The following is a 54172-nucleotide window of genomic DNA, read 5'->3' as shown; positions in this document are numbered from 1 at the left end:
GGTTGAAAGCACCGGTCTTGAAAACCGGCATACGTTAATAGCGTATCTAGGGTTCAAATCCCTATCTCTCCGCCACTATTAAGAAGCCTTGCTAGAAATAGCGAGGCTTTTTTCATTTCCGTACATCTTTATTACTCTATCTGTGCTTGCCAAAAATCAATTCCATATGCGATCTACTTTTCGACAAAGTAATATTGGTATCGGTATTGGTTGTGACATTTTGATTTTTGCTAAGAAGTGCAGTTGCTTCTAAAGCTGTTCATCCTCATCACTGCATGCTGTCCCGATAAGGTTGTTGGAGATGCTTTGTTAAGGTGTTGAACCATCTATTGTCTTATCGTTCTCTTAAAGCACTACCATTGCTTCTCTAGCCCCTTTTACCGGATAGACCGAACAAATAAGCATACTCAAATAGCCACTGTTTCACTGATGTATCTTTTTGTTTTACTCAGTCTAGCGACGCGTGTGCTCTATTGCCTAAATCTAGCTACGTCTTAAAACCATACATCAACAGGCTAAAGTTACGTATTCCTGCATCTTTTAAAATTGTTTTGGATTCTGCTGGAATGACAGGATCAGAGTAGTCAAAAGAGAAGAGGAAAGTGAAACGATAGTGAGTTGCTAGGAAGTTGAGAACTACTTGGGAGCCAATGAATTGGATAAACATATTGATGACTAAGGACTGAAGGGTTAATAGCAGGCAATAAAAAAGCCGACAGGTAAGCTGTCGGCTTGGTTAGGTCATCTTAAGTTAGTCATTCTGTACGAGCGTGAGAGCTTTACGAGAGACTTCGTGAGCAGCTTTGGTTAGATTTTGCTTCTCTAGTGTGTCTGCTAGGAATGCATAGTCAGAGACGTCAGAGCGAAGCTTTAAGGCGATCTCAAAGTGATCCTGGGCTTCTTGCCACCTCTCTTGACGGAAATAGAAGTGCGCTAATGCGCTATGGGCAGCGGCGTTATCCGGTTCTTTCTTCACTACTCCCTCTAAGAAGACCACGACAGGGTGGGTATCTGGCAGGTTTAGATCTGGCAGAAGTTGATAAAGCTCTGGGGCAGGTTGTTTTTTTAATGCTTCTTTTAGCACGGTAAAGGCTTCTGCATCAGCTTTTCGTGTGATGAGTTCTCGAGCAAAACAGGCAACGAGGTTTGTGTCTTGTTTCACTTTACGTGAGAGACTATTCCAATGGGAGATTAGCCCTTCGCTACCTTGTTGTTGCGCTACTTCATGGAGTAAGCCGCACTGCGCCTTTTGAATCAGCTCTGCATGTTCTTCTTCCGTGATGAGTTTTGCTTTGGTTAGTTGTGGCAAGAGGTCAATAAGAGGTTGCCACAACTTTAGCTGCATGTACGTTGTTTTCAGCAAGTTCAATACAATAGAGTTACTCGCATACTGACTTTTTAACGATTGCAAGGTATCGAAAGCGGACTCGAACTCGTTGTCGCGGATAAATTGTTTCGCTCGAGTCAGTTCTACTGCGAGATGGGCGTTCTCTTGTTGGCTCGCTAGCTCTAGATAGTGATCTCGTTTTGCTTTATCACCTTGGCCTTGTGCGGCTTCAGACGCAACCAAGTAGCAAAGCAGCGGCATATCGTGATGATTTGCCCAGCGAGTTACTTTCTTCTCAGCACCTTTCCAGTCACCTTCTAGAAGTTTAATAATGCCTTCATTGGTGTATCGGCGGGAATGGCGCATTTTGCGAACACTGAAGTAGTTCCATGTTGTAGAACTAGCATAAACTAACTTCTTAATCAGGTACTCAAGCAGAAAAAGACCTGCGAGTGCAGCGATAACGAAAACCACTAATGTCGTTACGCTCATCTCGATCGTTTTCTCGGCAATGGAGATGAGTACATAGCCTTGCTGACCAGAAAACTGGGTGCCAACAAATAGTCCTGCGCCTAGTACAACAAATAGGAAAATAAGACGAAACATTACTTATCCTCCATGCCTGTCATCGTTGTGACTTCACGACGTAGGCGTTCACGGATGACATCTGATAGTTGAGACTGACTTTGCAGTTTTGTTGGGTATTCCACTTGAATATTTTGCTGACTTAGCAGGTTAACCGTTTTGTTGAACTCTTTAACGGAATTATCGTCTTGGTTGAAGAAAGCTAATGCCCATTTGTCGGCTGTTTTTAGAGATGTGGTGTAAATTTCACCTTGTTCTTGGTACACCGCTTTTATTGCCGTTTCCAATTTGGCTTTGATGTTTTCTTTCAGGTAAAAGTGTTGCTCAGGAGAAAGCAGTGGAATGACGTTACCATCGCGCGTGCGGAAGGTAATGAAGTTTTCTGAAAAGTCCTTCAAAGAGGTCATTAAGTTATCTTGCCAGTTTGCGATATCTTCAGACACTTCAGTGTTTTCTACGGCTTCAGCTTCAGGTAGCAGTGCATTGGCGAGAGGGAGCTTGTCTACTTGCTGTTGCAGGGCAGTTAAGCGTAGTACCAATCCATCACGGTCAATTAGCGGGATAGTGCGAAGTTTGGTGATATCGTTTGCCATTGCTTTACGTAGTTTGACGAGACTAGGGTCATTCAGCGCTGCAATGCGTTGGTCTGCACTTTCCATCAGTTGAGTCGCGCTTTCTACATCGTGCTCTAAGAACAATTTACGGCCGGCTAATTTGACGAGGTAATCGGCTTCCGCCAATAGCCAGTCGTTTGGTCGACGACCTTTCACATCGGCAACGGCGAGCTGTAAGCTTTCAATGCTCTTCTGTTGCTGTCCAAGTACCACTTCCGCTTTGTGTGTCACGGTTGTTGCTTTCTCGATGGTTTCTTCTTGTACCCGGCTGAGCTCTTGCTTCATGGAAGCTTGAGTGCTTTCTAGCTGACTTTTTAGTTGGGCGATCTGCGCTTGGTAATCGGCTTGCTGTTGATGCAGCTTGTACGCGAGGCCACCGCCAAAAATAATCGATAAGATGATAGCGACCGTGCCTAGTTTGACACCGCGTTTACCTTGTTTTTCTTCAAACTCGACTTTGGTTGGCTCTGCTGTTTTTGGGGGCTCGGCCGCTTGTGGTTGCTCTTTTTTAAGGTCCGCATCCTGCTGCGATGTGGTTTTTTCGACTAGCGGTGTCGATGAGGTTTCTTCGGAAAGGTTTTTATCGTTATTTTTTTGGTCGTTATTTTTACTTGTCATGCCTATATCCTGTGTAGCTAGGGCTGGAGAGCCGCCAGTAATTCTTGGTTGGATGCGCTTCCCGTGCATCTCACGCGAGTGAACCCCCTTTGAATTGCGATGTCAGCGATACGCTGACTGGGGATATACAACTCTTGTTGATTAAGCCAAGTCAATTGCTCCGACGTCAATTGGCTGCACAAATAATCCAGTTGTTCACCACTGGTGACAATAATCTGGTTAATTTGTAGGTTTTTCCATAGTGAGATACAGCTTACTGGATCGAATGGGATGAATTCTCTCTTGTAAGTCTCACTATAGTGAACTTTTGCGCCACGCCTCACCAATGCATCTTTGATCAGCTCTCTTCCGCCGTTACCACGAAGGATAAGAACTTGTTGTTGTGCCACATTGTTGAGCTCTGGCAGTCGCAATAAGTGTTCACTATCACTGACTTGGGGATAGTGTACTTTCTGTTGGGTACATTTGCTTAAATAGTGTGCTGTTTTTTGACCAACGGCAAGGTAAATAGCTTGTTTCGGCCATGACATCCCGTTGCTGGCTAAGATTTGCTGTGCACATTGCACTGCATGTCGACTAACAGCGATAACAATTTGAGCTTGATGTAGATGTTTAGAGAGGTGCGTGTCCGTGAGATCGGCGACAATGTCGATCAGAGGATGGTGATATGCGGAAATGCCGTGCCTTTCGAGCAGAGAGCAAAGCGCGTTGCCTTGCTCTCCCGGCCGAGTGACCAACACTGCCATGGTTATTCGTGATCTGCGTACAGCTTAGTTAGGATTTCACGAGCGCCGTTATCTAGCAGCTCATTGGCTAGCTGCACTCCTAATGCTTCGCCGTCTTTACGATGGCCACGAATTTCACCACGCACAATTTCGCTGCCATCTGGTTCGCCAACTAATGCGCGTAGCCAAATGTTGTCGCCGTCTAGCAGGGCATAGCTGCCGATAGGTACCTGACAGCCGCCTTCTAGCGTAAGGTTCATTGCGCGCTCACACAAAACGCGGTCTACGGTGTCTTGGTGGTTAAGTGGCTCAAGCAGCTTAAGCAGTCTTTCATCGTCAAGGCGGCACTCAATACCGACAGCACCTTGCCCTACCGCTGGTAGTGATTGCTCTGGTTCGATAAAGCTACGAATGCGCTCTTCAAGCATCAATCGTTTGAGGCCAGCCGCAGCAAGAATGATTGCATCATACTCACCCGCATCTAACTTACCAAGGCGAGTGCCCACATTACCGCGAAGCTCTTTGATGATGATGTCCGGACGATATTCTTTCAGTTGGCATTGACGGCGCAAACTGCAAGTACCAACCACGGCACCTTGAGGGAGCTCATCAATGTGGCTATAGGTATTAGAGACGAAGGCATCACGAGGATCTTCACGCTCACAAATGGTCACGAGGCCAAGGCCTTCTGGGAAATCGACGGGTACGTCTTTCATTGAGTGAACGGCGAGGTCTGCACGTCCTTCTAGCATCGCGATTTCAAGCTCTTTTACGAACAAGCCTTTGCCGCCAACTTTTGCTAGTGGTGTATCTAAAATCACGTCACCTTTGGTCACCATGGTTACTAACTCGACTTCCAAGCCAGGGTGAGCGGCTTGAAGGGCGTCTTTAACAAAGTAAGCTTGCCATAAAGCAAGAGGGCTTTTTCGAGTTGCAATGCGAATCGGTGTGGATTGTGTCATGATCTTCTCAATGCTGTTTGGATTTGGGTTTATCCTACCATTCTCATCAAGAAATGCTTACTGTTAGTTCGTTATCTCTGAAGGCTATGAATGGAATTACATGACGTTATGAAAATAGTGTGACTGGATTCTCAATTAGACTAAGGACTATTATTAGTAATAGGTAATAAGAGCGAAACTACCGCGCGATTAATTTTGTGACTAAAGTATGGTTTTGTATCCAGAGTGATACGCGGGCGTGAAGCTTTACCCGCACCAATAAAAGTGTTAAATTGATCACGTTTTTAAGCCATTTTGGTTTAAAACGTCAGCAGATTTTCGTGATTGTTCAACCAAGGAATTCCCCTTGCAGGCTTACACCCAAAAAATCATCCAGCGACTAGATAATTTGAATCAGCAGCGAGTTGATCGCGCGCTGGCGCTTATGGATTCGCAAAGCCAGCAAGTCTTCCATTTGATTCCTGCCTTGTTGAATTACAACCATCCTGTAATTCCTGGCTATTATGATGCCGATGTCCCTTTTGGTGTGCATGGGCTTGAACTAAATAGCATTCAGCAACAATTCATAGATGATATTCAACTTGCCATTGGTCAGCCGCTCAAGACGGTAGAAAAGCCCGCTATATTGGGTTTGTACACCATGGGCAGTACCTCCTCGATTGGTCAAAGTACTTCCAGTGATTTGGATATTTGGGTGTGTATCTCACCAGAGATGGATTGTGACGAACGCGAGTTATTGACCAATAAATGCCTACTCATCACGGATTGGGCACAAAGCAAAGGCGTGGAAGCGAACTTTTTCTTAATGGATAAAGAGCGCTTTAGAAGCAATCATTCTGAGGAGATGACAGGTGATAACTGTGGTTCATCTCAGCACTTACTTTTGCTAGATGAATTCTATCGTAGTGCGGTGCGTATTGCCGGACAGCGTTTGTTATGGCAAATCGTGCCGCCAGAAATGGAAGAGTGTTACGACGAGTACGTTTCTCAACTGTGCAGTGATGGTTACATCGACTGTAGTGAATGGATCGACTTTGGTAAATTGAACTGCATTCCTGCTGAAGAATACTTCGGCTCGAACTTGTGGCAGTTATACAAAAGCATCGACTCTCCCTACAAATCGGTATTAAAAGCCATCTTGCTAGAAGCTTACTCGTGGGAATACCCGCATACTCAATTGTTAAGTATCGACACTAAGCGTCGTTTCTTTGCCCATGAGCCTGACCTCTATGGCATGGATGCGTACTACTTAATGTTGGAAAAAGTAACCCGTTACCTAGAGCGAATTCAAGACGATACACGTTTGGATTTGGTGCGTCGCTGTTTCTATCTCAAAACCCATGAAAAACTATCTCGTGAGCCGAATATTGGCTCAGTAGCTTGGCGTCGTGAAGCACTGAGCGATATGATTGCAAAATGGAATTGGGATGCCAGTGTCGTTGCAGAGCTCGATGACCGCCGTAATTGGAAGGTTGAACAAGTAAAGGTGGTACATCATGCATTGCTGGATGCGTTGATGCAAAGCTACCGTAACTTGATTCAATTTGCGCGTCGTAACGACATCACTTCTGCTATCAGTCCGCAAGACATCAGTATTTTGGCCCGTAAACTCTACGCGGCTTTTGAAGTATTGCCGGGCAAAGTAACGTTACTAAACCCACAGATTTCACCTGATCTGCACGAGCCTGACTTGAGCTTTATCGAAGTGAAAAAAGGGGGGGTAAACAAGTCTGGTTGGTACCTCTATAAACAACCGCTTATTGCGCACCGCATTTTGGGGCAACCATATCTAGAGCATCATGAATACTTGAGTAAGTTGGTTGCTTGGGCATTCTTCAATGGCTTGATCACTGAATCGACTCGTTTACATGCCGTGGTACGTGAAGCGCAGCTAGATATTGATAAGTTTTACCAAATGGTGAGTGACTTACGAAATACTTTTGCGTTGCGTAAGCGTCGTCCATCTATGCAGGCGCTAGCGAGTCCTTGTGAAATAAGCCAGCTTGCGATGTTCATCAACTTCGAAAATGATCCGACGTCTGAACTTTCTGGTCGTTCGTTGAAAGTGGATGTTAAGAACACCGATATTTTTAGCTTTGGTCCAGAACATAAAAATTTAGTCGGCAGTGTTGACCTTGTTTACCGTAACTCTTGGCATGAAGTGCGTACGCTGCATTTCAAAGGGGAAACGGCGATGCTGGATGCACTGAAAACCATTTTGGGCAAAATGCACCAAGATGCGTTGCCACCAGAATCAGTGGATGTGTTCTGCTATGCGAAGAACATGCGTGGTGTGATGCGTAATATGGTTTACCAGCTTTTAGCTGAATGTATCGACTTACGCTTGAAACCAGTAGAGCAAGAGAAACGCCGCCGCTTTAAAGCGATGCGTCTTGGTAACCAGACTTATGGGTTGTTCTTTGAACGTCGTGGTGTGTCGGTGCAGAAGCTAGAAAATTCCATCGATTTCTACCGCAGCATTTCTACTAACAAACTCAAAGGCTCGCCGCTGTTAATGCTCGATCGTGAGCAAGAATATCAAATGCCGGAGGCGGTGGATGGGTTTGCCAGTGAAGGTCTGGTGCAGTTCTTCTTTGAAGATAACGAAGATGGCTTCAATATTTATGTTTTGGATGAGTCAAATCAAGTGGAAGTGTATCACCAATTTAGTGGCTCCAAAGATGAAATGATTTCGTCTGTAAACAGCTTCTACACGTCGGTAAAAGACGATAGTCGCGTCGCGTCGAAGTTTATTAACTTTAACCTGCCTCAGTACTATCAAATTATTCACCCTGAAGAGGGGAATGCGTATATCATTCCTTACCGTAATGACGGTTGTTCACCGAGTCGCCCGACCAAAACTGTGAACGCGTAATTAAACCCGTATCAATAAACAAAAAGAGCACTTCGGTGCTCTTTTTGTTTTGGTGACGATTGACCAGAATTATGCCCAATCAATGGCTTCGCCTGCGTGCTTTTCACACTCTTTCTTCACCATTTCAAATAGCTCCATACCCGTTTTTGAGCAGGTCCATTTACCTTCAATAAGCTTGAAGTGGAAACCACCAGATTTGGACGCTAGCCAGATCTCATGCATCGGCTCTTGGCGATTAATGATGATTTGGCTGCGGTCTTCAAATTCCAATGTCATTACGTTGCCAGTGACTTCGTAATCAATGTCTGCGCCTGAATCATCGATGGATTCTTCGATGATTTGCATCTGCGCATCCACCAGTTGATGAAATTCAGTATCGTTCATCCGTCTATCCTATTGCTTTTCCTGAGTGTGGTGCGATTATAGGGGGCATTGATTCAATAATCACGATATGCGAAATGAAAAAATTAGTTACTGTGTTGTTTGTGATGGTTGCCGCGACCTTAGCGGGGTGTGGTCAGTCTGGCTCACTATACATTCCAGATGACACTCAACAGAATGAGCAATCACAATAAATAACCGCACCTTAGGGTGAAATTAGGGTTCAGCAGTCGAATAAAATAAGGGAAGCGAATTTTGGATTACTTCAACTATCAGGATGATGGCCAGCTTTGGGCCGAAGACGTCCCACTTCAAGCTCTTGCAGAGCAATATGGCACTCCTCTTTATGTATATTCTCGAGCCACGCTAGAGCGCCATTGGAAGGCGTTTGATAGTGCTGTGGGTCAGCATCCTCACCTGGTTTGCTACGCGGTGAAAGCCAACTCAAACTTAGGCGTATTGAACACGCTAGCGCGTTTGGGATCGGGTTTTGACATCGTGTCGGGTGGTGAACTTGAGCGTGTGATTGCCGCAGGCGGTGATCCGAAAAAAGTCGTTTTCTCTGGTGTTGGTAAAACACCGGCAGAGATGAAGCGCGCTCTTGAGCTAGGTATCAAATGTTTCAACGTTGAATCTGAGCCAGAGCTAGAACGTTTGAACAAGGTTGCGGGTGAGCTTGGTGTGATTGCGCCAATTTCTCTGCGTATCAATCCAGATGTCGACGCGAAAACACACCCTTACATTTCGACTGGTCTTCGCGACAATAAATTCGGCATTGCGTTTGATCGTGCGCCAGATGTTTATAAATTCGCGCAAAGCCTGCCGAACTTGAATGTGCAAGGTATCGACTGCCACATTGGTTCTCAGCTGACCAATATAGACCCATTTATCGACGCGACAGACCGTTTATTAGCCCTGATTGATGATTTAAAAGCGCAAGGCATTAACATTCGTCACCTTGACGTCGGCGGTGGTTTGGGTGTGGTCTATCGTGATGAATTACCACCTCAGCCTTCTGATTACGCCAAAGCGTTACTAGGCCGTCTTGAAAATCACCAAGACTTGGAGCTGATCTTTGAGCCAGGCCGTGCAATTGCTGCGAACGCAGGTATATTGCTAACGCGTGTTGAGTTTTTAAAACATACTGAGCATAAAAACTTTGCGATTATCGACGCTGCAATGAACGACTTGATGCGTCCTGCGCTATACCAAGCATGGCAAGATATTGTGCCAGTTTCACCGCGAAAGGGTGAAGCTCAGACTTACGACTTGGTTGGTCCTATTTGTGAAACCGGCGACTTCTTGGGTAAAGATCGCGCACTCGTTTTGCAAGAAGGTGATCTACTCGCGGTTCGTTCAGCAGGTGCCTATGGTTTTGTGATGTCTTCGAACTACAATACTCGTACCCGAGCAGCAGAAGTGATGGTGGACGGTAAACAAAGCCACTTAGTTCGCCAGCGTGAGGAGCTGACCAGTTTGTGGCAGCTGGAACAGATTCTACCGGAGTAACACACAACAAATGCATTTCCACTTTTCCAAAATGCACGGTTTGGGCAACGACTTCATGGTCGTCGACTGTATTACCCAGAACGTGTTTTTCTCGCAAGACCTGATCCGCCGCTTGGCGGATCGTCATACTGGCGTTGGTTTTGACCAATTGCTTGTGGTAGAGGCCCCTTACGACCCTGAAACCGACTTCCATTATCGGATTTTTAATGCCGATGGTAGTGAAGTTGAACAGTGTGGTAACGGTGCTCGCTGTTTTGCCCGCTTTGTTCGCTTGAAGGGGCTGACCAATAAATACAGCATCAGCGTGAGCACCAAGAAAGGAAAGATGATTCTCAACATCGAAGATGATGGGGAAGTGACGGTCAACATGGGCGTGCCAGAGTTTGAACCGAACAAAATTCCTTTCAAAGCGAAGCAAAAAGAGAAAACTTACATCATGCGAGCAGGCGACAATACCTTGTTTTGTGGTGCTGTGAGCATGGGTAACCCGCACGTAGTGACCGTGGTCGACGATGTGGATACGGCAGAAGTGGAAACTCTCGGTCCGCTGCTTGAGTCGCATGAGCGTTTCCCAGAGCGCGTCAACGCTGGCTTTATGCAGGTGATGAGTCGTGACCATATTCGTCTTCGAGTTTACGAGCGAGGCGCAGGAGAGACACAAGCTTGTGGTAGTGGTGCATGCGCGGCAGTCGCGGTTGGGATTCTGCAGGGCTTGTTGGATGAAAACGTTAAGGTTTCTCTACCTGGTGGTGAATTGCGAATTGCATGGCAAGGTCCTGGCAAGCCGTTGTTTATGACCGGACCTACAACGCATGTATTTGATGGTCAATTATCTTGCTAGTTGAAGAAAAAGGAAACGGTTTGTCTCAAGTAGAAGCAGATGCCTTAACGGCTGAAGTAGTGGCCGAGTACCTCAAAGATCATCCAGACTTTTTTGTGCAACGTCCGGAGCTTGTGGATCGCTTATCTTTCCCACACTCAGACTTAGGCGCGGTATCTTTGGTGCACATCCAAATGAATCGCCAACGTCAGCGCATTGAAGAGTTAGAGGAAGAGATCACTACACTAATGTCGCTTGCGGCGAACAATGATCGGACCTTTTACGAATTTATGGATTTGCAGGGGCAGATTCTAAAGTGTGGTGACTTTAAACAAGTCATTCATTCTATCGAAGCGAAAGCCAAGGCGCTGGGCTTACGTGCGTTTGTTCGATTGTTTAGTCAATGCGACGCATCGATTCAATTGAGTAAGGAAAGTTATCAACGCTTTGCGACCACTCACTTAAATGGCAAAGATGCGTACTTAGGACGTCTTCGCAAAGTAGATCGTGAAGCTTTGTTTGGCAACATGGAAGTGCCGGAAATGGGGTCCTATGTGGTACTGCCGCTCGTGAAACAGCAAACACTGGGCGTGCTTGCTTTTTCTAGTGAAGATGGCGGCCATTTTCAGCCAGATATGGATACCTTGTTTTTGCGTCACCTATCATTAGTAGTGGCACATCTCGCTCAAACACTGGTATGGCAAAGTTACGATGACGACAACTCCCAACACTCCTCTGCCAAATAGTCTGCAAAAGCCTCTTGAGCGCTTCTATGAATTCTTACGAAGCGAAAAGGGGCTTAGCCTACATACTCAGCGCAATTACAAACAGCAGCTAGAAACAATGGCGCAGCACTTAGCTGAAATGGGACTCAAAGATTGGTCTCAAGTGGATGCTGGTTGGGTGCGCCAATTAGCAGGTAAGGGCATGCGAGAAGGCATGAAAGCCAGCAGTTTGGCAACGCGACTCTCATCGCTGCGTAGCTTTTTCGATTTCCTTATTCTGCGTGGCGAGATGTCGGCTAACCCAGCCAAAGGGGTTTCAGCACCTCGCAAAAAACGCCCGTTGCCCAAAAACCTCGATGTTGACGAAGTGAGCCAATTACTTGAAGTCAACGAGGACGACCCGTTGGCTGTGCGCGATCGTGCCATGATGGAGCTGATGTACGGCGCCGGTTTACGTTTGGCTGAGTTGGTGGGTGTGGATGTACGTGATGTACAACTGCGTAGTGGTGAGCTTCGTGTTATTGGTAAAGGCGATAAAGAACGTAAAGTGCCGTTCTCTGGGATGGCAACCGAGTGGGTCGGGAAGTGGTTACGCGTTCGTGGTGATTTAGCCGCTCCAGGTGAGCCCGCCTTGTTTGTATCTAAGCTCGGAACGCGTATTTCGCATCGTAGCGTGCAAAAGCGCATGGCTGAATGGGGGCAGAAACAGTCTGTCGCAAGCCATATTAGTCCGCATAAATTGCGTCACTCATTTGCGACACATATGCTCGAATCAAGCAATAACTTACGTGCGGTGCAGGAGCTTTTAGGGCACGAGAACATTTCGACGACCCAAATCTACACGCACTTGGATTTCCAACATTTGGCGCAAGCCTACGACCAAGCCCACCCACGCGCACGCAAAAAGAACGGGGAGTGAGCCGAAGTATGAAATTTTATCGCCGTATCGAGCCTATTAAGGCAATGACCTTTGACCTAGATGATACCCTCTATGACAACTATCCTGTGATCGTTCGCATGGAGCGTGAGTTGCTATCTTGGCTCAAGCACCATCATCCAGCGGTTGCTCATATGAACAAAGCGGATTGGTTTGCTCTCAAACAGCGAGTTGTGCAGCAACAACCCGAGCTGAAGAGCGATGTCACTTTATGGCGTTTAGTGCAACTTCAGCAAGCCTTCTCCCAAGTAGGCTACGACGAAGACGCAGCACATGCCGCCGCGAAAGCCGCAGTAGACGTTGCGTTGGACTGGCGTAGCCGTTTTGAAGTGCCGCAGCAAAGCCTCGATGTACTGGAGGAACTCGCGCAGCACATCCCGTTGGTGGCAATCACCAACGGTAATGTGGATTTAGACCGCATCGGTCTTACGCCTTATTTCCAACAGGTACTTAAAGCAGGACCAGATGGATTGGCGAAACCCGCAACCGATATGTTTACTAAAGCGAAGCGATTCTTGGATATTCCTGCGGAGAATATTCTGCATGTCGGTGATCACCTAACCACGGATGTGCATGGTGCAAAGTTGGCTGGTTTTGCAGCCTGTTGGTTTAATGATATGAATAAAAATGTCATTAACCATTCAAAAACACGTACTTTACCTGATATTGAAATCAATAGTTTGCAGCCGTTACTCACACTTTTTTAATTGCTTTCGCATTAATCCATTCTAATCTCATTTTGTGTCTAGAAAAGCAGCGCAAAGCCACGTAAATTATTCTCTATTAAATAAAAATAGTAACGCCACACGTCGTGGTGAAGATAGTGTTACGGCAGTGGTAGGTCCATGCGAGCTTTTTCAAAACTGGTTCACGATGTCAGTCAACTGAATGACTTTTTAGTCACTTTTCCGACTTCCTCAGATAAACAATATTTAGTACAAATATTGTCGACGCAATCGCGCGAAATTACGACCACACTTGCAGACGCCGTTTTGTCGTCGCTGCCGAATGCTCATGTTATGGGGCATAGTACGCGTAATGTGATTCTGGAAGGGGAGATATTTACCTCTGGTTGCCTAGTGAGTGTGATTGAATTTGAGCAAACCACGCTGACTTCTGCGGTACAAACATACTCTTACTCTCCTGACATTGATGGCGGGGAACTCAAGCGCTCTCTTCTAATGCAGCATAATTCACAGGTGATCCTCAGCTTTGCTGTGCAAATTGAACGACGTGACTATCCCTTGTTTCAAACCTTCGCCAGTGAAGAAGTAGTGATTTCTGGAGGGTTGGCGCAGAGTATTGACGATGGCTGCTGGGTGCTATATCAAAACCGAGTTTACGATAACGCTGTGGTTGCCGTAGCTTTGCACAGTGATACTTTGAAGCTATGGACTGATGCGTATTCGGAATGGAACCCGATTGGCATGCCACACAAAGTCACTCATGCAAAAGGAACGCGCTTGTATTGTCTAGGTGAGAAGAAAGCGCTGGACGTATACAAGCGTTACTTGGCGGATGGCCATGACGTGACGCTGAGTCAACTGCTCAGCTTTCCTTTGTATCGAGAAAGCTTAGGGCGAAAGGAAGTTTGTACGGTAACGGAGCTGCACGCTGATGGCAGTATGAGCTTCGACAGGCCCTGGTGTCTTGGTGACGAAGTGCAATTTTGCTATAACCATCCCTCGTTAACGCTCGAGCAAGTGCGGCATGGTGTGGTTGAGTTAGCCATGCACCAACCTGAAGTCGTGATGATTTTTAACTGCGCGTCACGGTTAGACTTTATTGACAGCAGCGACGAAGTCCAAGCCTTCAAAGATATTGCGACGACGTTTGGTAGTTACTGTATGGGGGAACTGCATGGTGGTATTGGTCAGCCCGAAATTCTTCATCACAGCCTGACGTATTTAGCGATGCGAGAGGGAGACGAAGTGCAAACATTGAACTTGCCTAAGTCGCCCGTTAGCTCCTCTATTTCACCGTTGTTTAGCTTGATTCGAAATGCGATCGGCGATCTCAACCATATGAACGCGCATATGGGATATCAACTCGATCGCCAAACGCGCAAGTTACAAGAAAGCTATCGACGCGACAGTCGTACGGGGTTACAAAACCGGGTCGCATTGCAAGAGCGGCTGAGTAACATCGATTTGGATGAGCATTTGTTGACTCTAAAGCTACTTAACTTTAGTCATATCAACGAAAAATACGGCTACCGAGTGGGAGATCAATTACTCAAAGATCTCTCAATGCACTTTACGAATCGACTACGAAAGCGTTTCGGCATGCCAACGGCTTTGCAGCTTTATAGTATTGGGGTTGGTGAATGGGCGTTCATATTTAAAGCTGATCAAAGCAGCGAGACCATCAAACAGCACTTTGCGCGTTTTGCTGACGCGGTAGAACAAACTAATTTTGAGCCAATTGGCCTACGTGAAATAGATTATCTTTCTATCTCGCTATGCGGCGGCTTAGTGAGTCGTCGAGATTTTCCATCCGCTTCAGTAGATGAGCTCTTACTCAAAGGCATCGAAGCTAGGCGCTCCGGTGTACGCAGTAATACCCATATCTGTAATGCGAAAGATATTGAAGTCAGTGAGGATGTGCGTAAAGAGCAACTTGGATGGCTAAGTTGCGTCAGTAGAGCCATTCTCAAACAGAACATCATCACTTATAGCCAACCCATTGTGCATGCGGGTAGCCACAAATTGGCAAGCCAAGAATGTTTGGTTCGTATTCTGGAAGCCGATGGAACGGTGATTGCGCCAGGGCGTTTTCTGCCAATTATCTCTGATACGCATCTTTACACTCGACTAAGTCGGCACATGATTCATTCTACGTTGCATTATATGCGAGATAAGCAAGGTGACTTTTCTATAAACTTATCGCCGCAAGATTTGCTCAGTGATAAAACTTTAATGCTTTTAGAGCATGAAATTAGCCAGCTAAATGACCCAAGGCGAATTGGTTTAGAAGTGCTGGAATCTGAGCAGATCAAAGACTACGGCCGAATGATAGAAGTGTGCAGTCATTTTAGAAGCTTAGGGGCGCGTATCATTGTTGATGACTTTGGGTCCGGTTATTCGAATATCGATGAAATCCTAAAGTTGGAGCCAGAAGTCATAAAGCTCGATGGCAGCTTGATTCGTGATATTGATAAAGACTTAAAACAGCGCAAGATCGCTTCCCAGTTGGTGCGTTTGTGCCAGGTGTTTAACGCGGAGACGGTGGCGGAGTTCGTCCACAATCAGGAGGTGTGTACCATCGCACAAGACATGGGGGTGGATTATTTGCAGGGTTACTATCTTGGCGAGCCGACTCGACTGTTTTAATGATGTTTCACGTGAAACTTCTTGTCGTAAAAAACGCAGCGTAGGCTGCGTTTTGTGTTTGGTCCTTCTACTGAGCTTAATGTTTAACGCTTAAGAGCGTGTCCACTCTTTTCAGCTTGGAACAGAGCGAGGTAATGGGCAAAAAAGCGCTGCATTTGTTGTTGGTTGTTTTGTTCTCCAAGTTGCCCGAGCAAATGTGCAGCGACTTCAAACGTACACAAATTACCTTGTTGTTGGTTGCGTCGCAGCTGATATTGTGAGTCCGCCGACGCGGACAATCCCATAGTAGGGATACCTTCTAACCAACGGCTCTTATTGATCATCTTGCGCGCCTCTTGCCAGGTGGCATCCAAAATAATAAACAGCGGAGTTTTGGTTTGTTGCTGGCTTTGGAGTACCACATCTTCGAGTGTGATACTTTCTTCACAGGGGAAGAGCAACACCGGATACCGCGACGGATCAGCTAATAGAGAGAGTAATTCTGCTGGTGGCTGTTTGCGATCCCAGATTACTCGCTCAATGTTGAGTTGGCACTGCTCTAGTAGCTGGCCGGTATTAGTATCACGCTTCAGTTCATTCGGATGCATTAACAGCAGGATGTTGTGCTCACTGGTAAGTTTCGGCATCAGCGAGCACATACAATTGAATTGAAAACCGCAGGTTGGACACGGTTGAGACATTAAAGACGAACTCCTTCTCGCACCGGGCTTATCCCATCAGAGAACAGACGCACACCACTGACTTGGTTTGGCGTTGCCGTTGGCGCCATGCTTGGGTTGAGTGGGTAGCTAACCCCAGTGTATTGCATAACATGTTGAGCCGCTTTAGCTCCGCCACCGCTGACATTAAAAATCAGATCTCGCCAACCATGAGAGGTTTGTTGGCCGAGCATAATCGGGCTTTGCACTAGTGTAATGCGGCTATTAAAGCGCCATTCCTTTTCGTGATGTTCAAATATTAGCAATGTACAGCCACCGGAACCACACCAATCCAACTGTACCAATAGCTCTTCGTTACCATCGCTGTTGAGGTCGTAAGTTAGCCAACGGTATTGGTTATTGTTGGGGTTGGTTTGATGGATAAAGAAGTAGTTGCGCACCGCGGCATCTACTTTTGAATCAAACTCTGCACTAGAAGGGACGTCAGCACTACCGATGGGGTTGTTGGTGCGTTTTTCGGCTGGTTGCATGATGCCTTCATCACGAACGGTGGCAGGATAAAGGACTAAACCACCATCGGCGATTGGGTATACCAAGTTACCGACTTTTTCTTTGGTCGCTTTGAGCTGATTGCCTTCTCGAGTAAACAGTCGCTCTGACATTAGCCTTTGCTGTTGATGATGCGTCATGACAACTTGAACCTGAGACGGACTTAACTGTTGCCAGTAACCACGCTCGATTAATGGTGCTTGTCCATTGGCGTAACGGTATTTTGTTGTGGCGCTGTGGTCTGGGTTTAAGGTCATTTGTACTTCAAAGCCTTGTGATTGGGTTGAGGTCGCGACATAGGTATTAGCCCAGCCAAGCGTTGCATCGACGTTTGCAGCCATACCACAACCTTGATACGTCTCGCCATCATGTTTTAGTGTTGCTTTCCAGCCATATAAAGAATCGCTCATTGTGTCTGAGCAGAGGTTTTCTGTTAAGCGAAGCTCACCACCTTGCAGTTGATAAGTGCGCTGGCGAGGTTGAAGCTGACTGCTGTTAATCGCTAATTTTGTGGTTTGTTTGCCGATTTGCTGGAATGTTAGTCCATTAGCCTCAAAGCTTGCCGACCAAGAAGGCTCATTACCAAACACGCGAGTTGGTTTGTTTGGTTGCTGACAACGGTTTGGGTTTTCCGTTGTGAGGAAGTTCACTTGTTCCACTACAAAGTTAGCATCGAAATCAGCAGAAAACCCATCGATGCCCGGTGGGTTGAGGTGGCCGATAACCTCGCCATACATAGTCTGGTAAGGCTCGTTATTTAACTGAATTGCTCGTTGCATTTGCTGTGGTGATAGTTGCAACCAATATTGCTTGTCGCTGCCACAAGGCATGATGTATTGGCTCTCGTGACCGACGATCACTTTTCCGCGTAGCATAAAAGTTTGAGGTTGAATGGTTTCAGGCTTATCTAAGGTTGCTGGTGGAGAGGTTGGGTCAGCAGCACCAGATTGTGGCGGCTGTGAACTACATGCTTGCAGAACCAGCAGGGTGGCAAGCGCCACTGGGTTTTTCAAAGCCTTCATGTTATATCTTCCTCATTATTGTTACTCAATCGGCATCGGATGGCATTATGGCATATTGGTTATTTAAAACTGAACCAGATACCTTTTCTATTGACACGCTTCGAACCCAAAAGGTTTCATGTTGGGAGGGAGTTCGTAATTATCAGGCGCGCAATATGATGCGTGACCAAGTGAAGGTGGGCGATTTAGTCCTGATTTACCACTCTTCTTGTAAACATGTTGGCGTGGCAGGTATTGCTAAAGCTGTGAGAGAAGCCTATCCCGATCATTTCCAATTCGATCCCGAAAGCGATTATTACGATCCAAAGTCAGACCCAGACAACCCGCGTTGGATTATGGTGGATGTCGAGTTTGTACGTAAAACGGCGCGAGTGATTCCGTTGTCGGTGATGAAAGCGATGCCAGAACTTGAGAACATGCCGTTGGTGAAACGTGGAAATCGCTTGTCGATTATGCCCGTGACAGAAGAAGAATGGGACGCGATTCTTGGCAAAGAGAAGCTGCCAAGTCAGCGATAAAAGAGAAGGGCTGCGAATGTGCAGCCCTTCATTATTTGGAGTATTGAAGCTTACAGCAAGTGTTCTTGTAGGTAGTGTGCAACCGCATCTTCTGCATTGCTGCCAATTACTTCATTATTTGGTAGAGCTTTCATCACTTTTTCGTGTGATGTACCCATAACTAGCCCTTTACTTGCCATCGACAGCATTTCTACGTCATTCATGCCATCACCAAATGCTACGCAGTTTTCTAACGTGAGGTCGAGTTTTTTCGCTACCGCTTCAAGAGCATGACCTTTAGACACGCCAGCGCTCATTACTTCCAAACACCAAGGCGTTGAAAATGCGATGTTCAGCTTATCACCAAACTGCTCACGTAGTTTGTTTTCAAATACGACCAAACGTTCGTGGTCTTCTCCAGGATGCGTGAAGAAAACTTTCGCAATACCGTCAGTTGGGGCGTGGTCTTCATCAAATAAGACGTAAGTGAATTCATCGTGGAAGTCACGTAACGTTTCATCATCCTTGTTCATCAACCAGCTATCATTTTGATACATGTGAATAAGTATTTCTTGATCATGTTTGATCGTGTCGATCACGCCTTGTACCAGTTCCGCAGGGACATTCTCGCTGTACATTAGCTGATCTTCCTGGTCATGCACTCGGGCACCATTCGACGTGATCATATAAGCTGGAATGCCAACTTGGCGACGGATGCTCGCAACGTCTACGTGGTGACGGCCGGTTGCAAAGACAAAGGTATAACCCTTTTCATGCAGCGCTTTTAGCGTCTCTTTTGAGTAAGCACTGAGCTGATGGTTTGGTGCGAGTAACGTGCCATCCAGATCAGAGGCAACGATTTTGGTGATCTCTTTGCAAGGTAGCGATGTGCTCATGAAGTCCTCGTAAACGGTTTGGATAGTGTGGAACAGGTGAATTGCAAACGGAGTACAGCAGACTGACTAGATCGTACTGCTCCGAATGCGGGGGAACTTGGGCCCGTAGCACTATGCGGTTAAACACTGTGTCAAAGTAGCCAAGTTCAAGCAGTGTACGCCAAAATGAGGATGAAAAAGAGGGTAAATCGATGTGTAGACATTTCCTCTTTAATCTTAGTCGTGAAATGGTCGCCTAGAGTTCTTATTGTGCTTGTTCGTTTGATGGCGATTTAGGGTCATTCATAAAGCGGAAAATCGCATCGAGCGCTTGATTACGATACTTGTCGGTCTCGAACAAGATTTCATGCTGTGCGCCTTCGATGGAAAGCAGATCCGCGTGCGGGTTGGTTTTCCGCAATTTATCAATAAAACGCTTTTGCGCGAGGTTGCTAACAATCCGATCGTTTCCGGCTTGGATTAGGATTACTGGTATTTTGACTTGGCGAGTTAATAAAAAGCACTGCTTAGCGGCCATGAGCCCTTGCCAAACCCAGCGAGTGCTTGGCCCACCGACTTGCAGTTCCGGTTTTTCCGTATATAGGTTTCGGAACCATTGGTAGCGGCCGTAACTTTGGCTAAGTGGGTTATCTTCAAAGGGCTTAGGGAAGTAGGCCTGATGTCCTGGTGCATAGCGTGGCAAAGTCGATACCGCTGACATAATTTGTGTGACCGGAATCGCTATTGGTGATAGGTACCATGGCAGGTTAATGCCAAACATGGGCGCACTTAGAATCAAACCAGTAAAAGGGTGTTCTGGGTGAGTTTGCAGGTAACGTGTGGCGATCGCGCCGCCCATAGAGTGCGCGATGATGAAGCATTGTTGATATTCGCTAAGGTCGTGTTTTTTTACGACGATGTCCATATCATCAATATAATCAGTAAAGTCATAGACGTGACCCATATCTGAGTCAGATAATAAACGATCTGATAAACCTTGACCGCGGTGGTCAAAGGAATAGACATCGAAACCTTGGCGGTAGAGATCGTAAAACAGCTCTTGGTATTTCCAGGAAGACTCAATGCGTCCATTTACGATGAGCACGGCTTTTTTATGCTCTGGGTTGGTTAGCTTGCACCAGTAAATGTTCTTTTTCTCAGTCCCTTTAACAAAGCCCTCTTGGCGAGTTTGCCAAAGTGCTGCGATCGGACCACCAATTGCTTGCTCAAATAATGTCTCTTGAGTATAAGTCAAAGGTGAATGGTTAGTCGCCATTAGTTGATTACCTGAAGATACGTTGTTTACGCGATGTATCATCGAAGAATTAGTGAGGAAATGCAATGGATACCCATGTCTGGTTAGCTTATGTAGTAACAGCAATCGTTTTTAGTTTGGCTCCGGGCTCTGGCACGGTGAACTCAATCAGTAATGGTTTGAGTTACGGTACCCGTAAATCACTGGGTGCCATTATTGGCTTACAAATTGGTTTAGTTATCCACATCGCGCTGGTGGGGGCGGGTATTGGTGCGCTTGTCGCGCAGTCAGCAACCGCATTTTCTGTCATTAAATGGGTTGGTGCCGCTTATCTGGTTTGGCTGGGGGTTCAGAAATGGCGCGACACATCAAGCTTAGTCGCAGCTGAAAACCACAACGAGATGTCAGGCACGGCGCTGTTGTACAAGGCAGTGTTGATTAACCTCACCAACCCTAAATCGATTGTTTTTCTGGTGGCGTTGTTCCCGCAGTTTATTGACCCGGCAAAAGACCAAATCACGCAACTGTTGGTGCTTGGCGTCACTACGGTCGTGATTGATGCGTGTGTAATGTTGGGTTACACGAGCTTGGCAGCACAAATGGGACGCTTTATTCGCTCCGATAAAATCATGGGAAAAATAAACAAAGTATTCGGTTCAATGTTCATGGGTTGTGGTGCATTATTAGCAGCTGCAAAGTCATAAGCCATTTATAGGTCCTTCTTTAGCATGAATACAACGTATGTCGCTCGCCAGCCGATCTTTAATCGAAAAAGACAGACGCTGGGTTATGAATTGTTGTTTCGAGACGGGGAGAGTAACGCATACCCTTCACATATTGATTCAAATCGAGCGACATACCGACTGATCGTCGAAAACTTCCTATCACTGGGCACTAACCCAGTGATTGCCTCTTCAAGATGCTTTATTAACTTTCCTCATCAAAGCTTGGTGCGACGTTTGCCGCGCAGTTTGCCGAAAAACAAAATTGTCATCGAAGTGTTGGAAACGTGCCAACCTACGGATGAGCTTCTTGATGCGATTCGTGAGTTTTATCGAGAAGGTTACTTGATCGCTTTGGATGACTTCACCCTAACACCAGAATGGCGTCGTTTTTTGCCATATGTGCATATTGTGAAGCTCGACATTATGGCGATGGGGCTCGAAAAGGCCTGTGAACTGGTCAAAACACACCTTGCCAAACGCGTCAAATACCACTTTTTAGCAGAACGTGTTGAAACCGCAGAAGAGTTTGAGCAAGCGAAAGCGGCTGGCTTTAAATTTTTCCAAGGTTATTTTTTTAGCAAGCCACTCGTCTCGCAGACTAAATACGTCAGTCCTGAGCAAGTGTTGGCATTGCAACTGTTTCGTGAAGTTTGTGCTCCTGAGCCTGACTTTACTCGTATCGAGTCCATCATTACGCAAGATGTCGCGTTGTCATATAAATTATTGCGTTTTGTAAATACGCAAGCGCCGAATTTGGCTGTCGAAATCAGCTCTTTTCGTCAGGCATTGATTTATCTTGGCCAGGATAACCTTAAGCAGTTTGTCTCTTTGGTTGTGGCATCGTATATCTCCAGTAACAAGCCTCGAGAGCTGTATCACCTTTCATTGCAACGAGCTCAATTTTGCCAATTGATGTCGCGCTATCAGCCATTCTCTCATCTCAACGAACAAGGTTTCATGGTTGGTTTGCTGTCGATTCTAGATGCGCTGTTGGATCTTTCGGTGGAATCTTTAGTTAGGCAGTTACCGCTTAGTCATTCAGTACAACAAGCGCTATTACATCGCAAAGGGGTTTATGGTGCACTTATTTCCCTCGAAGAGTGCTACGAGCGTGCCGATTGGTCAGGGGTTGAAAAAATCACGATGCAATTGGGGTTGCCTTTAGAGGAAGTGAAGCTCTCCTTAGGTGAAGCGGTTCGCTGGAGTCAAAGCATCGCGACTGCATAATTTCTGGTTTTATCTTTTATCTCTTTGAATCTCTCTCTTTACAATCAAGCTGTTCGTTAGATGTGAAACTTTTATGACGATGGACGGTTTCCTCTTGACGATATATCTTAATTAAATAAACATATACGCATATCCATATATAGGTATGTTCATTATGCTTCCACATCAGTTTTTTAAGCTGTTATCCGATGAAACACGCGTACGTTGTTTAATGCTCGTGGCCCGTGAAGGTGAAACTTGCGTTGGTGATTTGGCGTTTGCTCTACAAGAGAGCCAGCCGAAAGTTTCTCGTCATCTTGCTCAGTTACGATCCAGTGGCATCTTGGTGGATAAACGCCAAGGACAATGGGTGTATTACGAGTTATCACAGCAATTACCAGGTTGGATGCGAAAGTTAATTGAAGACTTAGTGGCATCAAACTGTTTGAAGCAGGAATACCAAGACGACATCACACGCTTACACGATAAAAGTCGTGAGGCTTGCTGTTAACAGCGAATAGAGATTCAAGGTAGAAGATTAGAGGGTAAAACTATGACAATTAAAGTAGGAATTAATGGCTTTGGCCGAATTGGTCGCTTAGCGCTGCGAGCGGCATTTGATTGGCCAGAATTGGAGTTTGTGTTAATCAACGATGTCGCAGGTGACGCAGCTACGCTTGGTCACTTATTAGAATTCGATTCAGTGCAAGGTCGTTGGCATCATGGAGTTCAGGTCGAAGGCAGTGAGCTCGTCATCAACGGCAAGCGTGTCGCCACGACTCAACAACGCGATATCGATGCGGTGAACTGGTCTGATTGTGATGTTGTGATTGAAGCGACAGGCGTACATCGCAAAACATCATTCCTAAACAAATACCTAGAGCAAGGCGTGAAACGTGTCGTGGTAAGCGCACCTGTGAAAGAAGAAGGTATTGCGAACATTGTGGTGGGTGTGAACGACCATATTTTCGACCCTGAAAAACATCGTATCGTGACAGCAGCTTCGTGTACGACTAACTGTATCGCACCTGTGGTTAAAGTCATTCATGAGAAATTGGGTATCGAACAATCTTCTTTTACGACCATTCACGACCTGACGAATACGCAAACTATTTTGGATGCGCCACACAAAGATCTACGCCGTGCAAGAGCATGCGGCATGAGCCTTATCCCGACCACGACGGGTAGCGCGAAGGCGATTGTCGAAATTTTCCCAGAATTAAAAGACAAAATTAATGGTCATGCGGTTCGCGTACCTCTAGCAAACGCATCGTTAACAGACATCATTTTTGATGTGAAGCGTGATACCACAGCAGAAGAAGTGAATGCACTGTTAAAAGAAGCATCTGAAGGTGATTTGAAAGGCATCCTTGGCTTCGAAGAGCGTCCTTTAGTTTCTATCGATTATAAAGGCGACCAACGTTCAACCATCGTTGATGCGCAATCAACCATGGTTGTGGGTTCTCGTATGGTTAAGATTTACGCTTGGTACGATAACGAAATGGGTTATGCAACGCGCACAGCAGAGCTGGTTCGTAACGTTGGTTTGGCTTAAAAAGGGGGTCACAATGTCTCATCCTACATGGCAATTAGATTTGGACTCCGGTGCTTTAATCTTAACACCGTGCCCAGGAACGAAAGGTGTCGATTTGCATGCGTCGTTAGAACAGTTGAAAGAGCAGGGTGTTCAAGCGGTCGTTACTGCATTAGATGATAGTGAATTAGCTGCGAAGAATGTCTCTGCATTGGGTGAAGCCACTCAGCAACTGGGTATGAAATGGTTCCAGATCGAGATTGAAGACGACTGCGCACCAAATGAAGAATTTGCGACGAAGTGGCAACAAGCCAGTCCGGAACTGCACGCGATTCTTGCTCAAGGTGGCAAAGTTGCGATGCATTGTATGGGTGGTTCGGGGCGCACAGGTTTGTTCGCTGCTCACCTACTCCTAGAAAAGGAATGGCAGTTAGAAGATATCGTGCGAGAAGTGCAGGCATTGCGCCCTGGTGCATTTACAAAACCTGTGCAAGTTGAGTACATCGAACGTGTGGCTCAAGACGCTTGATCAGCTTAAATAGCTTTTGGTTCATCATGATCCAAAAGCTAAATTCGAGCTTCTTCAGGATACGACTGTTTACAAAAAATGCCATTAATATTAACTAATGCATTGTTTTTAAGGTGTATTTTGCTTTTTATTGATGTTGGGGCATTTTTTAAAAATCACAGCAACATTATATTGGTCAATGTTGCTGTACAGGTTAGGAAGTATTTAGAACATGATGATCTAAATGCTTCTATCGCTGTACATATGAGGTCAATATGATTTCTCAATTAAGCAAAAGTATTCGTCAGTACATGTTAGTGACGTTTAACGATTGGAACTTTACGGTGACCGATGGCGCACTGCGTATGCTGGTGGTGCTCTATTTTCATGACTTAGGTTATTCCACGTTAGCTATTGCCTCACTGTTTCTTTTCTATGAATTTTTTGGTGTGGTGACAAACCTGGTTGGTGGTTGGTTGGGCGCAAGGTTAGGCCTAAATAAAACCATGAACATTGGTTTAGCGATGCAAGTGTTTGCGTTGCTGATGCTCGCAGTACCAAATGCATGGCTGACCATTCCTTGGGTGATGGCAGCGCAAGCTCTGTCGGGGATTGCCAAAGATCTGAACAAAATGAGTGCTAAGAGCGCGATTAAAACGCTAGTACCAGACGAACAGCAAGGTGCGCTCTACAAATGGGTAGCGATTTTGACTGGCTCGAAGAATGCACTCAAAGGAGCGGGCTTTTTTGTTGGTGGCTTGCTGCTGTCTTGGGTGGGTTTTCAAAACTCGATGTTTATTATGGCGGGTGTACTTACATTAGTGTTTGTTTGCAGCATGATCTGGCTAGAAGCGGACATGGGTAAAGCAAAGAGTAAACCTAAGTTTCGCCAAATATTCTCCAAGTCTGAATCGATAAACATTTTATCCGCAGCACGCATGTTCTTGTTTGGTGCTCGTGATGTGTGGTTTGTCGTTGCTCTGCCTATTTATCTTGGTAGCGTGTTTGGCTGGGATCACTTGTGGGTTGGTAGCTTTCTCGCAGCGTGGGTCATTGCTTATGGGTTTGTGCAAGGCTTTGCGCCGCGTATTACTGGCAAAGCGCAAGGTCGTGTGCCTGATGGTAGTGCAGCATTGGTGTGGGCAGGAATCCTAGCGTTAATTACGGCTGGTATTGCTTATGGTGTGCAAATCGGTTGGCAGCCTGAATTGGTGATTGTGGTAGGTTTGATGATTTTTGGCGCTGTGTTTGCCATTAACTCTTCGCTGCACTCGTACTTGATAGTGAGCTACGCTAAAGGCGATGGCGTCTCGTTGGATGTCGGTTTTTACTACATGGCCAATGCGATGGGACGTTTGATTGGCACGGTATTATCGGGTTGGATCTACCAAGAGGCTGGTCTTGCAGCGTGCTTATGGGTTTCTTTTGCTTTCTTGGCACTGACGACGCTGATTTCAATTAAGTTGCCAAAAGCTAATGTTGCTACTGCGTAACTACCCCCAGTATCGCTATCTGTAGATGGTATAAATGGCTCCAAATCGGAGCCATTTTTGTTTCTTATGCGCCGTTTGCTGTAATCAGATTGTTTCGGTTTGGCATCGAGAGTGAATACTGATGCTTGGTTTTTGGTTCTCGTTAAGTGATTAGAGTGGTGATGAAATCCCCGTTGTAGGTCATTGTTGAGTTAAAAATAAGCAAAAACAGATTGTTAACTATTTCACTGGTTGAGATTTACCCTATGCTATAAACGATAAGCGACTCAAAGTAGGGAAAGGTATGAGAGAAAGGGTTCTGTTTTTTGATTTATTGCGCTGCTTCGCAGCGGTAGCAGTGATCGCCATTCACGTCTTGGCACCGTATCGAAATGAGTTAGGAGTGATTCCATTTGACCAATGGCTGACAGCGGTAGGCGTGAATAGCGTAACCCGCTGGGCAGTGCCAGTTTTTATTTTGATCACCGGAGCGCTAATGCTCAGTGACACTCGACCATTTGACGGTAAGTATTATATCAAAAGGCGTTTGGGCAAAGTTTTAGTTCCATTTCTTATTTGGTCGATGTTTTATGCATACCTTTCAGGCTGGACTTCTCAAGGCTTTGATTTTGAAACCGTAAAAGAGGTATTAAGCAATAGCCCATTCCACGCAACGTATTACCATCTCGGCTTTTTCTATTACTTTATACCACTGTATTTTGTGATTCCGCTGTTTCAATGGATAGTACGCAACGTGGATGACAACGTCTTGTATACCTATCTCGCATTTTGGCTTTTCACCAGCACTCTGTTCTTGTTCAAGATTGATGGCCCTTGGAGTAATCAGATGTGGCTTTATATGGGTTACCTTCCACTGGGGTATGTTTTATTTCAAAAGGTACCTTTGAATCGCTCTATGGTGACCTTATTTGTTGGGCTAGGACTCGTGGCGTTGGCAGTGACCTTTACGATGGTTGTGACAAATAGCTTAGAGGCGGAGAAGTATACGGTTGGGCGCTGGCTCTCTTATAAAACACTGAATGTGATTCTAGCGGCTTCGATGATTTTTATGATCGGGCGTTACTTTGGTGAAGGCTTATCACCAAAAGTACAAAAAGCGGTAAGTGTGATCAGTCAGCACAGCTTGGGGATTTATTTACTTCACCCTATTTTCTTATGGCCGATGAAAGAGTTCGGTTGGTACACAGGACATCCTGCGTGGGTGATTCCAGTCTGGATCGTTCTAAGTGGAGCTGGAGCCTTGGCGATGAGCTATCTCTTTTCTCGTTCTGCCAAGACTCGTTGGTTACTGCCTTAACGTTTGATAGCGAAGTGAAGGAACTTGTTGCCGCGATAGGTCAGTGTTCCCTTATCTCCAGGGTTGAGTGCATGGTAGTAATGCACTCCAATTTGGAATTCACGCTTTGGACCGATAGAACCACGTTGAACGTAAATCCAATACTCTTGATCGTCTTGACCTGGTGGTGCGTTTGGTATGTCTATCGCTTGTTTATCTAAAACCGTTACCTGCGCGCTTTGCTCTGGAGCGTCTTCGCCCACATAGTGCTTACTATAAAAACGGAAAAACACCCACGCGCCCAAGGCAATAAGGGCGAATAGGGCGACAATAAGTGAGATTGGCATATTAACCTCCAATGTTTTATCGGGTCCCATTCTACAGAACTCGCTGACGAAACGATGAGTTGAGGTAGCTTATTCATAATCTAATGAAAGGGATATGGAGATTATTCGGCGCACTTCACGATTTATCTTAATGATGCACGATGAAATCGTCGCTTCATCTGCAAGCTAAGTCACTAAAGCTGAACGAAGCGGCTTTCACTTGTTAGGCTATATGAGCTCAAGGGCACAAATTGAAAGTAAAATTGCACTTAACGGCTCGAAAAAGCTCTAAATTTATAGAAGAATAAAAATAATGAACATAGGAAGGGTCTGGTAAGGAGGGTTACGATGTCAGATATTGAAAAAGTAGTCATGCGTACCCGAACGATCGAAAAACTTTTGCGTACTCAGTACCATGCAGAAGGGAAAGGGTTGCACCAACTTATTAATAGTTGTGAAGAACGTTTACCGCATGACGTGATAGCAAAGCTTCGATTCATCGCAACCGTGCGTAACAAAGTGGTGCACGAAGACGATTACAAGCTGGATGATCGTAAAGGCTTTATGGCGGCATGTGATGCTTGTGAAAAAGAGCTGACACCAAGAAGCTCTCGCTTTATTTGGCGTACAGCAATTTTGCTAATGACGTTGATTACGCTGGCCGCTCTTGGTTTCTACTATATGCACTGGGATATTTTGTCTAAGCACATTCAGTAGAGCTATACAGATAAATAAAAAAGGACGCATTTGCGTCCTTTTTTATTTTAAATCATTGGGTTAGTACATCATTGGCAGTGTCATTAAACCCACAACCACTGCAATCATAACCAGCCCTTGTTTTTGAGAAGATGAAATCATAACACTACCCCTTAATCTTTGATGAACTCGATGAATTTAATATAGCACTGTTTTTGGGGTTTGATCAACATATGCTCGTTAATCTTTTCAAAAACCACACTTAACTTGTCTGGTTTTACATGATTATGACTAATGAAACTATGTTTTTTGTGCTGTATTTAAAGTGTTCACATTGTTTTATTTCTATCCTTTTTTGTTTTAAGTGTATGATTTTATAATGTTAAATGGTTTGTGATGTTGGCTTTGTAATTGTTTTTTGTTTCGAATGGTATGTTGGGTGTTTATTTTGTCTGTATTTCTCAAAAATTGAGAAAATTAAAAAATGTGCTATGAGGTTGCATCGTCAAATCGAAAGCATGGAGTGAGATTTTCTTACCTTATGAGAAAATATGGGCTTCAAAAGTGTTTAGTGATTTTATGGTTTATGAAGTCCGCACTTTTATCTGTTATTGAAATTATGGTTTTATTTATCATTGACTTACTTTTCTTGTCTGATGTTTTTTTTACTGAATTAAGGTCGGTTTTCTTAGTTTTTACCCCTAGTCATCAGTGGTTTCTCCTCTCTTAGAGCGCTACTAAGACTATTTTCTATTTTGTGTCTGTTATTTATTCTTGTTGCCTGCATTACATACATCCTGGTGGTTTAATCGTCAGTTTGTGAAATGGCGGCTTACCTGGAGCACTTATCTGTTTTTCAGTTAAATAGTTTTAGAAAGCGTTGGTTATTTTGTCGTGTGATTTGATGGGTTCGGCTGATGAGCAAAGCTTGGCCCCAATGTTTAGTGGCATCATTCAGGCTCATCGGCTTTATTATTACGTAGGCTGAGGGTTACAAAATGTTTCGAATCGCTAGCGAGATCCAACTTTCGTAGATTGTGTCTTTACATCAAAACTGGTCTACCTAGACTAGCGGCGAGTTTAAGTAAAAGGTGTATACTGCATGTGGAGTTGGCTGGCGATAGGGCTATCAGGTGTGTATTCCGTGTTGGGAGCAAAGCAAGCTAACCCGACACAATCCCTCGTGTTTAAAATCTTTACTCTGCTACTTCTTCTTGTGTTGGTGTTAACTCAAGGTGCATCCGCAACATATACCTACTGGATTGCGGGTGGGCTTATTGTGTCTATGGTGGCAGATACGCTGCACTCGTTTAAAACTCGTAAGCTAATCTATTTTACGGCTTATCTGGTTGCCCAGGTATGCTACAGCAAGTCATTTTGGGTGCAGCTTAATGGTGAGATTGTCTGGTGGCTGTTGGCCCTGTTGCTTGCAGCGAGTATCGTGGCGTTCTTTTTGTTGCTACCTCAACTCGACTCTCTAGTATTCCCTGTTGTGATCATGGGGATGATGCTGGTTCAACTTGCTTGGGCAGCCGGTGAAGTTTGGTTACAAGTGCCGAGTTACGCCAATGCTATCGGCTTTAGCGGAACCTTAGTTCTCATCTATTCGGCGCTGGCATACGCGATACACGGTTATCGAAAACCGATGAAACACGCCTATTTGTGGGTGAGTGGCAGTTACTTTTTTGCTCATGCCCTCATTGTTGCCTCAATCATTTACTAATTTAAGTCAAAGCAGCTCTTGAGGATTTCAGTAAACTGAACGCATTGTTCTTAATAACTGGAGTCAATAATGAGTGAAATCCATGCTCACGAGCTGCTAAACCTACTTAGAGAAACACCAATGGATCGCGAAGCCCTCACACAGCACTTTGGTGCTAGCGTTCGCTTTCACACCTGTAAACTGAATGATCTAGACTTAGATGCATTACTAGCATTTTTGCTCAAGCGCGACAAAATTCGTGAGCTTGAAGGTAAGTTTGTGGTCAATATGGCGCGAGTTTGCAATCACTAAACGGCGGCTAAGATCGAGGGTGACTATGGTGTTTTCGCCCTCAGTCATATACTCATGTTGTCAGTTTGCTATACACTGGCCGCCATTTTTGAGGTGAGGCCAGAATATGGACATTCTTTCTGCAGCGACCATGCTGTTTCTAATCATGGACCCTCTCGGTAACTTGCCGATTGTGTTGTCTATTCTCAAACATATCGATCCCAAGCGTCGTCGTAAGGTATTGATTCGTGAACTACTGTTTGCCTTACTGATTTTGATGTTGTTTCTGTTTGCAGGACAAAGCATCTTAAGTTTTTTGCATGTCCAGCCAGAAACGCTCAGCATTTCAGGTGGCATTATTCTCTTCATTATTGCGATTAAGATGATTTTCCCGAGTGCTGGCAGCATCACTGGACTGGCAGCAGGCGAGGAGCCCTTTATTGTTCCGATGGCCATTCCTATGATCGCGGGCCCTTCAGTGATTGCAGCCTTGCTTTTACTGTCTTCGCAACATCCAGAGAAAATGTTGGAAATGTCAGCATCAGTCGTAATTGCGTGGGGCGCAACATTTTTTATACTGATGTTTTATGGCTTCTTTAATCGCTTGTTGGGTGAACGTGGCTTGAAGGCGGTAGAACGCTTAATGGGCTTGTTACTGGTGATGATCTCCACTCAAATGTTCTTGGATGGTGTAAAAAGTTACATTGGGTGACGAACGAAACGCAGAAAAAAAGCCGCTCACAAGAGCGGCTTTTTCGTATCTTAGCGATTACATCATGTGTTTACGACGAATATCGAGTAGGGCAAAAATACCAAAAATCAGGATTGAATATTTTTCCCAACTGCTCATTTTTATTTTGTCGCCAAATGCACCAATGAAGATGGCCATTTGTAAACCGTGCATGATGAACAAAAAAGCGGTCATGATGTAAAGCGCAATCGCGGCATTGCCGGGAAAGGGCATAAAAATATTTAGGATTAATACTAACCAAACAAAGGCGATAGCCGCTTTGGCCAGCATAATTAGTGCTTTCATTTAAGTATCCTTTTAAATCGAGGCGTTATGCGGAGGTACGTTCGTAAAGACGATAGCTCACTTGGCCTGCTGTTTTTTCTCGATGTAATTGCCAGTTTTCTGGTAAGTCGGCAATATTGAGTTCTTTTTCTGTTTCAATATAAATCATCGCATCTTCCGCGAGCCAGCCATTTTGTTCTAGCAGAGCCACGGTCTCATCCAATAGACCTTTGCGAAACGGTGGGTCAATAAACACCACATGGTGAGCAGAACCCGGTTGCTTCAAAAAACTCAGTGCGTCGGTATTTACCACTTGGATGTTGTTCGCGTTAAGAGAGGCAACATTCTTTTGTAACTGTTGGAAAGCTTGTGGGTTTAGCTCAACCATGGTCACTTGCTCTGCTTGGCGCGAAGCTGACTCAAATCCCAAGCCGCCAGAGCCAGCAAACAAGTCGAGACATTTTGCCTGTGGTACATCTTGAGCTAACCAGTTAAACAGCGTTTCTTTGACGCGATCTGTCGTGGGGCGTAAGCCTTCAGCATCGTGTACAGGAAGTTTTCTGCCTCTCCATAAGCCACTAATAATGCGAACAAAGCCCGTTGTTGGCTTTTTTTGTGATGAGTTTTGCTGGCGACGTCTTACCATAGATTTTTTGACCGCTAATAAAGTGATACTATATCTAATCGCCCAAGCAATAAGCTTGGAGCTTGGATACAGCCCAGAATATTCAAGATGACAGAGTGTAACACTAATAAGATTAGAATTACCTAATCGGAAAGTTTTCAGAACTTTGTCATTAGCCTTTTTTAGACAGATAATAATCTTGTCAAAAAAGAGTCATTAATAGATAAAAGAACAATCTAGGATAGCCCCAGATGACGGAAAAAAAGAAGCGCGGATTACTTTCGTGGCTAGGTTTTGGTGACGAAGAACAAAGCCCAAAACCAAAAACTGAAGAAACAGTAAAAGAAGAAGCAGTGGAAGCGCCTTCTGAAGAGCAGCAAACCGAAGCGGTTGCTGAGCAAGCGGAAGCAACGCCAGAACTTGAAGAAGAAGCGAAACAATCAGAGGCTGCCCCAGCAGAAGCAGAAGCAGAAGCAGAAGCAGAGGCAGAGGAGCCAGAAGTCGTATCGGCCGCGCCTCGTGTTCAAGAACAAGAAAAGCCAACAGAAAGCTTTTTTGCTCGTCTTAAACGCAGCTTAAGCCGAACAAAAGCAAATATTGGTGCTGGCTTCTTCGGTCTGTTCAGTGGTAAGAAAATCGATGAAGACTTATTTGAAGAGCTAGAAGAGCAACTGCTTATTGCTGATGTGGGCATGAATACCACAACAAAAATTATCAACAACCTGACAGAAAAAGCCACACGTGGCGATCTGAAAGACGGCGAAGCCCTTTATGGTTTGTTGAAAGAAGAAATGGCTGAAATTCTTTCTAAAGTCGAACAGCCACTAGAAATCGATAGCAACAAAACGCCTTACGTCATCTTGATGGTGGGTGTAAATGGCGTGGGTAAAACCACGACCATCGGTAAGCTAGCGAAGCAGTTCCAAACTCAAGGCAAAAAAGTGATGCTTGCAGCGGGCGATACTTTCCGTGCCGCAGCGGTTGAGCAGCTACAAGTGTGGGGTGAACGTAATAATGTTCCTGTGATTGCTCAACATACTGGCGCAGACAGTGCCTCTGTTATCTATGATGCGATTGAAGCGGCAAAAGCACGTGGTGTGGATGTGGTGATTGCTGATACAGCAGGTCGTCTACAGAACAAAGCGAACCTAATGGAAGAGCTGCGTAAGATTGTACGTGTGATGAAGAAAATTGATGACTCTGCACCACATGAGATCATGCTAACGCTTGATGCAGGTACAGGACAAAATGCCATTAGCCAAGCGAAACTTTTCAGTGATGTTGCCCCTCTAACCGGGATTACTTTGACTAAGCTGGATGGTACAGCCAAGGGCGGCGTAATTTTCGCTATTGCTGATCAGTTCGGTATTCCAATTCGTTACATTGGTGTGGGTGAAGGTATCGAAGACTTGCGTCCATTTGAAACTCAAGAGTTTATTGACGCACTGTTTAGTCGTGAAGAATAAAAAGAGTTAGAGGAAATCAACGGTGATCAAATTTCAGCAAGTAAGCAAAGCTTACCGAGGTGGTCGACAAGCACTGCAAAAAGTCGATTTTCACCTGAGGCGCGGTGAAATGGCGTTTTTAGGCGGACATTCCGGGGCTGGTAAAAGTACCTTGCTGAAATTGATCTGCGCGATAGAGCGACCAACCGATGGCAAAATCCATTTTAATGGCCACGACATCACGCGTATTCCAGGCAAAGACATCCCTTTTTTGCGCCGCAATATTGGGATTGTTTTTCAAGATCATCGCCTATTGATGGATCGCAGTGTGTACGACAATGTCGCTCTGCCAATGCGTATCGAATCGATTTCTGAAAACGAAATCAAACGCCGTGTTTCTGCGGCGTTAGATAAAACGGGCTTACTCGATAAAGCTCGTTGTCTACCTAGTCAACTTTCTGGTGGTGAGCAACAGCGCGTCGGTATTGCCCGTGCTGTGGTTAATCGACCAACGTTGCTGGTGGCTGATGAGCCTACGGGTAACCTTGACCCAGAATTATCCAACCGTGTGTTGCGTCTATTCGAAGAATTTAACCGTGCGGGCGTGACAATCTTACTTGCCACGCACGATGTGGGGTTAGTAAACACTCGCCCACAGTATCGTCATTTTGAATTGAACCAAGGCTTCCTAAGTGAGGTAGAAGACTATGGCAGGTAACAAGCACTCCCAAAAGAATGGGAAAGGCCGTAGTGCCAAGCGTGCGAATACCGATGGTTTTTTCTCTGTCCACGCAAAACAAGCTAAATCCTCTTTTAGCGCCTTATGGCAACGACCACTAGGCAACATTCTGACCCTAGCGGTCATCTCCATGGCACTTGCCATGCCAGCTTGTTTGTATCTATTGGGGAAAAACGTTGCGGGGGCAGCGGAAGATGTCGCTTCTCCTTCACAAGTTAGTGCTTACTTAGTTGAAGGCATGCCGGATGCGCGAGTGATGGTTCTCAAAGATCAAATTGAAACTTGGCCTTTGGTAAAAGAGGTAGAATATATTTCACCGCAACAAGGTCTATCTGATTTAAGCCAATATGCAGGGTTCGACCAAGCTATCAGTCTTTTAAGTGGCTATGCGCTACCTGGTGTGTTGGTGATTACGCCAGATTCGGAGCTAAAAAGTGATATTCAGTCATTAGCCAAAGACGTTCGAGAGCAACAAGATGTGACCGACGTGAGACTTGACGAAGACTGGCTGGCGCGTCTTGATGCCATCAAAACTCTCGCGAGTATTATTGTCATTACCCTGACAGTACTGATGCTCGGTGCGGTATTTTTAATCGTTGGCAATACATTGCGATTTAATGTGCTGGCGAATAAAGAAGAGATTCAAACCATGAAACTGATCGGTGCGACGGACAGTTTTATTCTGCGCCCTTACTTGTACACAGGCATGTGGTTTGGCGTGTTAGGTGCCACTATTGCGTGGTTGGTAACGGCTTTAGTGACCATTGTCATGAATAGTGCGGTGGAAGACCTTGCTGCGTTGTACGATAGCCAGTTCCGCCTGATTGGTCTAAGTTGGGATGAATCTTTGTTATTAATCATCATTGGGAGTCTTTTGGGATGTATTGCGGCGCGTTTTTCTGCGCAACGACATTTAAAAGAAATTGAACCAGTTTAAGTGATGGCGGTCTTATTACTTGGATTTCATTAGCACTAGCTAATTTTGAACCCTTGCTTAGACCAAATGTTTATGGATAATTGCTTCCCCTTCTTGAAACTTGTTCATTTTGAGTTCAAGATATCGAAGCTAAATTGCAATGTAATGCTCCAGATCAGAGATTGATGAGGAATTGAATGACAAAAGAAGCGTATCCGATGGCTCTAGTCACGCAAGATAGCCTTGATAGCTATATTCGCTCAGTAAACAGCTACCCAATGCTGACTGCAGACGAAGAGCGTGAGCTGGCAGAACGATTACACTATAAAGGTGAGATTGAGGCTGCAAAAGGTCTAATTCTTTCGCACCTACGATTCGTTGTTCACGTTGCTCGTGGTTACTCTGGCTACGGTTTGCCGATGGCGGATCTTGTGCAAGAGGGTAACATCGGTCTAATGAAAGCCGTTAAGCGTTTTAACCCAGAAGTAGGGGTTCGCTTGGTTTCTTTTGCTGTCCACTGGATCAAAGCAGAGATCCACGAATACGTGCTACGTAACTGGCGTATCGTGAAAATTGCGACCACTAAAGCGCAACGTAAATTGTTCTTCAACCTGCGTAAGTCGAAAAAGCGCTTGGGTTGGTTTAACAACGGTGAAGTGGAAACCGTTGCGCGCGAGTTAGGTGTTGAGCCTTCTGAAGTTCGCGAGATGGAATCACGCTTAGCGGCGGTGGATTCAACCTTTGATATGCCAACTGATGAAGACGACAGTTCAAACGCTTACACAGCGCCGATGCTATACCTAGAAGACAAATCGTCTGATGTGGCCGACAACATTGAAGCCGCCAACTGGGAAATGCACACCAACAATCGCTTGGGTCATGCATTAGCGAGTTTGGATGAGCGTAGTCAGCGCATCGTGCGTTCTCGTTGGTTAGATGATGAGAAAGCAACATTGCAAGACTTAGCTGATGAGTTCGGTGTTTCTGCCGAGCGTATTCGCCAGCTAGAAAAAAATGCAATGAAGAAACTAAAATTGGCCGTGGGTGAATTTTAATTTCCACTGCTAATTGAAAGTAAGATTTTCACAGAAAGCCGAGATCATGTGATCTCGGCTTTTTTATTGTCGATCGAAAATCGATAGCGTTTGCGATCCGGATTTTATGTGCTACCTGTGCATAACTCTGTGAAGTAATTATTTATCAACTGTTCGAAACCCGGACAAAATAAGGGATTCAAGCACTTTTCCATCTGGGGATAGTTATAGATATACACACAGTTAGATCAGGATCATCACTACATATTGTGGATCAAAAGATCCAAATACACTTTATCAACGCAATTCACAGCTTTATCCACAAATGGTTGGAATGTGTACACTTTTGAAAACCCTGATTATCCATGTGTCTAAGTTTGCCGTTGGATAGGTTACAATAGCGGCAGTATACCCAAGCAACTTCAAATATGGATTTTATGCTGTACCACGGGTGCTGATTAGTACGTTAGGTTCGAGGTTGCTTGGGTATATTAATAAGACAATGAGAAAGTAAATGGATCAGTTTAAGCATATCGATGTACAAGGTGCGCAAGCGCTGCTCGAGCAGGGTGATGCGAAGCTTGTAGATATCCGTGACCCTCAATCGTTTGCCGTTGCGCATGCGGAGTCCGCGTATCATTTAACTAACGATACGATCGTTGCGTTTATGGATGAAGTGGAGTTCGAACAACCTATTCTAGTGATGTGTTACCACGGCATTAGTAGCCAAGGTGCAGCGCAATATTTGGTTAACCAAGGCTTTGAACAGGTGTACAGTGTAGATGGTGGCTTTGAAGCCTGGCATCGAGCAGAACTACCGATAGTGAGAAGTTAATGAAGAGATTGGTAACGTTAAATAATCCACGTATGGCGCAAGCCTTTATTGATTATATGGCCTCTCGCCAAATTGACATCGAAATGATGCCAGAAGGAGATGGGCAGTTTGCGCTGTGGCTGACTGATAGCCAGCATGAAATAGAAGCGGAAGCCGAACTTAAGCAGTTCCTTGCTAATCCGTCTGATTCAAAATACAGCGCCGCCTCGTGGGACGTTGCCGATACTCGTAAGAGCACATTTCATTATTCCAGCCCGAGTATCATAAGCATGGTCAAAGCGAAAGCTGGCCCCATGACTTTGCTGATCATGACAGTCTGTATCATCATCTACTTGTTACAAATGTTTGGCTTTGGCAATGGCGTGTTTAAGTTGTTGCACTTCCCGGCTTTTGAGGGGCAACAATGGCAAGTGTGGCGATGGCTAAGTCATGCGTTACTGCACTTTTCAGTAACTCACATCGTGTTTAACTTACTATGGTGGTGGCAGTTGGGTGGCGACATCGAACGTCGTCTCGGTTCCGGTAAGCTATTGCAACTCTTTGTGGTGTCGGCAGCGCTTTCAGGGGCAGGCCAGTTCTATGTTGAAGGGGCTAACTTCGGCGGCTTGTCTGGCGTGGTCTATGCACTGCTTGGTTATTTGTGGATACTGGGTTACCGCTTGCCACATTTAGGCCTTACGCTACCCAAGCCAATCATCGTCTTTATGTTGGTATGGTTAGTTCTTGGTTTTGTGCAGCCATTTATGGCGATTGCAAACACCGCTCACTTAGTTGGGCTACTGTCGGGGATGGCGATTGCGCTGTTTGATTCAGGCAAGATGAAATACCAACAGCAAGCCTAAAGCAGATGAAATGAAAAGACCGCTCAAGAGCGGTCTTTTTTATGTTCAAAACGGATTTGGGTTTATTGATAAAGGTATTTTGTAAACAACAAATCGGCAATGATGGTTTTACCTGTTTCAGGCAAAAGCGTTTCGTTGAGGGTCGTCACTAAAGTTTTGCGCAGATCTTCTCGGCCAGAAAGGGACTTAATCGTATCTTCTGTTTGCTTACCCAATAATTCAATCACTGCATCGCGAATCAAAGGTTGGTGATGCTCAACAACTGATAAATCTTGTTGACTCATTACCATGATGTCGATGCGCACTTGCACATAACCTAACTTTTTGCCTTTGGTGTAAAAGTTAGTAGTGAGATCAGGCTCTAGGGTAAAGTATGCCAACTTAGGTCCAGCTTCTTCCGTTTCAGCCCAACTTGGTGCGGCGAATAGTATGGTTAACGCAAAAATAATTTGGGCTATATAACGTTTGTACATATTTCTAACTTTTCTTTCTCTGGATCGCGATATTCGAATCGCTTCAGTCTTGATACAATGGGCCGTCTATAACAAATAACGGAACTTACGGTTACATACATTACTATGGACGGTAAGTTGTTGCTTTATTGTACGCATAAAGCCTCCAATTGAATACTAGTATGAATCAGCCAACATCACTCTATCTTGCTTCTTTATTGGAAGTAGAGTGGCAAAACCCCGAAGAATTCGAATTTCCAAATGAATTTGCCAAGCATTGGCTTGAAGAGCAAGGGTCTTTGTCACGTCGTTTAAAACAGCACTGCCAAGCGTTAACGGTAGAATTGCTACAAAATCAGATCGTCACTGCAGCGACATTAAAACAGGACGAAAGCCAGTTATTGTCCGAACAAGATTGCTTACTGAGAGAGGTAATTTTGTGCGGTGACAATAATAACTGGGTTATTGGGCGGACATTGATTCCTCGTTCAACCTTAGTTGATCAGCAGTATGATTTGGCTCAACAAGGGGATATCCCATTAGGACTAACTGTGTTTAGCGCAGATAACGTTGAGCGGGACTCTTTGCAAATGGGATGGGTAGCCGTACCAGAAGGACGTTTGTTAGCACGACGCTCAAGGTTGTGGATGAATCACAAACCGATGCTAGTCGCCGAGTTATTCTTATCTAATTCACCAGTTTACGCTAAGGAGACAGTGTAAATGTCCGCAGAAAAAGCCAAAGCATATTGGCAACTGATGCGCATGGATCGCCCGATTGGTTCACTGTTACTGATGTGGCCAACGATTTGGGCGCTAATTATCTCAGCCCAAGGGATGCCGAGTTGGGATGTATTCATCGTGTTTGTATTGGGTGTTTTCCTAATGCGTAGTGCGGGGTGCGTGATTAATGATTTTGCAGATCGCAAAGTCGACGGCCATGTAAAGCGTACTAAGCAACGTCCACTGCCATCAGGGAAAGTGACAGCAAAAGAAGCGATTGGATTATTTTTGGTTTTGGGTATCAGCTCGTTTTTGTTAGTGCTGACCATGAACCCGCTGACGATTCAGCTATCCTTCGCTGGCATTGTGTTGGCGTTCATCTATCCATTTATGAAGCGTTACACTCATATTCCACAGCTATTTTTAGGCTTGGCTTTTAGCTGGGCGATTCCAATGGCGTGGGCTGCACAAACTGGGGAATTACCATTAATTGTTTGGTTTTTGTTCCTCATTAATGCTTTGTGGACCATTGCGTACGACACTCAATATGCGATGGTAGACCGAGATGATGATCTAAAGATTGGCATTAAATCGACGGCAATTCTGTTTGGTCGTCATGACAAGCTTATTATTGGTGTGTTGCAACTGATTACACTCGCGATGTTGGTTTGGTTAGGGCAGTTCTACCAATTGGGACAAAGTTACTACTGGACCCTTTTGATTGCAGCGTCGTTGTTTGTTTATCAGCAGCACTTAATTCGTCACCGTGAGCGTGAGTTGTGCTTTAAGGCTTTCCTTAACAACAATTATGTTGGCATGGTGATAGCGATAGGGTTACTGGTCGCATTTTGGTAAGCGAAGAAATAGAAAAAGGCATCCGATTGGATGCCTTTTTTCTTATTGGACGAAGGTAAAACGGTTACGACCGAAGTTGGTGAATACTCTCTTCGATCGTCAGTTTCACTTCTGGATAAAGCAGAGTGAACAGTAGCCGTGCAAATTGCTGCGTTTTCTTCGTGTCACAGTTACCATCGTTATCGAGGTATTTTTGCTGTTTGAGCGTATTGAACATCGCGGTAAACACACCTTTATCGAAGAATTCTGGCGCATTAATACCGTGCAAACGCCCTAGGCGCTGAGCAATATCTTGGCTCTTCTGCTCTAGGTCCGATTTACCCAGCTCAGGGTAAGCAACAAGCAAGTTCATCGCGATAGAGTAGCGTTGCAGCGTTTCAGTTATCGTACGACCTAGCAGAACCAAAGGCTGGTTGTTCGATTGATTGATCTCTAGCTTATCACCATCAAGACTAATCATTTTCTGATCGGCAAATTCATGCAGCGTTTTAACGACCAATTCATCTAACTCGTCTTCCTGGTAACTTAAGAACAGCTCTTTCTTCAAGAATGGGTAGATTTGCGCGACATTCGCTTGAATCTTGGCTACCGAAAGGTTGCGCTGACGAATGAGCATTTGGGCAATTAATGACGGCAGAGCGAACAAGTGAATGATGTTGTTGCGATAGTAAGTCATCAGGATCGATTGGCTACGGTCCAGCGAAATGATGTCACCCATGCTATCGGTTTCAATCACGAACTTATCAAGCGAAATTGCATGATCGACCAACTCCTCAGCACTTTCGGTAGGGATAGTGGAGGTGCTTGAGTACGGATTATTTTTGAGTAGCTTTAAGTAACACTCGATCTGATTGATCAGCGAGTCACGAGAAAGTGCACGTTGACGAGAAGCAAGCAGTGCGGTTGCACACAAGGTCAACGCGTTTGCTGCCGCCGCATCATTGATGTGCGTCATCATCTTATTAGCAAGGTCGTTGACCACAGGATTCATCCATTGTGGTTTGTTACCACCCATGCTGTCGATGTCTTTCGTCCACTCAGGAGCATGCTCGTTCAAGTATTGGTTGAGCTGAATTGGCTCACCGAAGTTCACATAGCCCAAACCAAAGTTACGCAGTTTACGCAGAGTACGCAGTACAAGCCCTGCGTTTTCTTTCTCTTTGCGTTTGCCACGCAGCTCTTTCGCGTAAGTGCCTACTTCCATTACGTGCTCGTAACCGATGTAGACCGGTACTAGTGTTACTGGGCGGTTTAGACCACGTAGCATTGCTTGGATGGTCATAGCCAGCATACCCGTTTTCGCTTGCAGTAAGCGACCTGTACGTGAACGACCACCTTCACTGAAGTACTCGACTGAATAGCCTTTGGCAAACAGCTCAGCTAGATACTCACGGAAAATGGTTGAGTACAGTTTGTTGCCTTTAAAACTACGACGAATAAAGAACGCCCCACCGCGACGGAAAAGAGGACCGGCCGGGAAGAAGTTCAAGTTAATGCCTGCCGCAATGTGCGGAGGCACCATGCCTTCATGGTATAAAACATAAGACAACAGCAGGTAGTCCATGTGACTACGGTGACACGGAACGTACACAATTTCGTGGCCGTCTTGCGCTAAACGACGCACAGTCGAGGCGTTATTGATGTGCAAACCTTGGTATAGTTTTGTCCATAACCAACTCAGGATGCGGTCGCCGTTTTTCACCAGACTGTAGGAGAAGTCGGCGGCGATTTCATCCATGATGTCGTGGGCTTCTTTACGTGCCTTATCAATCGAGATGTTTTTGCTCTTGGCTTCGTCAGCAATCGCCAGTTCAATAGCTGGAGATTTTAGTAAACGAGCAAACAACACTTGGCGTTGTGGCAAGTTTGGGCCTGAAGCAGCCAGTTTCTGGCGTGAGAAGTGGATACGCGCCACGCGAGCCAGTTTGTGCGCAATTGCGCTGTCGGTACCGTGAGAGTCTGCCATATAACGCAGAGATACCACGGGACTAAAGCGAACTAAGCAGTCGCGTCCCGCCGCTATTACTGCTTTGGCTTTTTGCGGACCATTCATCGGTTGAAGGTAAGGTTTTTGGTTCTCTTCTTTACCTGGCTTACGACCCCAAAGCACGGTTGCAGGGATCATTTGAACATCCAACTCACTATCCAGCTTGTGCAGTTCCAGTAAGTCAGTGAACAGAGAAACAGAATCGGTTGGGACATCATTATCGTTGTTCATCACAGTTGGACGCGCAGCGATAAAGACGAAACGGTTCAGCGTTTTGCCATTGATTTCCAGCGGGCTGAGCGGGTCGGGTAGACCAAGGCTCATGGCTTGTTTTTGCAGTGTCAGCAAATCCACGTTCGAGCGGAACGGCAGGGCATATACAATCGGTTTAGTTAGGTCGATGTTCAGATCTTCAATCGGGTTCGACGGGATTGTGGTGCCCTTTACCAGTACCGATAAAGGTAGTTTTAGTAATGAACGTGAAAATGATTGTCCAGAAGACATAAAGTTCACAGCCTCAATAGGTATTCAAACAGGCCTAACCTTATTTCAGTTTCCGCTTTGCATGTCTTCTCTATAAAAAGAGATGAGTAGGGCAATAGAAATAAGCCTAGGCGATAAAATTTAAGCGCTGCAAGGATACCAGAAACTGGTCAAACCTTTTAATTTTATTGGCTGTAAATTAGTCGAACCCCTAAGTTATTGCTTTGACTTGATTAACTGAAAAGTCGGTGTTTTAAACGAATAAAGAATGAACTTAATCGGTAAGCTGAAAGCTCCCCACAAATAAATTAAAAAACAACCAATTGGGTTTTCATTTGAGCATTTACTGGATATACTCACAGTTAACTGTATAAAAAGACAGGTGAGACATGAAGCCGTTAACGCCACGCCAACAACAAGTCTTCGATTTGATTAAAAGTAAAATCGACGACACCGGAATGCCACCAACTCGTGCAGAGATTGCGCGTGAGCTTGGCTTCCGCTCTGCGAATGCCGCAGAGGAACACCTAAAAGCGCTTGCTCGTAAGCAAGCAATTGAAATTATTCCAGGCGCTTCTCGTGGGATTCGTATCCTGCTTGAAGACGCAGCCAATGATGAGCAGGGTTTGCCTTTGATTGGTCAAGTCGCAGCGGGTGAGCCAATCTTGGCTCAAGAGCACGTAGAGGCGCACTACCAAGTCGATCCTGCGATGTTCAAACCGCAAGCGGATTTCTTACTTCGTGTAAATGGCGAGAGTATGAAAGACATCGGGATTATGGATGGCGATCTGCTCGCGGTGCATAAAACCCAAGACGTGAGAGACGGTCAAGTTGTCGTTGCGCGTGTTGATGATGATGTGACTGTGAAGCGTTTGGAGCGCAAAGGTTCAACCATATTACTGCATGCTGAGAATGAAGAGTTTGCCCCAATCCAAGTGGACTTAACGTCTCAGCACCTTACGATTGAAGGCTTAGCCGTTGGTATTATTCGCAATACCGATTGGATGTAAGTGTGTTTAAGCAGCCCAGTTCATCTGGGCTGCTTTGTCTTTTCTCTTTTTCTACTTCCTCCAAAAGCTTGCTCATCATCTTGACCTTGTTTGTTTAGACCAATTTATAAGCTTGATAATGTAATTGATATTCATTATCATCTTTATCAATGTCTATGTTTTCTCTCTGGCGCAGGAAATGCCCATGTCTCAGTCTAAACATCAAGTTCCTAACCATTTATTAAAGCCACTGTTATTGCGTAGCCGTGAAAGCATGGTCGACAATGGCTTGGTGTACGATCCGATAGCTGCTAAAGCGTGTTTGAGCTGTAAGATGGCGCCGGATTGTTTGAGTGGTGATATTGCGCAGAAGCAATTGCTGCACGTGACGCTGACTCAGCTTTGTGACCAGCAGGTTAGTCACTTCTTACAGCAGTATCCCGATGCTTGGATAATCAATGTCGGAGCGGGGTTGGATACCCGCTTTTATCGTTTGGATAATGGACGCTGCCATTGGATAGAGCTGGATGTGACGGAAAATTTGGTATGGCGTCAGCGCTTGTTCCACAAAAATGAACGCTATGAACATCGCTGTGGCAGTGTGGATGAAATGTCGTGGCTAGAGACGTTAGCTATTCCAGAGCAAGCACCGGTACTCATTTTATGTGAAATGGCACTGCTCGATTGCACAGAGCGTCAAGTCGCGAAATTTATTCAAACCTTAGGTCGACATTTTGTTTCTGCTGAACTGTGTATGGTGCTGGCAGGAGATTTAACGGAAACCAAGTGGGGGAAAAAGCTTGGCTCTGATCGTTATGCTCATGGCTTTGAAGCGCCTGCAGCACAGATATTGCAATGGTTACCATGGGCACAATGGGCGAAAGCTTTCTCGCCATTCGATAGATTCTGTTCTCGTTGGAAAGCTTGGCAGCGTTGGCTTAATAAGATTCCAATGTTGAAGCATCGCCTCACGCCAGTCCTCGTTCACATCAAGTGGTAATTGGCTAGTCGTTAAGCGCTCAGGTACACTCGTCGATCTTACTGATGAGGTGCCTGTGACAAATTCAATCTTCTCTCCTTTATCTAACCCAAAAGTTCATCGCCAAGTCTTAGCTTTAGCGATACCTATGGTGCTGTCGAATATTACTGTCCCATTGCTCGGTTTGGTCGATGCTGCGGTGATTGGTCATCTAGACCACGCTTGGTATTTGGGTGGTGTTGCGTTGGGCAGCACCATGATCAGCGTGACGTTTTGGCTGCTTGGTTTTTTGCGTATGTCGACTACTGGGTTGGCGGCGCAGTCCTTTGGCGGTGAAGACCGAAAGCAACTTGCCTTGGTGTTTATGCAAGGCTCACTTATGGCGCTGCTGTTTGCGTTAGTCTTCCTTATTGCCCATAACCCGATTGCTGATTTGATCTTTGGCTGGAGTGACGCCAGCGCAGAGGTAAAACACTACGGCATGCAATATTTCTCTATCCGTGTGTGGAGTGCCCCCGCAGCGCTAATGAACTTTGTGTTGTTGGGGTGGCTGCTCGGAACGCAAAATTCCAAAGCACCAATGTGGATGGTGATCATCACCAACGTGACTAATATTGCCCTCGATTTGTTGTTTGTGATTGGTTTGGGGTGGAAAGTAGAAGGCGCTGCGCTGGCATCAGTGATTGCTGACTACTCAGGCATGGGTTTTGGTCTCATGTGTGTCTGGAAAACCTGGCGAGAGAGACAATTACCATCACCTCAAAAGTTGCTAGCCAGCACTCAACACGGTTTAGGGCGCTTCGTGAAATTGAATCGCGATATTTTCTTGCGCTCTTTGTGTCTGCAAGCGGCTTTTAGCTTTATGACGTTCCAAGGTGCGAGCTTTGGTGATGAGGTTGTCGCTGCAAATGCGGTTCTGATGAGCTTCCTGATGATTATCTCGTATGGCATGGATGGCTTTGCTTACGCAATGGAGGCCATGGTCGGGAAGGCGATTGGTGCCAAAGATAGGCAACAATTGAGTGAATCGCTTGTCGGCACTTTCTTTTGGAGTTTGGTTATTTGTTTAGGACTGACCGCGCTCTTTGGTTTGGCGGGATCGCAGTTGATCGCCATGATCACTTCAATTGAGGCGGTACAACAGCAAGCAGCGGTGTATCTACCTTGGCTGGTGGTGATGCCACTTGCGTCGATGTGGTGCTTTCTATTGGATGGCATTTTTGTCGGTGCAACCAAAGGCAAAGACATGCGCAATAGTATGTTTGTCGCGACCAGCAGTTTCTTTGTTGTCTTTTACTTATTCGCCGAGTGGGAAAATCACGCGCTGTGGTTTGCAATGACGAGCTTTATGTTGATGCGGGGTATTGGTTTAGGGGTTATCTTTCTCTACCAATGGCACAAGGATACCTTCCTCGCACAATGTTGATATAAAAACAGCAGGTCCAAGCCTGCTGTTTTTCTGTCTGCTATCAAGAAGCATAGATTAGAACAAGCGGTTCAAACCATTCAACGCAGCGACACGATACGCTTCGGCCATTGTTGGATAGTTGAAGGTGGTATTGACGAAATACTCGATGGTATTCGCTGAGCCTTTTTGCTCCATAATGGCTTGACCGATGTGGATAATTTCCGCGGCACGTTCGCCAAAACAGTGAATCCCTAAAATTTCTTTGGTTTCACGATGGAACAATATCTTCAAGCTACCGATGTCTTTCCCTGCGATCTGTGCACGAGCTAGATGCTTGAACGAAGAGCGTCCTACTTCATACGGTACTTTCGCAGCTGTTAGCTCTTGCTCGGTTTTACCCACAGAGCTAATCTCTGGGATGGTGTAGATACCCGTTGGAATATCATCAATCAGATAGTTTTCTGCCTGACCTTTCGTAATGGCTTGTGCGACAAATCGCCCTTGGTCATAAGCGGCGCTTGCAAGGCTAGGGTAACCGATGACATCGCCTACAGCGTAAATGTGCTCAATATCGGTTTGGTAGTTACGGTTTACTTTTAGTTGTCCGCGAGAGTCCGCTTCCAGACCCACAGCCCCCAAATTCAACTTATCGGTGTTACCTGTTCGACCATTCGCATACAACAAGCAGTCCGCCTTCATCTTCTTGCCAGATTGTAGGTGAATAATCACGCCATCTTCTGTGCCTTCGATTTTTTCATAGGTCTCATCATTACGAATTACCACACCGCTGTTCCAGAAGTGGTAAGACAGCGCATCCGACACTTCGTTATCCAAAAACTCCAACAAGCGGTCTCGGGTATTGATAAGGTCGGTTTTCACTCCAAGGCCGCGGAAGATAGAAGCGTATTCACAACCGATAACGCCCGCACCGTAAATGATGATATGGCGAGGGTCGTGTTTCAGGCTCAAAATGGAATCACTGTCGTAGATGCGCTCATGCAAGAAATCTACGTCGTCAGGCTGATACGGGCGAGAACCCGTCGCGATGACAAACTTATCTGCAGAATAGATTTCTTCTGTACCGTCGCTTTGCATCACTGCAATTGAGTAGTTATCGATAAATCGCGCGGTTCCGAACAAAAGTGTGCATGAGTTACGGTCATAAAAGCCCTGACGAAGTCGAGTTTGCTTATCAATGACCGATTTAGCATGACCTAAAATGTCAGAAAATGTTGCATGAACGCTGGTGTTGTTTCGACAAAATAGCGGGTTGCTATTAAATTCGATGATGCGGCTAACGGCATGACGCAGTGCTTTTGATGGAATAGTACCCCAGTGAGTACAACCGCCGCCGACACTGCTTTCTTTCTCGACAATGGCAACATTCAGTCCCGCTTTGGTTAATCCCATTGCAGCCCCTTCTCCGCCAGGGCCACTACCGATTACGATCACGTCATAGTGATTAACATGCGCCATGATGCCTTCCTTGTTATATTTGCTTAACATTGCTTTAGCGCGATTTTAACTCATTTACTCTATTGGTACACGTCATGCCTGTTAGAGAGTGGAAGTGATCACGCAGAATCGACCAAAAGGATGATTTGGTATGTTGTATGTCTATAAATTGCATCGAGAACATTGCAATTAGATGCATGCCAATAGTAACGTTCTCGGCGCTCAGAGCGAGCGAAGCAACATATCTTTCTCCGTAGGAGCAAATTGCGTTATATTGAGGCTCTTGTACCCTACAGAAAAAGAGCAAGTTAAGAATGAAATCGATGGGAATCCGCGCACAGCAAAAAGAGAAGACACGTCGATCATTGATCGATGCGGCATTTAGTCAATTAAGTGCGGATCGCAGCTTTTCCAGCCTTAGCTTGCGAGAAGTCGCCCGAGAGGCAGGGATTGCACCGACTTCTTTTTACCGCCACTTCAAAGATATGGATGAGCTAGGCTTAACTATGGTCGATGAAGGCGGTTTGCTACTACGTCAACTGATGCGTCAGGCGCGTCAACGTATTGTGAAAGAAGGTAGCGTAATTCGTACCTCGGTCGAAACCTTTATGGAATTCATTGAAAGTAGTCCGAACGTTTTTCGTTTGTTGTTGCGTGAGCGCTCCGGCACTTCTGCTGAATTTCGTACCGCTGTTGCTCGAGAAATACAGCATTTTGCGGCAGAATTAACCGAGTATTTAATGAGCACCGGCGTGACCAGAGAAGAGGCGTATACTCAAGCAGAAGCGTCTGTGACTTTGGTTTTCAGTTCGGGGGCTGAAGCTTTAGATTTAGATCGACGTGAGCGCGATGAACTCGCCGAGCGATTGATCATGCAATTGCGAATGATAGCCAAAGGGGCCTATTGGTATCGCAAAGAACGTGAACGTAACCGATTAAAAGGCGGGATAGAATAATGTCGAATGGAAATAAATCTGAAAAGAAAACGCTGATTTTGGCACTGGTTGCAGGTATGTGTGGTGATGCTTTGTTGTCATGGTTGACCATGAGTGAAGTGTCTTTTTCAATCTTCCCATTGATTGCACTCGTACTGGCTGTACAAGCTCTTTACCAAGAGTACCTAAATAATCCGGTATCAGAAGATATCCCATTAGTTGGCTTGGCGTGCTTCTTCGTAGGTGCGTTTGGTCACTCTGCGTTTATTAAAGCGCAATACCCAGAAGCAGGCTCAAACTTCTTCGCGATCATGGTTTCAATGATCTTACTCGCATGGATTGGTAAGAAGCTAGGTTTTGTCAGCAAGAAGACTTCTGCGGAATAAGCAAACGAATCAAATTAAAAAAAGCGAGCCATTGAGCTCGCTTTTTTTTGTCTGAAGCTGGTGGACTAAGCTTTACGTTCCAATAGCACGCCAGCTTCCATGTGGTGGGTATAAGGGAATTGGTCAAACAGAGCAAAACGCGTCACGTTGTGTGTTTCGCATAGAATGTCCAAGTTCTCTTTTAGAGTCTCAGGGTTACAAGAGATGTACATGATGCGCTCGTAACCTTGCACCATTTTACAAGTATCGACATCCATCCCAGCACGTGGTGGATCGACAAAAATCGTGTTGCAGTTGTAGCTCTTCAGATCCACACCTACATCTTGTAGACGACGGAATTCACGCTTACCTTCGATCGCTTGAGTAAATTCCTCTGCTGATAGACGTAAGATTTGTACGTTATCAATCTTATTGGCAGCGATGTTGTACTGTGCAGATACCACAGATGGCTTCGCTAGCTCAGTTGCCAGTACGCGGTCGAAATTCTGTGCCAACGCCAGCGAGAAGTTACCGTTACCACAGTAAAGTTCTAGTAGGTCACCAGTGCTTTCTTGGGTACAGTCGACAGCCCATTCCAACATCTTCTCTGCGACTTTGCCGTTCGGCTGAGTGAAGCTGTTCTCTACTTGTTGGTAGATGTAGCTTTGACCATTTACATCGAGCTTCTCGATCACGTAGTCGCGGTCTAGGACAATCTTCATCTTACGAGCACGACCAATGATGTTTAGATTGAAGCCTTCATCATTTAAACGCTGTTTAAGGGCTTTCGCGTTTTCAATCCACTCTTCATCAAGTTGGCGATGGTAAAGGAGTGAAACCAGAATCTCACCACTTAGTGTCGATAGGAAATCCACCTGGAACAGTTTACGACGTAGTGAGTCGTTGTCTTTCATCGCTTCAACCAATAGCGGCATCAGGTCGTTGATCAGACGGCTTGCAGCAGGAAATTGGTCAACACGGTATTTCTCACGAGTTTCTTGGTTGAACATGATGTAGTAAAGATCTTCGCCTTCATGCCAAACACGGAACTCAGCACGCATGCGGTAGTGCTGCTCTGGTGATTCAAACACTTCCAGTTCTGGCATGTTGTATGGCGCGAACATATCCGTGAGACGTTCGACTTTTTCTGCCAGTTGTTCTTGGTAGCGTTGTGGGTTTACATCAAGAGTAGCCATGATCTTACCTTTTATGGTGCATTCAATTTAAGAGCGCAGATTTTATTCAATCTCAATAGGATGTCCAGTTTTGTACTGGAATTGATTTAAAGATAGTGCGTACAGGCAGAGTAGAAAGCAAAATCAATCAAAACGTTACAACTTCTAAGGGCAATATTGGCTGGACAAATAATCAATAGCTGAATAATATTTGCCTCAAGTTGGTGCTATCTAGCAATCTAGATGGCTGAAATGGGAATCTGGTGTAAATCCAGAACTGACGCGCAGCGGTAAAAGAGAACGAACGCTCATCAGACACTGCATTAGTTTATGTGGGAAGTCGAGCAAGTAGGCGGTACACCCGTGCTCTTGAGTCCGAATACCTGCCAACAACTGAGCCACAGCACTGGACTGTCATGACGACAGGGCTCGGAAGGAATTACGCGATTTAGGACAATACAATGAGAAAATCCGCACTGGCGATCACTTTGGCATCGCTGCTTTCACCTGTCTCTTATCTACAGGCCCAGGAAACCTCCACTGACGAAACCATCGTTGTTACGGCAAACCGTTTTGAGCAAGCCGAAAGCCGTACGTTGGCAGATGTCGAAGTAGTTACTCGACAAGACATCGATCGCATTCAAGCGAAAACCCTACCAGATGTATTGCGTCGCCTTACCGGAATTCAAGTTTCACAAAATGGTGGTCGTGGTCAGTTAGCGTCTTTATTTGTTCGTGGAACCAGTTCCGACCAAGTTTTAGTACTGGTTGATGGCGTACGTTTTGCACGAGCAGCGAAGGGCGCTGTGGACTTTAACCAAATCCCACTTACTTACGTTCAACGTATTGAGTACGTGCGTGGTGCGCGTGCGTCACTTTACGGCTCAGAAGCGATTGGTGGCGTGATCAATATCATCACCATTGCGCGTGCTGACGAAGAAGGAACGAAGTTAAGTGCGGGTTTAGGTAGTTTAGATTATCAAGAATTGAGTGTGGCATCTGGTATTAAAGTCACAGAGAGCGGCCAGCTAAATATCGCGCTTGGTAGTGAAAGTGATGATGGTTATAACGTTCGTCCTGTACCGGGAGTTAATGACGGTGATCGCCATGGCTTTGATACAAAGAATGGTCTGCTAGGTTACGTGCATAACTTCAATGACCAGTGGTCTGCATTTGGTAACCTACGTGCTTACGAAAATGTTTATCAATATGACAGCAGCTACGGTAGTCGCGGTTACTACGAAGCAGAAAAAGACGATCTTTCTGTCACTCTGGGCGGTAAGTATCAGTCTGATAATGTGATGTCAGAACTACAAGTAACAGCACAGAAACAGAAGTCTTGGAACTATGAGCAAGCAAAAGGCAAACACTCAGGTACTGAAGATGAACTTGAGCAGCAAAATGTCCAGTGGACCAACAGTTACTTGCTAAACAACAATACGACGTTGGCTGGTGGTATTGATTGGCGCAACGAGTCTTATAAAGACAAGAGTGCGAATAAAACGTTTGATCGTACCAATGGCGCTCTGTTTGGTATGGCAACCACTAGTATTGATAAAGCAATGCTCGAGGGCAGTGCTCGCCTTGATGATAATGAAGAATACGGTAGTGAGTTCACTTACAGTTTAGCGGCTGGTTACCAGTTTGTACCAGAGTTTGGGGTTAAAGCCTCTTTTGGTACTGCGTTTAAGGCTCCAAACCTATATCAGCAGTATGACCCGACATACGGTGAGAAAGATCTGAAGCCGGAAGAGTCAGATGCTTGGGAGCTAGCATTCAGCGGTGATGTCCAAGGCGTTTTTTGGTCCGTCACGGGTTATGACTATAAAATCACGAATCTTATCGATTACCATCCAACCACGTACAAATATTTGAATGTCGATGGTGAAACACATATCCAAGGTGTGGAGCTTGTTGCTGAGTTTGATACAGGGATTGTGCAGCACCAGTTGAGTGCAGATTACAAAGATGCTGAAGACGATAAAGGGCATCAGTTGCAGCGTCGCGCTAAAGAAATGTATAAGTGGAATGCTTTAGTGAGCTTCGATAAAGTGGACTGGTCGGTTAGCTATCAGTACGTCGGTAAGCGTCCAGATGTGGATTACAGCACTTGGCCTTCACAAGATATCACGCTTTCTTCTTACTCGTTGGTTGATACGGCAGTGACTTACTATCCGAATGAGTCGACCTCTATGAGCGCTCGTATCGATAATCTACTTGATGAAGAGTATGAGATGGCAAAAGGTTACCCCGCTGCAGAGCGAGCGTACTATATCAACGTTGGCTACGAATTCTAATCGTGAATGAGCACAAACCGCCTTCGGGCGGTTTTTAATATTTTGTGGTGGAAAATCGAATGAAGAAACCCAAGCGAGTGGTGATCAGTTGGTCCAGTGGTAAAGATTCGACATTAACGCTTGAGCGCCTTAACGAGAATCCAAATTATCAAGTTGTCGGTTTGTACACGACTTACGTAGGGAAAGAAGTCCCTTTCCAAGCAACTCCGCTTGAAGTCGTACAAATGCAAGCAGACTTACTTGCGCTTCCGCTCATTACTATCGAGCTACCTGAAATCTTTCCAAGTAACGACATTTATCAATCGACCATCGTTAATGCATTACAAAGTAGTGGTCTGAACATAGAAGCTGTCGCATTTGGTGATATGTTTTGTAATGGCATTGCCGATTACCGACGCAGCTATATTGAACCTGTTGGCTGGGAATGCGTCTTTCCTCTATTAGGGGAGAGCAGCGAAAAACTAGCGATGGAAATCATAGAGCGTGGTATTCAAACTATGTTAATCACCATCGACGGAAGAGTTCTCCCTCCAGAATGGTGTGGTCGCTGGTATGACAAAGCCCTAATAGAGTCATTACCAAGTCAAATTGATCCCTGTGGGGAAAATGGTGAATTTCACACATTGGTCACGTCTTCGCCATCTTTTCAAGGACATATTGAGTTGACGAAGCGAGATGTAGAATCTGGAGATAGATTCAGCCATCAAAGATACCATGCTAAAGCATTGCCAAAACAAATCTACGCAGTATGATCGCAACGTTTCTGTTCTTTAGGTAAGACTCGTGCGAGTAGCAAGTAAGAAAAAAGTCCTAGTTTTTGACTCTGGTGTTGGTGGTCTTTCTGTATTCCAAGAGATACATCGCCTATTGCCCCAGCTAGACTACTTATACTTATTCGATAATCAGGCTTACCCTTATGGTGAACTCGATCAGGCTGTACTCGTTTCACGAGTTAACCAACTGGTCTCTTCTTTAGTCGAAGAACACCAAGTCGACATTGTCGTCATTGCTTGCAACACGGCGAGCACCATAGTGCTTCCTTCCTTACGCGAAAATTTATCGATTCCCGTTGTTGGTGTTGTCCCTGCGATTAAACCCGCATCGCTTTTAGCATCAAAAGGGGTAGGGCTGATCGCCACTCCGGCGACAGTAACACGCCAATATACTCACGAGTTAATACGGGACTTTGCGCAAGGCAAACCAGTTGAGCTGGTGGGATCAACTCGCTTGGTAGATATGGCCGAAGAGAAGTTGCGGGGCAACAGCGTTTCTCTCGACGAACTGACAAATATCCTGCTTCCCCTTCGCGATAAAGTCGATGTTGCGGTGCTCGGTTGTACTCACTTCCCTTTAATCAAAGAGGAAATTCATCAAGCTTTGGGTGGGGACGTTACTTTAATTGATTCAGGCGCAGCGATTGCACGTCGAGTAAAAGCATTGCTATTAAGTGATGAAATTGAGGATACAGAAGAGGGAAGTAAGTCGATTTATGCCAGTGCAACTCCTTGGCAGGAAGATGCACTGAACATTTGTTTAAAGAAGCTAGGTTTTAATCCTGTTCAGGTTTACCACCATCCGGATGTTTAGGATCGTTCGCAATTCTCACTTTTAGCGTTCTCTCCATATATTCCTTTTCATTAAGTTTAGCGATAGCTGGCTTGGCATCTGCCGCAGCCATCACGACAAAACCAAACCCTCTTCTTTTTCCTGTACGCTTATCTTTCATTAAGCGTACCGCATAGACCTGTCCATATTCAGCAAACAAATCGCGAACATGACTCTCATTGGCCTTATAAGGAAGGTTGCCGACATACAGCGTTTTAGTTGAAGGATCAGGATCCGAAGATTGAAGAACAGGTGTTTTGCTAGAAAATGAAAAAAGAAAAGCAGTAGCGATAACACCAATGAGGAAGCTCAAGGCTGGTGGGATGATGAATTGAGAGAAGATGATTCCCCCAACGATGGCCAGCCCAACACATAAAATCAGATTTTTTTTAGACGTCATTTTAATTACTACACATAGTGATAAAGAGATCGATTGTCCATTAACAGAATAGACACATGAATCTTACGTATATGGTTGGTGTTTTTCCAACCAATTGCTGTGATATGTCTCAAATGTGACGAAGAAATATGCAAATATCGCACTTTTGGATAATTTGTGACCGGTTGGTTTTTTATTTGCAAAAAACGCTTGTACTAATTTCTCAACCCCCTATACTGCGCATCCACCGACACGGAGTGAGACGAAAGTCACACAGCGAGTCGAGAAGAGAGAAAAAAGAATTTGAAAAAAATGCTTGACTCTCTCACGGTGTGAAGTAAGATACGCACCCCTAACGACGAGCAACTAAGTTGCTGAAAACGTTAGAAAAGCTCTTTAAAAATAAGAACCTATCAATCTGTGTGGGCACTCGTTGATGATAATCCAATTCGATACCTTGGTATCAAATTAGGTTTCAATGATACGAAGTGACCATTGAATCGAAAGATTCAGCACAGTCAATTCAAACATTACTTATGTAATGTTCAGTATTCATTGAGCCGAACAAAATCTTAAATTGAAGAGTTTGATCATGGCTCAGATTGAACGCT

General features: G+C 45.3%; 53 protein-coding genes and 1 riboswitch. Of the genes, 36 read left to right on the top strand and 17 right to left on the bottom strand.

Annotated elements, in window-relative coordinates; translation table 11 throughout:
• Window positions 1–751: 751 nt before the first annotated feature.
• From R7Q41_RS22240 to hemC, 4 genes are read right to left on the bottom strand one after another with little or no spacing between them, the layout of a single operon-like run.
• On the bottom strand, window positions 752–1933 hold the full coding sequence (locus R7Q41_RS22240) for a heme biosynthesis protein HemY (RefSeq protein WP_005378752.1): 1182 nt from the start codon (window positions 1931–1933) through the stop codon (window positions 752–754).
• Window positions 1933–3144: a uroporphyrinogen-III C-methyltransferase gene (locus R7Q41_RS22235; protein ID WP_206971043.1), complete on the bottom strand. Its 1212-nt coding sequence runs from the start codon at window positions 3142–3144 to the stop codon at window positions 1933–1935. Before R7Q41_RS22235 ends, R7Q41_RS22240 begins: the two co-directional genes overlap by 1 nt.
• Before the next feature lie 17 nt (window positions 3145–3161).
• A complete protein-coding gene (locus tag R7Q41_RS22230; protein WP_005383386.1) occupies window positions 3162–3890 on the bottom strand; it encodes a uroporphyrinogen-III synthase in 729 nt (242 codons plus the stop codon).
• Between the two features lie 2 nt (window positions 3891–3892).
• The gene (gene hemC / locus R7Q41_RS22225) at window positions 3893–4831 is read right to left on the bottom strand and encodes a hydroxymethylbilane synthase (RefSeq protein WP_206971042.1); all 939 of its coding nucleotides are present in this window, start codon (window positions 4829–4831) and stop codon (window positions 3893–3895) included.
• Between the two features lie 346 nt (window positions 4832–5177).
• Between hemC and R7Q41_RS22220 the strand changes: the two genes are divergently transcribed.
• Complete coding sequence (locus R7Q41_RS22220) at window positions 5178–7706, top strand: class I adenylate cyclase (protein WP_005378748.1); 2529 nt, start codon at window positions 5178–5180, stop codon at window positions 7704–7706.
• A 69-nt stretch (window positions 7707–7775) separates the two neighbouring features.
• Here R7Q41_RS22220 and cyaY read toward each other — a convergent pair whose 3' ends face one another.
• Window positions 7776–8090, bottom strand: a complete 315-nt coding sequence (gene cyaY, locus R7Q41_RS22215; RefSeq protein ID WP_005378747.1) for an iron donor protein CyaY — start codon at window positions 8088–8090, stop codon at window positions 7776–7778.
• A 74-nt stretch (window positions 8091–8164) separates the two neighbouring features.
• Between cyaY and lptM the strand changes: the two genes are divergently transcribed.
• The 7 genes from lptM (at window position 8165) to R7Q41_RS22180 (ending at window position 15410) form a co-directional block, all read left to right on the top strand.
• On the top strand, window positions 8165–8281 hold the full coding sequence (gene lptM, locus R7Q41_RS24520; RefSeq protein WP_005378746.1) for an LPS translocon maturation chaperone LptM: 117 nt from the start codon (window positions 8165–8167) through the stop codon (window positions 8279–8281).
• Between the two features lie 61 nt (window positions 8282–8342).
• Window positions 8343–9596, top strand: coding sequence for a diaminopimelate decarboxylase (lysA, locus tag R7Q41_RS22205; RefSeq protein WP_005378745.1), 1254 nt, complete (start codon window positions 8343–8345; stop codon window positions 9594–9596).
• A 10-nt stretch (window positions 9597–9606) separates the two neighbouring features.
• Window positions 9607–10437 (top strand): diaminopimelate epimerase, encoded by an 831-nt coding sequence (dapF, locus tag R7Q41_RS22200; RefSeq protein WP_005378744.1) that lies wholly within the window; start codon window positions 9607–9609, stop codon window positions 10435–10437.
• On the top strand, window positions 10431–11162 hold the full coding sequence (locus R7Q41_RS22195) for a DUF484 family protein (RefSeq protein ID WP_005378743.1): 732 nt from the start codon (window positions 10431–10433) through the stop codon (window positions 11160–11162). Before dapF ends, R7Q41_RS22195 begins: the two co-directional genes overlap by 7 nt.
• Window positions 11128–12060: a tyrosine recombinase XerC gene (gene xerC / locus R7Q41_RS22190; protein WP_005378742.1), complete on the top strand. Its 933-nt coding sequence runs from the start codon at window positions 11128–11130 to the stop codon at window positions 12058–12060. The genes R7Q41_RS22195 and xerC overlap by 35 nt, the downstream gene beginning before the upstream one ends.
• 8 nt (window positions 12061–12068) lie before the next feature.
• Window positions 12069–12785 carry a 5-amino-6-(5-phospho-D-ribitylamino)uracil phosphatase YigB gene (gene yigB / locus R7Q41_RS22185; RefSeq protein WP_005378741.1) on the top strand — a complete coding sequence of 239 codons (717 nt, stop codon included), beginning with the start codon at window positions 12069–12071 and terminating at the stop codon, window positions 12783–12785.
• A 138-nt stretch (window positions 12786–12923) separates the two neighbouring features.
• Window positions 12924–15410, top strand: a complete 2487-nt coding sequence (locus R7Q41_RS22180) for an EAL domain-containing protein (RefSeq protein ID WP_054577268.1) — start codon at window positions 12924–12926, stop codon at window positions 15408–15410.
• 83 nt (window positions 15411–15493) lie between these two features.
• Here the strand turns inward: R7Q41_RS22180 and R7Q41_RS22175 are convergent, their stop codons facing one another.
• Window positions 15494–16090: a tRNA-uridine aminocarboxypropyltransferase gene (locus R7Q41_RS22175; RefSeq protein WP_054575535.1), complete on the bottom strand. Its 597-nt coding sequence runs from the start codon at window positions 16088–16090 to the stop codon at window positions 15494–15496.
• Complete coding sequence (locus R7Q41_RS22170) at window positions 16090–17640, bottom strand: COG3650 family protein (RefSeq protein ID WP_054577269.1); 1551 nt, start codon at window positions 17638–17640, stop codon at window positions 16090–16092. Before R7Q41_RS22170 ends, R7Q41_RS22175 begins: the two co-directional genes overlap by 1 nt.
• Window positions 17641–17687: 47 nt before the next feature.
• On the opposite strand from R7Q41_RS22170, the gene R7Q41_RS22165 reads away from it, so the two are divergent.
• Window positions 17688–18158, top strand: a complete 471-nt coding sequence (locus R7Q41_RS22165; protein WP_054729579.1) for an EVE domain-containing protein — start codon at window positions 17688–17690, stop codon at window positions 18156–18158.
• Window positions 18159–18208: 50 nt separating this feature from the next.
• On the opposite strand, the gene R7Q41_RS22160 is transcribed toward R7Q41_RS22165, so the two are convergent.
• Window positions 18209–19033: a Cof-type HAD-IIB family hydrolase gene (locus R7Q41_RS22160; protein ID WP_054729576.1), complete on the bottom strand. Its 825-nt coding sequence runs from the start codon at window positions 19031–19033 to the stop codon at window positions 18209–18211.
• Window positions 19034–19277: 244 nt separating this feature from the next.
• Window positions 19278–20288, bottom strand: coding sequence for an alpha/beta fold hydrolase (locus R7Q41_RS22155; protein WP_318144665.1), 1011 nt, complete (start codon window positions 20286–20288; stop codon window positions 19278–19280).
• 65 nt (window positions 20289–20353) lie between these two features.
• Here R7Q41_RS22155 and rhtB point away from each other — a divergent pair, with 65 nt between their 5' ends.
• The 7 genes from rhtB to R7Q41_RS22120 all read left to right on the top strand — a co-directional run bounded on the left by rhtB (window position 20354) and on the right by R7Q41_RS22120 (window position 27030).
• Entirely contained in the window at window positions 20354–20971 is a 618-nt protein-coding gene (rhtB, locus tag R7Q41_RS22150) for a homoserine/homoserine lactone efflux protein (protein WP_054729573.1), read from the top strand.
• A gap of 24 nt (window positions 20972–20995) precedes the next feature.
• The gene (locus R7Q41_RS22145) at window positions 20996–22219 is read left to right on the top strand and encodes an EAL and HDOD domain-containing protein (RefSeq protein WP_053304474.1); all 1224 of its coding nucleotides are present in this window, start codon (window positions 20996–20998) and stop codon (window positions 22217–22219) included.
• A gap of 154 nt (window positions 22220–22373) precedes the next feature.
• Window positions 22374–22709, top strand: coding sequence for a metalloregulator ArsR/SmtB family transcription factor (locus tag R7Q41_RS22140; RefSeq protein ID WP_005378730.1), 336 nt, complete (start codon window positions 22374–22376; stop codon window positions 22707–22709).
• 42 nt (window positions 22710–22751) lie between these two features.
• On the top strand, window positions 22752–23753 hold the full coding sequence (locus tag R7Q41_RS22135; RefSeq protein WP_005383630.1) for an ArsJ-associated glyceraldehyde-3-phosphate dehydrogenase: 1002 nt from the start codon (window positions 22752–22754) through the stop codon (window positions 23751–23753).
• 13 nt (window positions 23754–23766) lie between these two features.
• Window positions 23767–24261, top strand: coding sequence for a cyclin-dependent kinase inhibitor 3 family protein (locus R7Q41_RS22130; protein WP_005383629.1), 495 nt, complete (start codon window positions 23767–23769; stop codon window positions 24259–24261).
• Window positions 24262–24515: 254 nt separating this feature from the next.
• Window positions 24516–25733, top strand: coding sequence for an organoarsenical effux MFS transporter ArsJ (gene arsJ / locus R7Q41_RS22125; RefSeq protein WP_318144664.1), 1218 nt, complete (start codon window positions 24516–24518; stop codon window positions 25731–25733).
• A 283-nt stretch (window positions 25734–26016) separates the two neighbouring features.
• Entirely contained in the window at window positions 26017–27030 is a 1014-nt protein-coding gene (locus R7Q41_RS22120) for an acyltransferase (RefSeq protein ID WP_318144663.1), read from the top strand.
• Here R7Q41_RS22120 and R7Q41_RS22115 read toward each other — a convergent pair.
• On the bottom strand, window positions 27027–27356 hold the full coding sequence (locus tag R7Q41_RS22115) for a DUF2500 domain-containing protein (RefSeq protein ID WP_005389668.1): 330 nt from the start codon (window positions 27354–27356) through the stop codon (window positions 27027–27029). The two genes, R7Q41_RS22120 and R7Q41_RS22115, sit on opposite strands and share 4 nt — an antisense overlap.
• A 327-nt stretch (window positions 27357–27683) precedes the next feature.
• Between R7Q41_RS22115 and R7Q41_RS22110 the strand changes: the two genes are divergently transcribed.
• The 4 genes from R7Q41_RS22110 (at window position 27684) to R7Q41_RS22095 (ending at window position 30736) form a co-directional block, all read left to right on the top strand.
• Complete coding sequence (locus R7Q41_RS22110) at window positions 27684–28052, top strand: hypothetical protein (protein ID WP_005378717.1); 369 nt, start codon at window positions 27684–27686, stop codon at window positions 28050–28052.
• Window positions 28053–29133: 1081 nt separating this feature from the next.
• Window positions 29134–29754, top strand: coding sequence for a lysoplasmalogenase (locus R7Q41_RS22105; protein WP_005389670.1), 621 nt, complete (start codon window positions 29134–29136; stop codon window positions 29752–29754).
• Between the two features lie 69 nt (window positions 29755–29823).
• A complete protein-coding gene (locus R7Q41_RS22100) occupies window positions 29824–30045 on the top strand; it encodes a YecH family metal-binding protein (RefSeq protein ID WP_005378711.1) in 222 nt (73 codons plus the stop codon).
• 106 nt (window positions 30046–30151) lie between these two features.
• Window positions 30152–30736, top strand: coding sequence for a YhgN family NAAT transporter (locus R7Q41_RS22095; protein ID WP_005389671.1), 585 nt, complete (start codon window positions 30152–30154; stop codon window positions 30734–30736).
• A gap of 57 nt (window positions 30737–30793) precedes the next feature.
• Here the strand turns inward: R7Q41_RS22095 and R7Q41_RS22090 are convergent, their stop codons facing one another.
• Window positions 30794–31060 (bottom strand): DUF1145 domain-containing protein, encoded by a 267-nt coding sequence (locus R7Q41_RS22090; RefSeq protein WP_005378704.1) that lies wholly within the window; start codon window positions 31058–31060, stop codon window positions 30794–30796.
• A gap of 25 nt (window positions 31061–31085) precedes the next feature.
• Window positions 31086–31685: a 16S rRNA (guanine(966)-N(2))-methyltransferase RsmD gene (rsmD, locus tag R7Q41_RS22085; protein WP_005378702.1), complete on the bottom strand. Its 600-nt coding sequence runs from the start codon at window positions 31683–31685 to the stop codon at window positions 31086–31088.
• A gap of 230 nt (window positions 31686–31915) precedes the next feature.
• Here rsmD and ftsY point away from each other — a divergent pair, with 230 nt between their 5' ends.
• The 6 genes from ftsY to glpG all read left to right on the top strand — a co-directional run bounded on the left by ftsY (window position 31916) and on the right by glpG (window position 37475).
• Entirely contained in the window at window positions 31916–33130 is a 1215-nt protein-coding gene (gene ftsY / locus R7Q41_RS22080; protein WP_033907268.1) for a signal recognition particle-docking protein FtsY, read from the top strand.
• A 22-nt stretch (window positions 33131–33152) separates the two neighbouring features.
• Entirely contained in the window at window positions 33153–33827 is a 675-nt protein-coding gene (gene ftsE, locus R7Q41_RS22075; protein ID WP_005378697.1) for a cell division ATP-binding protein FtsE, read from the top strand.
• Complete coding sequence (gene ftsX, locus R7Q41_RS22070; protein ID WP_213971076.1) at window positions 33817–34785, top strand: permease-like cell division protein FtsX; 969 nt, start codon at window positions 33817–33819, stop codon at window positions 34783–34785. Before ftsE ends, ftsX begins: the two co-directional genes overlap by 11 nt.
• 176 nt (window positions 34786–34961) lie before the next feature.
• Window positions 34962–35819, top strand: coding sequence for an RNA polymerase sigma factor RpoH (gene rpoH, locus R7Q41_RS22065; protein ID WP_005378693.1), 858 nt, complete (start codon window positions 34962–34964; stop codon window positions 35817–35819).
• 493 nt (window positions 35820–36312) lie between these two features.
• Entirely contained in the window at window positions 36313–36633 is a 321-nt protein-coding gene (glpE, locus tag R7Q41_RS22060) for a thiosulfate sulfurtransferase GlpE (RefSeq protein WP_005378691.1), read from the top strand.
• Complete coding sequence (glpG, locus tag R7Q41_RS22055; RefSeq protein WP_017821294.1) at window positions 36633–37475, top strand: rhomboid family intramembrane serine protease GlpG; 843 nt, start codon at window positions 36633–36635, stop codon at window positions 37473–37475. The genes glpE and glpG overlap by 1 nt, the downstream gene beginning before the upstream one ends.
• A gap of 62 nt (window positions 37476–37537) precedes the next feature.
• On the opposite strand, the gene R7Q41_RS22050 is transcribed toward glpG, so the two are convergent.
• Window positions 37538–37948 (bottom strand): flagellar basal body-associated protein FliL, encoded by a 411-nt coding sequence (locus tag R7Q41_RS22050; protein ID WP_005378687.1) that lies wholly within the window; start codon window positions 37946–37948, stop codon window positions 37538–37540.
• A gap of 161 nt (window positions 37949–38109) precedes the next feature.
• On the opposite strand from R7Q41_RS22050, the gene R7Q41_RS22045 reads away from it, so the two are divergent.
• Together R7Q41_RS22045 and ubiA are read left to right on the top strand one after the other, a co-directional pair.
• Window positions 38110–38649: a chorismate lyase gene (locus tag R7Q41_RS22045; protein WP_005378686.1), complete on the top strand. Its 540-nt coding sequence runs from the start codon at window positions 38110–38112 to the stop codon at window positions 38647–38649.
• Window positions 38650–39504, top strand: coding sequence for a 4-hydroxybenzoate octaprenyltransferase (ubiA, locus tag R7Q41_RS22040; protein WP_005378684.1), 855 nt, complete (start codon window positions 38650–38652; stop codon window positions 39502–39504).
• A gap of 64 nt (window positions 39505–39568) precedes the next feature.
• On the opposite strand, the gene plsB is transcribed toward ubiA, so the two are convergent.
• Window positions 39569–41995, bottom strand: coding sequence for a glycerol-3-phosphate 1-O-acyltransferase PlsB (gene plsB, locus R7Q41_RS22035; protein ID WP_104979835.1), 2427 nt, complete (start codon window positions 41993–41995; stop codon window positions 39569–39571).
• 368 nt (window positions 41996–42363) lie between these two features.
• Between plsB and lexA the strand changes: the two genes are divergently transcribed.
• The 3 genes from lexA (at window position 42364) to dinF (ending at window position 45368) form a co-directional block, all read left to right on the top strand.
• Window positions 42364–42984 (top strand): transcriptional repressor LexA, encoded by a 621-nt coding sequence (lexA, locus tag R7Q41_RS22030; protein ID WP_005378682.1) that lies wholly within the window; start codon window positions 42364–42366, stop codon window positions 42982–42984.
• Between the two features lie 184 nt (window positions 42985–43168).
• Window positions 43169–43963, top strand: a complete 795-nt coding sequence (locus tag R7Q41_RS22025) for a class I SAM-dependent methyltransferase (RefSeq protein WP_025768172.1) — start codon at window positions 43169–43171, stop codon at window positions 43961–43963.
• A gap of 55 nt (window positions 43964–44018) precedes the next feature.
• A complete protein-coding gene (dinF, locus tag R7Q41_RS22020; RefSeq protein WP_172563455.1) occupies window positions 44019–45368 on the top strand; it encodes an MATE family efflux transporter DinF in 1350 nt (449 codons plus the stop codon).
• Window positions 45369–45425: 57 nt separating this feature from the next.
• Here the strand turns inward: dinF and sthA are convergent, their stop codons facing one another.
• Complete coding sequence (gene sthA, locus R7Q41_RS22015; protein WP_132937312.1) at window positions 45426–46856, bottom strand: Si-specific NAD(P)(+) transhydrogenase; 1431 nt, start codon at window positions 46854–46856, stop codon at window positions 45426–45428.
• Window positions 46857–47119: 263 nt separating this feature from the next.
• Here sthA and fabR point away from each other — a divergent pair, with 263 nt between their 5' ends.
• Together fabR and R7Q41_RS22005 are read left to right on the top strand one after the other, a co-directional pair.
• Window positions 47120–47761 (top strand): HTH-type transcriptional repressor FabR, encoded by a 642-nt coding sequence (gene fabR / locus R7Q41_RS22010; protein ID WP_005378632.1) that lies wholly within the window; start codon window positions 47120–47122, stop codon window positions 47759–47761.
• The gene (locus R7Q41_RS22005) at window positions 47761–48126 is read left to right on the top strand and encodes a YijD family membrane protein (RefSeq protein WP_005378634.1); all 366 of its coding nucleotides are present in this window, start codon (window positions 47761–47763) and stop codon (window positions 48124–48126) included. The genes fabR and R7Q41_RS22005 overlap by 1 nt, the downstream gene beginning before the upstream one ends.
• A 65-nt stretch (window positions 48127–48191) precedes the next feature.
• Here R7Q41_RS22005 and trmA read toward each other — a convergent pair whose 3' ends face one another.
• The gene (gene trmA, locus R7Q41_RS22000) at window positions 48192–49301 is read right to left on the bottom strand and encodes a tRNA (uridine(54)-C5)-methyltransferase TrmA (RefSeq protein WP_318144662.1); all 1110 of its coding nucleotides are present in this window, start codon (window positions 49299–49301) and stop codon (window positions 48192–48194) included.
• Between the two features lie 184 nt (window positions 49302–49485).
• A riboswitch (cobalamin riboswitch) is annotated at window positions 49486–49686 on the top strand.
• Window positions 49687–49741: 55 nt separating this feature from the next.
• On the opposite strand from trmA, the gene btuB reads away from it, so the two are divergent.
• From btuB to murI, 3 genes are read left to right on the top strand one after another with little or no spacing between them, the layout of a single operon-like run.
• Window positions 49742–51577: a TonB-dependent vitamin B12 receptor gene (gene btuB, locus R7Q41_RS21995; protein ID WP_170897637.1), complete on the top strand. Its 1836-nt coding sequence runs from the start codon at window positions 49742–49744 to the stop codon at window positions 51575–51577.
• Between the two features lie 59 nt (window positions 51578–51636).
• The gene (locus R7Q41_RS21990) at window positions 51637–52329 is read left to right on the top strand and encodes an ATPase (RefSeq protein ID WP_005378675.1); all 693 of its coding nucleotides are present in this window, start codon (window positions 51637–51639) and stop codon (window positions 52327–52329) included.
• Window positions 52330–52360: 31 nt separating this feature from the next.
• Entirely contained in the window at window positions 52361–53164 is an 804-nt protein-coding gene (gene murI, locus R7Q41_RS21985; protein ID WP_047104461.1) for a glutamate racemase, read from the top strand.
• Here the strand turns inward: murI and R7Q41_RS21980 are convergent.
• Window positions 53127–53582, bottom strand: coding sequence for an RNA-binding protein (locus tag R7Q41_RS21980; RefSeq protein WP_017636066.1), 456 nt, complete (start codon window positions 53580–53582; stop codon window positions 53127–53129). The two genes, murI and R7Q41_RS21980, sit on opposite strands and share 38 nt — an antisense overlap.
• Window positions 53583–54172: the final 590 nt, after the last annotated feature.

Source organism: Vibrio sp. 2096 (genome assembly GCF_033339595.1).
Classification (GTDB): Bacteria; Pseudomonadota; Gammaproteobacteria; order Enterobacterales; family Vibrionaceae; genus Vibrio; species Vibrio alginolyticus.
This window is presented reverse-complemented; position numbering and strand designations above follow the sequence as displayed.

What these genes read in the sequence shown, in the direction of transcription:
- R7Q41_RS22240 (WP_005378752.1), bottom strand. Translation starts at nt 1,933, where the DNA reads ATGTTTCGTCTTATTTTCCTATTTGTTGTACTAGGCGCAGGACTATTT.
- R7Q41_RS22235 (WP_206971043.1), bottom strand. Translation starts at nt 3,144, where the DNA reads ATGACAAGTAAAAATAACGACCAAAAAAATAACGATAAAAACCTTTCC.
- R7Q41_RS22230 (WP_005383386.1), bottom strand. Translation starts at nt 3,890, where the DNA reads ATGGCAGTGTTGGTCACTCGGCCGGGAGAGCAAGGCAACGCGCTTTGC.
- hemC (WP_206971042.1), bottom strand. Translation starts at nt 4,831, where the DNA reads ATGACACAATCCACACCGATTCGCATTGCAACTCGAAAAAGCCCTCTT.
- cyaY (WP_005378747.1), bottom strand. Translation starts at nt 8,090, where the DNA reads ATGAACGATACTGAATTTCATCAACTGGTGGATGCGCAGATGCAAATC.
- lptM (WP_005378746.1), top strand. Translation starts at nt 8,165, where the DNA reads ATGAAAAAATTAGTTACTGTGTTGTTTGTGATGGTTGCCGCGACCTTA.
- dapF (WP_005378744.1), top strand. Translation starts at nt 9,607, where the DNA reads ATGCATTTCCACTTTTCCAAAATGCACGGTTTGGGCAACGACTTCATG.
- xerC (WP_005378742.1), top strand. Translation starts at nt 11,128, where the DNA reads ATGACGACAACTCCCAACACTCCTCTGCCAAATAGTCTGCAAAAGCCT.
- yigB (WP_005378741.1), top strand. Translation starts at nt 12,069, where the DNA reads ATGAAATTTTATCGCCGTATCGAGCCTATTAAGGCAATGACCTTTGAC.
- R7Q41_RS22180 (WP_054577268.1), top strand. Translation starts at nt 12,924, where the DNA reads ATGCGAGCTTTTTCAAAACTGGTTCACGATGTCAGTCAACTGAATGAC.
- R7Q41_RS22175 (WP_054575535.1), bottom strand. Translation starts at nt 16,090, where the DNA reads ATGTCTCAACCGTGTCCAACCTGCGGTTTTCAATTCAATTGTATGTGC.
- R7Q41_RS22170 (WP_054577269.1), bottom strand. Translation starts at nt 17,640, where the DNA reads ATGAAGGCTTTGAAAAACCCAGTGGCGCTTGCCACCCTGCTGGTTCTG.
- R7Q41_RS22165 (WP_054729579.1), top strand. Translation starts at nt 17,688, where the DNA reads ATGGCATATTGGTTATTTAAAACTGAACCAGATACCTTTTCTATTGAC.
- R7Q41_RS22160 (WP_054729576.1), bottom strand. Translation starts at nt 19,033, where the DNA reads ATGAGCACATCGCTACCTTGCAAAGAGATCACCAAAATCGTTGCCTCT.
- R7Q41_RS22155 (WP_318144665.1), bottom strand. Translation starts at nt 20,288, where the DNA reads ATGGCGACTAACCATTCACCTTTGACTTATACTCAAGAGACATTATTT.
- rhtB (WP_054729573.1), top strand. Translation starts at nt 20,354, where the DNA reads ATGGATACCCATGTCTGGTTAGCTTATGTAGTAACAGCAATCGTTTTT.
- R7Q41_RS22145 (WP_053304474.1), top strand. Translation starts at nt 20,996, where the DNA reads ATGAATACAACGTATGTCGCTCGCCAGCCGATCTTTAATCGAAAAAGA.
- R7Q41_RS22140 (WP_005378730.1), top strand. Translation starts at nt 22,374, where the DNA reads ATGCTTCCACATCAGTTTTTTAAGCTGTTATCCGATGAAACACGCGTA.
- R7Q41_RS22135 (WP_005383630.1), top strand. Translation starts at nt 22,752, where the DNA reads ATGACAATTAAAGTAGGAATTAATGGCTTTGGCCGAATTGGTCGCTTA.
- R7Q41_RS22130 (WP_005383629.1), top strand. Translation starts at nt 23,767, where the DNA reads ATGTCTCATCCTACATGGCAATTAGATTTGGACTCCGGTGCTTTAATC.
- arsJ (WP_318144664.1), top strand. Translation starts at nt 24,516, where the DNA reads ATGATTTCTCAATTAAGCAAAAGTATTCGTCAGTACATGTTAGTGACG.
- R7Q41_RS22120 (WP_318144663.1), top strand. Translation starts at nt 26,017, where the DNA reads ATGAGAGAAAGGGTTCTGTTTTTTGATTTATTGCGCTGCTTCGCAGCG.
- R7Q41_RS22115 (WP_005389668.1), bottom strand. Translation starts at nt 27,356, where the DNA reads ATGCCAATCTCACTTATTGTCGCCCTATTCGCCCTTATTGCCTTGGGC.
- R7Q41_RS22110 (WP_005378717.1), top strand. Translation starts at nt 27,684, where the DNA reads ATGTCAGATATTGAAAAAGTAGTCATGCGTACCCGAACGATCGAAAAA.
- R7Q41_RS22105 (WP_005389670.1), top strand. Translation starts at nt 29,134, where the DNA reads ATGTGGAGTTGGCTGGCGATAGGGCTATCAGGTGTGTATTCCGTGTTG.
- R7Q41_RS22100 (WP_005378711.1), top strand. Translation starts at nt 29,824, where the DNA reads ATGAGTGAAATCCATGCTCACGAGCTGCTAAACCTACTTAGAGAAACA.
- R7Q41_RS22095 (WP_005389671.1), top strand. Translation starts at nt 30,152, where the DNA reads ATGGACATTCTTTCTGCAGCGACCATGCTGTTTCTAATCATGGACCCT.
- R7Q41_RS22090 (WP_005378704.1), bottom strand. Translation starts at nt 31,060, where the DNA reads ATGAAAGCACTAATTATGCTGGCCAAAGCGGCTATCGCCTTTGTTTGG.
- rsmD (WP_005378702.1), bottom strand. Translation starts at nt 31,685, where the DNA reads ATGGTAAGACGTCGCCAGCAAAACTCATCACAAAAAAAGCCAACAACG.
- ftsY (WP_033907268.1), top strand. Translation starts at nt 31,916, where the DNA reads ATGACGGAAAAAAAGAAGCGCGGATTACTTTCGTGGCTAGGTTTTGGT.
- ftsX (WP_213971076.1), top strand. Translation starts at nt 33,817, where the DNA reads ATGGCAGGTAACAAGCACTCCCAAAAGAATGGGAAAGGCCGTAGTGCC.
- rpoH (WP_005378693.1), top strand. Translation starts at nt 34,962, where the DNA reads ATGACAAAAGAAGCGTATCCGATGGCTCTAGTCACGCAAGATAGCCTT.
- glpE (WP_005378691.1), top strand. Translation starts at nt 36,313, where the DNA reads ATGGATCAGTTTAAGCATATCGATGTACAAGGTGCGCAAGCGCTGCTC.
- glpG (WP_017821294.1), top strand. Translation starts at nt 36,633, where the DNA reads ATGAAGAGATTGGTAACGTTAAATAATCCACGTATGGCGCAAGCCTTT.
- R7Q41_RS22050 (WP_005378687.1), bottom strand. Translation starts at nt 37,948, where the DNA reads ATGTACAAACGTTATATAGCCCAAATTATTTTTGCGTTAACCATACTA.
- R7Q41_RS22045 (WP_005378686.1), top strand. Translation starts at nt 38,110, where the DNA reads ATGAATCAGCCAACATCACTCTATCTTGCTTCTTTATTGGAAGTAGAG.
- ubiA (WP_005378684.1), top strand. Translation starts at nt 38,650, where the DNA reads ATGTCCGCAGAAAAAGCCAAAGCATATTGGCAACTGATGCGCATGGAT.
- plsB (WP_104979835.1), bottom strand. Translation starts at nt 41,995, where the DNA reads ATGTCTTCTGGACAATCATTTTCACGTTCATTACTAAAACTACCTTTA.
- lexA (WP_005378682.1), top strand. Translation starts at nt 42,364, where the DNA reads ATGAAGCCGTTAACGCCACGCCAACAACAAGTCTTCGATTTGATTAAA.
- R7Q41_RS22025 (WP_025768172.1), top strand. Translation starts at nt 43,169, where the DNA reads ATGTCTCAGTCTAAACATCAAGTTCCTAACCATTTATTAAAGCCACTG.
- sthA (WP_132937312.1), bottom strand. Translation starts at nt 46,856, where the DNA reads ATGTTAAGCAAATATAACAAGGAAGGCATCATGGCGCATGTTAATCAC.
- fabR (WP_005378632.1), top strand. Translation starts at nt 47,120, where the DNA reads ATGAAATCGATGGGAATCCGCGCACAGCAAAAAGAGAAGACACGTCGA.
- R7Q41_RS22005 (WP_005378634.1), top strand. Translation starts at nt 47,761, where the DNA reads ATGTCGAATGGAAATAAATCTGAAAAGAAAACGCTGATTTTGGCACTG.
- trmA (WP_318144662.1), bottom strand. Translation starts at nt 49,301, where the DNA reads ATGGCTACTCTTGATGTAAACCCACAACGCTACCAAGAACAACTGGCA.
- btuB (WP_170897637.1), top strand. Translation starts at nt 49,742, where the DNA reads ATGAGAAAATCCGCACTGGCGATCACTTTGGCATCGCTGCTTTCACCT.
- R7Q41_RS21990 (WP_005378675.1), top strand. Translation starts at nt 51,637, where the DNA reads ATGAAGAAACCCAAGCGAGTGGTGATCAGTTGGTCCAGTGGTAAAGAT.
- R7Q41_RS21980 (WP_017636066.1), bottom strand. Translation starts at nt 53,582, where the DNA reads ATGACGTCTAAAAAAAATCTGATTTTATGTGTTGGGCTGGCCATCGTT.